General features: G+C 35.1%; 51 protein-coding genes (1 of these 51 cut by a window edge). 27 read left to right on the top strand and 24 right to left on the bottom strand.

Annotated features, from left to right (window positions below; translation table 11 throughout):
* Positions 1–5 precede the first annotated feature (5 nt).
* The 4 genes from LF845_RS03810 to LF845_RS03795 all read left to right on the top strand — a co-directional run bounded on the left by LF845_RS03810 (position 6) and on the right by LF845_RS03795 (position 4178).
* Entirely contained in the window at positions 6–815 is an 810-nt protein-coding gene (locus tag LF845_RS03810) for a transporter substrate-binding domain-containing protein (protein WP_242819675.1), read from the top strand.
* 88 nt (positions 816–903) lie between these two features.
* Complete coding sequence (locus tag LF845_RS03805) at positions 904–1845, top strand: amino acid ABC transporter permease (protein WP_242819673.1); 942 nt, start codon at positions 904–906, stop codon at positions 1843–1845.
* 1 nt (position 1846) lies between these two features.
* Complete coding sequence (locus LF845_RS03800) at positions 1847–2584, top strand: amino acid ABC transporter ATP-binding protein (protein ID WP_242819672.1); 738 nt, start codon at positions 1847–1849, stop codon at positions 2582–2584.
* A 1-nt stretch (position 2585) separates the two neighbouring features.
* Positions 2586–4178 (top strand): 2Fe-2S iron-sulfur cluster-binding protein, encoded by a 1593-nt coding sequence (locus tag LF845_RS03795; RefSeq protein ID WP_242819671.1) that lies wholly within the window; start codon positions 2586–2588, stop codon positions 4176–4178.
* Here LF845_RS03795 and LF845_RS03790 read toward each other — a convergent pair.
* From LF845_RS03790 to LF845_RS03775, 4 genes are all read right to left on the bottom strand, one after another.
* Positions 4173–4544: a response regulator gene (locus LF845_RS03790; protein WP_242819670.1), complete on the bottom strand. Its 372-nt coding sequence runs from the start codon at positions 4542–4544 to the stop codon at positions 4173–4175. The genes LF845_RS03795 and LF845_RS03790 overlap by 6 nt on opposite strands.
* Positions 4545–4546: 2 nt before the next feature.
* Positions 4547–5053 (bottom strand): RNA chaperone Hfq, encoded by a 507-nt coding sequence (hfq, locus tag LF845_RS03785; RefSeq protein ID WP_242819669.1) that lies wholly within the window; start codon positions 5051–5053, stop codon positions 4547–4549.
* Between the two features lie 69 nt (positions 5054–5122).
* A complete protein-coding gene (locus tag LF845_RS03780; RefSeq protein ID WP_242819668.1) occupies positions 5123–5770 on the bottom strand; it encodes an RluA family pseudouridine synthase in 648 nt (215 codons plus the stop codon).
* Positions 5748–6980 carry a molybdopterin molybdotransferase MoeA gene (locus tag LF845_RS03775; protein WP_242819667.1) on the bottom strand — a complete coding sequence of 411 codons (1233 nt, stop codon included), beginning with the start codon at positions 6978–6980 and terminating at the stop codon, positions 5748–5750. The genes LF845_RS03780 and LF845_RS03775 overlap by 23 nt, the downstream gene beginning before the upstream one ends.
* 63 nt (positions 6981–7043) lie before the next feature.
* On the opposite strand from LF845_RS03775, the gene hflX reads away from it, so the two are divergent.
* From hflX to LF845_RS03760, 3 genes are read left to right on the top strand one after another with little or no spacing between them, the layout of a single operon-like run.
* Positions 7044–8699, top strand: a complete 1656-nt coding sequence (gene hflX, locus LF845_RS03770) for a GTPase HflX (RefSeq protein WP_242819666.1) — start codon at positions 7044–7046, stop codon at positions 8697–8699.
* Positions 8680–9030: a hypothetical protein gene (locus LF845_RS03765; protein ID WP_242819665.1), complete on the top strand. Its 351-nt coding sequence runs from the start codon at positions 8680–8682 to the stop codon at positions 9028–9030. The genes hflX and LF845_RS03765 overlap by 20 nt, the downstream gene beginning before the upstream one ends.
* Before the next feature lie 6 nt (positions 9031–9036).
* Positions 9037–9210 (top strand): hypothetical protein, encoded by a 174-nt coding sequence (locus LF845_RS03760; protein ID WP_242819664.1) that lies wholly within the window; start codon positions 9037–9039, stop codon positions 9208–9210.
* On the opposite strand, the gene LF845_RS03755 is transcribed toward LF845_RS03760, so the two are convergent.
* The 12 genes from LF845_RS03755 to LF845_RS03700 form a co-directional block, all read right to left on the bottom strand.
* Positions 9207–9743: a hypothetical protein gene (locus LF845_RS03755; protein ID WP_242819663.1), complete on the bottom strand. Its 537-nt coding sequence runs from the start codon at positions 9741–9743 to the stop codon at positions 9207–9209. The two genes, LF845_RS03760 and LF845_RS03755, sit on opposite strands and share 4 nt — an antisense overlap.
* Positions 9712–10311: an HD domain-containing protein gene (locus LF845_RS03750; RefSeq protein ID WP_242819662.1), complete on the bottom strand. Its 600-nt coding sequence runs from the start codon at positions 10309–10311 to the stop codon at positions 9712–9714. The genes LF845_RS03755 and LF845_RS03750 overlap by 32 nt, the downstream gene beginning before the upstream one ends.
* Positions 10295–11599, bottom strand: a complete 1305-nt coding sequence (locus LF845_RS03745) for a phenylacetate--CoA ligase family protein (RefSeq protein ID WP_242819661.1) — start codon at positions 11597–11599, stop codon at positions 10295–10297. The genes LF845_RS03750 and LF845_RS03745 overlap by 17 nt, the downstream gene beginning before the upstream one ends.
* Positions 11600–12325 carry an ABC transporter ATP-binding protein gene (locus LF845_RS03740; RefSeq protein ID WP_242819660.1) on the bottom strand — a complete coding sequence of 242 codons (726 nt, stop codon included), beginning with the start codon at positions 12323–12325 and terminating at the stop codon, positions 11600–11602.
* Positions 12318–13070 carry an ABC transporter ATP-binding protein gene (locus LF845_RS03735; RefSeq protein WP_242819659.1) on the bottom strand — a complete coding sequence of 251 codons (753 nt, stop codon included), beginning with the start codon at positions 13068–13070 and terminating at the stop codon, positions 12318–12320. The genes LF845_RS03740 and LF845_RS03735 overlap by 8 nt, the downstream gene beginning before the upstream one ends.
* A complete protein-coding gene (locus LF845_RS03730; RefSeq protein WP_242819658.1) occupies positions 13054–13953 on the bottom strand; it encodes a branched-chain amino acid ABC transporter permease in 900 nt (299 codons plus the stop codon). Before LF845_RS03730 ends, LF845_RS03735 begins: the two co-directional genes overlap by 17 nt.
* A gap of 96 nt (positions 13954–14049) precedes the next feature.
* Complete coding sequence (locus tag LF845_RS03725) at positions 14050–14913, bottom strand: branched-chain amino acid ABC transporter permease (RefSeq protein WP_242819657.1); 864 nt, start codon at positions 14911–14913, stop codon at positions 14050–14052.
* Positions 14913–16034 carry an ABC transporter substrate-binding protein gene (locus LF845_RS03720; RefSeq protein WP_242819656.1) on the bottom strand — a complete coding sequence of 374 codons (1122 nt, stop codon included), beginning with the start codon at positions 16032–16034 and terminating at the stop codon, positions 14913–14915. Before LF845_RS03720 ends, LF845_RS03725 begins: the two co-directional genes overlap by 1 nt.
* 24 nt (positions 16035–16058) lie before the next feature.
* The gene (locus tag LF845_RS03715) at positions 16059–17171 is read right to left on the bottom strand and encodes an ABC transporter substrate-binding protein (protein WP_242819655.1); all 1113 of its coding nucleotides are present in this window, start codon (positions 17169–17171) and stop codon (positions 16059–16061) included.
* Between the two features lie 12 nt (positions 17172–17183).
* The gene (locus LF845_RS03710; protein ID WP_242819654.1) at positions 17184–17615 is read right to left on the bottom strand and encodes an ACT domain-containing protein; all 432 of its coding nucleotides are present in this window, start codon (positions 17613–17615) and stop codon (positions 17184–17186) included.
* Positions 17616–17631: 16 nt separating this feature from the next.
* Positions 17632–18936: a phenylacetate--CoA ligase family protein gene (locus tag LF845_RS03705; protein WP_242819653.1), complete on the bottom strand. Its 1305-nt coding sequence runs from the start codon at positions 18934–18936 to the stop codon at positions 17632–17634.
* 110 nt (positions 18937–19046) lie between these two features.
* On the bottom strand, positions 19047–19661 hold the full coding sequence (locus LF845_RS03700) for a hypothetical protein (RefSeq protein WP_242819652.1): 615 nt from the start codon (positions 19659–19661) through the stop codon (positions 19047–19049).
* A 138-nt stretch (positions 19662–19799) separates the two neighbouring features.
* Between LF845_RS03700 and LF845_RS03695 the strand changes: the two genes are divergently transcribed.
* The 17 genes from LF845_RS03695 (at position 19800) to LF845_RS03615 (ending at position 34572) form a co-directional block, all read left to right on the top strand.
* Entirely contained in the window at positions 19800–20144 is a 345-nt protein-coding gene (locus tag LF845_RS03695; protein ID WP_242819651.1) for a cupin domain-containing protein, read from the top strand.
* A gap of 41 nt (positions 20145–20185) precedes the next feature.
* The gene (gene ndk / locus LF845_RS03690) at positions 20186–20599 is read left to right on the top strand and encodes a nucleoside-diphosphate kinase (protein ID WP_242819650.1); all 414 of its coding nucleotides are present in this window, start codon (positions 20186–20188) and stop codon (positions 20597–20599) included.
* 51 nt (positions 20600–20650) lie between these two features.
* Positions 20651–22024, top strand: a complete 1374-nt coding sequence (thrC, locus tag LF845_RS03685; RefSeq protein ID WP_242819649.1) for a threonine synthase — start codon at positions 20651–20653, stop codon at positions 22022–22024.
* Complete coding sequence (gene queA, locus LF845_RS03680) at positions 22025–23044, top strand: tRNA preQ1(34) S-adenosylmethionine ribosyltransferase-isomerase QueA (RefSeq protein WP_242819648.1); 1020 nt, start codon at positions 22025–22027, stop codon at positions 23042–23044.
* A gap of 17 nt (positions 23045–23061) precedes the next feature.
* Positions 23062–24183: a tRNA guanosine(34) transglycosylase Tgt gene (gene tgt, locus LF845_RS03675; RefSeq protein ID WP_242819647.1), complete on the top strand. Its 1122-nt coding sequence runs from the start codon at positions 23062–23064 to the stop codon at positions 24181–24183.
* Positions 24176–24505: a preprotein translocase subunit YajC gene (gene yajC, locus LF845_RS03670; protein ID WP_242819646.1), complete on the top strand. Its 330-nt coding sequence runs from the start codon at positions 24176–24178 to the stop codon at positions 24503–24505. The genes tgt and yajC overlap by 8 nt, the downstream gene beginning before the upstream one ends.
* 4 nt (positions 24506–24509) lie before the next feature.
* Positions 24510–26060, top strand: a complete 1551-nt coding sequence (gene secD, locus LF845_RS03665; RefSeq protein ID WP_242819645.1) for a protein translocase subunit SecD — start codon at positions 24510–24512, stop codon at positions 26058–26060.
* A 12-nt stretch (positions 26061–26072) separates the two neighbouring features.
* A complete protein-coding gene (gene secF / locus LF845_RS03660) occupies positions 26073–26960 on the top strand; it encodes a protein translocase subunit SecF (protein WP_242819644.1) in 888 nt (295 codons plus the stop codon).
* Positions 26961–27344: 384 nt separating this feature from the next.
* Complete coding sequence (dnaX, locus tag LF845_RS03655) at positions 27345–28928, top strand: DNA polymerase III subunit gamma/tau (RefSeq protein ID WP_242819643.1); 1584 nt, start codon at positions 27345–27347, stop codon at positions 28926–28928.
* 49 nt (positions 28929–28977) lie between these two features.
* Positions 28978–29292, top strand: a complete 315-nt coding sequence (locus LF845_RS03650) for a YbaB/EbfC family nucleoid-associated protein (RefSeq protein WP_242819642.1) — start codon at positions 28978–28980, stop codon at positions 29290–29292.
* Positions 29293–29295: 3 nt separating this feature from the next.
* Positions 29296–29898: a recombination mediator RecR gene (recR, locus tag LF845_RS03645; protein ID WP_242819641.1), complete on the top strand. Its 603-nt coding sequence runs from the start codon at positions 29296–29298 to the stop codon at positions 29896–29898.
* 104 nt (positions 29899–30002) lie between these two features.
* Positions 30003–30494, top strand: a complete 492-nt coding sequence (locus LF845_RS03640; protein ID WP_242819640.1) for a roadblock/LC7 domain-containing protein — start codon at positions 30003–30005, stop codon at positions 30492–30494.
* Positions 30494–31075: a GTP-binding protein gene (locus LF845_RS03635; RefSeq protein ID WP_242819639.1), complete on the top strand. Its 582-nt coding sequence runs from the start codon at positions 30494–30496 to the stop codon at positions 31073–31075. The genes LF845_RS03640 and LF845_RS03635 overlap by 1 nt, the downstream gene beginning before the upstream one ends.
* Before the next feature lie 3 nt (positions 31076–31078).
* A complete protein-coding gene (locus tag LF845_RS03630; RefSeq protein ID WP_242819638.1) occupies positions 31079–32596 on the top strand; it encodes an Rne/Rng family ribonuclease in 1518 nt (505 codons plus the stop codon).
* A 15-nt stretch (positions 32597–32611) separates the two neighbouring features.
* Positions 32612–33208 carry an RlmE family RNA methyltransferase gene (locus LF845_RS03625; RefSeq protein WP_242819637.1) on the top strand — a complete coding sequence of 199 codons (597 nt, stop codon included), beginning with the start codon at positions 32612–32614 and terminating at the stop codon, positions 33206–33208.
* Positions 33198–33947, top strand: coding sequence for a nickel pincer cofactor biosynthesis protein LarB (gene larB, locus LF845_RS03620; RefSeq protein ID WP_242819636.1), 750 nt, complete (start codon positions 33198–33200; stop codon positions 33945–33947). The genes LF845_RS03625 and larB overlap by 11 nt, the downstream gene beginning before the upstream one ends.
* Complete coding sequence (locus LF845_RS03615) at positions 33940–34572, top strand: 3'-5' exonuclease (protein WP_242819635.1); 633 nt, start codon at positions 33940–33942, stop codon at positions 34570–34572. The genes larB and LF845_RS03615 overlap by 8 nt, the downstream gene beginning before the upstream one ends.
* Positions 34573–34601: 29 nt before the next feature.
* Here LF845_RS03615 and LF845_RS03610 read toward each other — a convergent pair whose 3' ends face one another.
* A complete protein-coding gene (locus tag LF845_RS03610) occupies positions 34602–34880 on the bottom strand; it encodes an FmdB family zinc ribbon protein (protein ID WP_242819634.1) in 279 nt (92 codons plus the stop codon).
* A 365-nt stretch (positions 34881–35245) separates the two neighbouring features.
* Between LF845_RS03610 and LF845_RS03605 the strand changes: the two genes are divergently transcribed.
* The 3 genes from LF845_RS03605 to LF845_RS03595 all read left to right on the top strand — a co-directional run bounded on the left by LF845_RS03605 (position 35246) and on the right by LF845_RS03595 (position 38462).
* Positions 35246–36658, top strand: a complete 1413-nt coding sequence (locus LF845_RS03605; RefSeq protein WP_242819633.1) for a sensor histidine kinase — start codon at positions 35246–35248, stop codon at positions 36656–36658.
* Positions 36648–37292, top strand: coding sequence for a response regulator (locus LF845_RS12005; protein WP_341352891.1), 645 nt, complete (start codon positions 36648–36650; stop codon positions 37290–37292). The genes LF845_RS03605 and LF845_RS12005 overlap by 11 nt, the downstream gene beginning before the upstream one ends.
* 126 nt (positions 37293–37418) lie before the next feature.
* Positions 37419–38462, top strand: coding sequence for a cytochrome c3 family protein (locus tag LF845_RS03595; RefSeq protein ID WP_242819632.1), 1044 nt, complete (start codon positions 37419–37421; stop codon positions 38460–38462).
* Between the two features lie 45 nt (positions 38463–38507).
* On the opposite strand, the gene LF845_RS03590 is transcribed toward LF845_RS03595, so the two are convergent.
* The 7 genes in view from LF845_RS03590 to LF845_RS03560 are tightly spaced (at most 41 nt apart) and all read right to left on the bottom strand, a layout consistent with a single transcriptional unit that may run on beyond the window.
* On the bottom strand, positions 38508–38786 hold the full coding sequence (locus LF845_RS03590; protein ID WP_242819631.1) for an RNA-binding S4 domain-containing protein: 279 nt from the start codon (positions 38784–38786) through the stop codon (positions 38508–38510).
* Positions 38786–39697, bottom strand: a complete 912-nt coding sequence (locus LF845_RS03585) for a SurA N-terminal domain-containing protein (protein ID WP_242819630.1) — start codon at positions 39695–39697, stop codon at positions 38786–38788. Before LF845_RS03585 ends, LF845_RS03590 begins: the two co-directional genes overlap by 1 nt.
* On the bottom strand, positions 39627–40601 hold the full coding sequence (locus tag LF845_RS03580) for a peptidylprolyl isomerase (RefSeq protein ID WP_242819629.1): 975 nt from the start codon (positions 40599–40601) through the stop codon (positions 39627–39629). The genes LF845_RS03585 and LF845_RS03580 overlap by 71 nt, the downstream gene beginning before the upstream one ends.
* A 41-nt stretch (positions 40602–40642) precedes the next feature.
* Positions 40643–43972 (bottom strand): transcription-repair coupling factor, encoded by a 3330-nt coding sequence (gene mfd, locus LF845_RS03575; RefSeq protein ID WP_242819628.1) that lies wholly within the window; start codon positions 43970–43972, stop codon positions 40643–40645.
* Positions 43969–44448 carry a D-glycero-beta-D-manno-heptose 1-phosphate adenylyltransferase gene (rfaE2, locus tag LF845_RS03570; protein WP_242819627.1) on the bottom strand — a complete coding sequence of 160 codons (480 nt, stop codon included), beginning with the start codon at positions 44446–44448 and terminating at the stop codon, positions 43969–43971. Before rfaE2 ends, mfd begins: the two co-directional genes overlap by 4 nt.
* A gap of 9 nt (positions 44449–44457) precedes the next feature.
* Positions 44458–45054, bottom strand: coding sequence for a D-sedoheptulose-7-phosphate isomerase (locus tag LF845_RS03565; RefSeq protein ID WP_242819626.1), 597 nt, complete (start codon positions 45052–45054; stop codon positions 44458–44460).
* A 20-nt stretch (positions 45055–45074) separates the two neighbouring features.
* Positions 45075–45956, bottom strand: partial view of a PhoH family protein gene (locus tag LF845_RS03560; RefSeq protein WP_242819625.1) — the 3' portion only. The gene runs 417 nt beyond the window's last position; 882 of the gene's 1299 nt are visible here — the last part of the coding sequence; its start codon lies off the right edge, out of view; its stop codon occupies positions 45075–45077.

Here is a 45956-nt window from a genome sequence, read left to right as displayed (position 1 = left end):
GATCTATGAAGAAGCTTTTTTTAAGCACAGTTTTAGTTTTTGTAATGGCACTAAGTGTTTTTGCAAGTGACAATTCATTATGGGAGAAGTCGACTCTTAATCAAATTATGAAAAGGGGCGAGTTAAGAGTAGGGCTTGAGTCAGGCTACAAACCTTTTGAAATGACAGCAAAAAATGGCGAAATTATCGGTTTTGATGTTGATATCGCTAAGCAAATGGCAAAAGCTATGGGCGTAAAACTTACACTTGTCAACACCGCTTGGGATGGAATAATTCCGGCACTTATTACTGAAAAATTTGATATTATTATGTCAGGGATGACAATAACACCTCAGAGAAATTTGCAGGTAAATTTTGCTGACCCTAATATCGTAGTCGGACAAACCATATTGATTAAAAAAGAGCTTGCTGGCAAAGTTAAATCTTATAAAGATTTAAATGATGAAAAATATGTAATCGCCACTAAATTGGGTGTTACTGCTGACTTTGCTACAAAAAAATATATGCCAAAAGCTAAGAAAAATCTTTTCGAAACAGAGTCAGATGCTTTTCAAGACTTTATTAATGGTAAAGCCGATGCATTTGTATATGACCTTCCACTTTGCGCTTTTTACTATGCTGACTACAAAGATAAGTTAGTTTTTCTTGACCAGCCTTTTACTTATGAGCCTCTTGCTTGGGCTGTAAGAAAAGGTGACCCTGACTTTTTAAACTGGCTTAACAATTTCTTAAGGCAGATTAAAAATGACGGCACTTATGACAAAATTTATGAAAAGTGGTTCAAAAGCGACGAATGGAAAAAACAAGTCAAATAAACTTTTATGGCCTGCACAAGCAGGCCTTTAACTTTTATGCTTAATTTCTTAAGTTATGTAATGATTAAAAGAATTACAAGGGGCATTAATGGAAAGTAAATTAAAACAATTTTTATGGAATGTAGCGTTTGTTTTGATTTTAATAGGTATAGGTTATGGGCTTTATGCCACAACAAAAAAAGTGGACTATATTTGGAGATGGAACAGGCTTACTCAGTTTATTGTGAACACCTCTGCTTCCGTAATCAGAGCACCATTTGACGGCACAGTTAATATTAAGGGGAAAGAAATAATTGTTACCTCTGACTCCGGTGAGACCAAAACTTTCAAAAAATTTAACGAAGTATCCGTCATGGATGGTGATTTGGTTTTTGAAGGAGATGTGATTGCAAAAGTTAAGCAGATAAAGCCTGGACCTCTATTGGTAGGACTATATGTAACATTAAAAATCTCAGTCATATCTATCTTCTTTGCTATTATTATCGGTATTATCGCGGGTATTTTCAGAATATCAAATAATCCGGTACTAAAAAAATTGACAATTACATATATAGAGCTCATCAGAGGGACCCCTCTTTTAGTTCAAATCTTCATTTTTTACTTTTTTATCGGGACTGTCTTAAATCTCGATAGGTTTACTGCAGGTGTTGCCGCTCTTTCGATTTTCGCAGGTGCATATATTGCAGAGATAGTAAGGGCTGGCATTCAATCAATCCCGAAAGGGCAGATGGAAGCAGCCAGAAGCTTAGGTATGAACTATTATCAGGCGATGAGATATATTGTCTTACCTCAGGCATTAAAAAGAACTTTGCCACCAATGGCCGGACAGTTTATATCCTTGATAAAAGACTCTTCTCTCGTTTCTGTTATATCAATTACTGATTTGACAAAAGCTGGTCGGGAAGTTGTTACTTCTACATTTAGCCCTTTTGAAGTATGGTTTACTGTTGCTCTACTTTATTTAGTGTTGACATCAGGGTTATCATTTGTAGTACAATTGTTAGAAAGAAGATTGGCAGAGAGTGATTAATATGAATGAACCTATTATTATTGCAGAAAACGTTGTAAAAATTTATCCAAATGGAGTAAAAGCACTAAAAGGGGTGTCTTTAAATGTTGCCAAAGGAGAGGTTGTAGTTGTTATAGGACCAAGTGGTTCAGGTAAGTCAACATTTTTAAGGACATTAAACCTTCTTGAAACTATTAACAAAGGGAAAATTATAATAGACGGCATCCCTCTTACAGATAAAAAGACAAATATCAATAAAGTTAGAGAAGAGGTTGGAATGGTGTTCCAGCAGTTCAACCTTTTTCCCCACATGACTGCTTTAGCTAATATTACTTTAGCACCTATGAAAGTAAGAAAAATGAACGAAAAGGAAGCTACCGAAATAGCAATGAATCTTTTGGAAAAGGTTGGACTTGCCGACAGAGCAAACAGCTACCCAAGTCAATTATCCGGTGGACAGCAACAGAGAATAGCAATAGCAAGGGCTCTTGCTATGAGGCCAAAGATAATGCTTTTTGATGAGCCTACAAGCGCACTTGACCCAGAAATGATTGGTGAAGTTCTTGACGTTATGAAAACCCTTGCAAAAGAAGGGATGACTATGGTAGTTGTCACTCATGAGATGGGATTTGCACGAGAAGTAGCGGACAGAGTTGTATTTATGGACCTTGGAGAAATTGTTGAAACGGGGACACCTATGGAACTCTTTTCAAATCCTAAAAATGACAGATTGAAGCAATTTTTGGGGCAAATATTATAGTATGTTTTTTTCTAAAAAATATAAGGTAATAGTTAAAAATAAAAATATTACCGTAGAAGCAAAATCTGGTTCAAAGCTTTTTCAGGTATTAAAAGACAATAATATACCTATACAATCTCTATGCTCCGGCGATGGTCAATGTGGTAAATGTAAAGTAAAAATTACATCTGTCGACGGTAAGGAAATAAACAAACCTACAAAAAAAGACCGCTTGATGATTGCTCTTGTTAACTTAGATGCAGGATACAGGCTCGCCTGCGAATACACAATTAAGCAAGATATCATTGTAGACACGGAAGAATGGATTATAAGGGAAAACTATAACCCTGAAATAGTGGGTGTCAAAAAATCTGAAAAACAGGTTACCAAAGATAAACAAATCGAGTCTGACAATGTAAATACCACTGACTCAGCTGATGAGGAGAGTACAAACAATACTCAATCATCTACAGGTGAAATAGAGAAAAAAAGTCCTCCTATAATTAAAGAAGAGCATTCAATTAGTGACGGTCTTATTCTAATTCAGTTTAATACGGGAATTAAATATTACTTTTTTTCAAGTGGAATAGACAATATTTCTCACTCGGGCACAGTTAAAACCTCTGAAACTTTAGTAAACTTAATTGATGACAATACCGTTTCTGACTTTATTTATGAAAACATAAAAGTTCCAGATTTTGAAAGGATTATTTTTGTTCTTGAAAAACCACATTTTGAGGGAAAAAATCTTCTTGATATCGTCAATTATTACTCATTTGAATTAGGTTCGGTATTTTGTGAAGTCATACAACCTATAAATTCCCCGCGGCAGCTTACATCATTTTTTAGGCTTACATCAAACTTAAAAAACAATAGCCTTATTTTATCCCTTGATTCACTATCGAGTGCACACTATGTAGATTCTAATGGAGTCATATACAATATCGATCTACGTTACATTACAGACGAATACGGATTTGAAGACCTCTTTTTCCTTGAAGGGAAAAATCCTATACTTGAAGTTTCCGAGGATTTTGGAAACTTAAAAATCAAAGAGCCTCTGGTTGATCCTGACTCTTTAACCATAACTGCAAAACTGCAGGCACTCAGAAATATGCTTTTATATGGAATAATTAATAATGACTTTTCTTTTAATGAAAGGCAGAGCTTAATGGACAAAATCCCTATTGAAATACTTGTAAAAATATCACAAATAGATGACAAAAAAATATTCTATATCTATAGAAAGAAAGGGGTCAGTCTTTATATTGATGAGGACTTTATTGAAAAGATAAAATATCTGAAAGTTATTTTAAATTCGTTGTTTGAATATATTGAAACCAATTACGGGAAAATACAAAATATCAGCATTAATAGCTTTATTAATTTTGAAAATCTCATAAATAATTTACTTGATATTAACATAATCCCTAAGAAATATTCCAAAAAAGTATCTTTTTTTACCGGTGACCCTACAGTATTAGCAGCCAAATTTTTCTCAATGCCGACTATTGAAAATTACACCCAAAACAAGATTAAAGAAACATTGCAAATCAAATTGCACAACGACAACAGTTTTTCCGAAATTTTTAATAGGAACTTGAAAACACTATAAACTAAGTACTTTTATTATTGCTTCTTTTAAATCTTTTGCTCTTACCGGTTTATTTATATATTCTACAGCACCAAGTGAAGTAAGGTGTTTGTATGATTTAAAGCTTCCAAAAGCTGTGATAACCACCACCTTTACATCTTTGTCAAATTTCCTTAAATTTTCAATGAATTGAGCACCATCCATCTCAGGCATTCTAAGGTCTGTCACGATCACATCATAACTTTTATTTTTGGCAAACTTCAACCCTTCTAAGCCATTCTCAGCGGCATCAACATTATAACCTTCAAGCTTCAACACTTCAGCATACCCCAATCTTGTATGCTCTTCGTCATCCACCACTAAAATTTTTATTTCGGATTTCTCCATCGCTACCCTCTCTCTCCATCGTATTTAATTATTTCACCAACCTGATACAGAGGATAAACTGTTGATACAGCAGTCTTATAAATTAGCTGTTGTCTATCTTCAAAAGATGTCAGCATTGTATAGTCATCAAATCCGATTAAAAGCCCTTTTACTTTTACACCATTTCTTAAATAAGCGACAATAGGAGACCTTGATTTACGCACTTCGTTAAGAAAAATATCCTGCATAGGGGGCCTAACATGCTTTGGATGTCTGCCCTTGTGAGCTTGATAATAAGTCTTACTTATATATTCCACATCAATAACGTCTTTAGCAGAAGCTATTGTAGCTATATCCCTTTTAGCAATATTAATCTTCACACCGGCATCATCAATTATAATAGTATATTGATCGAAATCTACGATTTTGCCTCTAAAACGCTCTTTATTAGACATAATAAAAAGCAAAGGGATATCGCCCACCCTTGCATTTTGCAGAAAAACAAACTCAAGTTGTGCATAAAGATACATAATTCCCCCGAATTAAATTAGCTAATATTAAATAAGTATTTGAATTTTGTCAACTAAATGTATTGAATATCAAGAAATAGCTTGACTTAAGAAGTCAGACAAATTCAGTTCAAAAGTCAAATTCTCTTCCGTTTTAGGGTGCATAAATGACATTTTAGAACACATAAGGGTCAATCTTTTATCTTCAGATTTCTCTCCATATAAGAAATCTTTTGCTAATGGGAATTTAATCGATTTCAAGTGGACTCTTATCTGATGAGTTCTTCCTGTTAAGGGTATTGCCTTAACAAGAGTAGTATTTTTAAATTCCTTTATTGGGAGAAATGTTGTTATGGCTTTCCTGCCCGATTTAAAGTTAATTTTGTATCTCCCTTTTGAGTTTCTTTTTGAGATTGGCAACATCACTGTTACAGGAAGAAAACCTGTCCCTTTAACCAGCGCCAAGTACTCTTTTTCAACTTCCCCTTTTTCAAACTGTTCATTTATTCTTTTATGAACAAATGTGTCCTTTGCAAATATCATTACACCGGAAGTGCCGAAATCAAGCCTATGTGTAACAAAAATCTCACCATATTTTTCTTTTAATATACTTTTTAGGGTAGGGAGGTTTTTATCATATCTATCCTCCACTACAAGTATCCCGTGAGGCTTGTTAATCACTACCAAAAAATCATCTTCGTAAACAACCGGAATATCAGAAAATTGAATCTTTATCATAAATATAACATTTAACTTCGCTTCCGGCTTTTATCTCCCCGGTAGTATCTTCATCTACTACAATATAGCTGTTACTGGATGCAATAGATGAGATAATGTGAGAATCCTGAGTGCCGTATGGCGTCACCATAAATTCCCTTCGCACATCGTCATATTTCAAAATTCCTCTATTGAAATGTACCCTTTTGTTTTTCTTAAACATTGGCACAGTTGTTGTTGCAGTTACCACATCATTTAAATATTTATCTAATCCGGTCATCTTTTTCAAAAACGGGAGTATATAAAAAAATGTACAAAACGCTGAACTTACAGGATTACCCGGCAGAGCAAAAATCGGTTTTTCCCCAAATAAACCAAATGAAAATGGTTTTCCAGGCTTTTGACTTACCCCTTTAAAAATCCAATTAATTGCCAAAGTCTTACCAGAATTGGTTACCACGTCAAAATCCCCTTCGGAAATACCTGCTGAAGTTATTATAAAATCATAATTGTTGGCAGACTTAATTTTGTCAACCAAGTCGTCGACACTATCTTTTGCAATGCCCAAATAAGTAACTTGTGCACCATTAGACTCTAAAAGGTTTGCTATATAAAAACTGTTTGCATCAATTGTTTTAAAACTATCTGCATTATCCCCCGGGTAAGCAAGCTCATTACCGGTGCCAATAACAAGCGCTTTAGGTTTAGTATAAACCTTTACAAAATTTACTCCAACGGAAATCAGTCTGGCATAAATTTCCGGGGTAACAACTTTCCCTTTTACCTCAATAACGCTTCCAACACCAACATCTTCCCCTTTTACTCTTATATTTGCGCCTTTCTTCTTTTCTTTTAAAATAGTCACTTGATCTTCAACTTGCTCTGTAACTTCATATTCTACAACCGTATCTGCACCTTCAGGAACAAATGCCCCTGTCATAATCTTAAATGCTTCTCCATTATTCAAAGAAAGCCCTTCAATACTGTCACCTGCCTGGATATTTCCAATAACCTTAAGCTTTACAGGTATATTTTTGATATCCTCAAACTTCACTGCATAACCGTCCATTGCAGAATTATCAAGTGGCGGCAAAAACCTTTTTGAAATAGGATTTTCAAAAAGTACTCTACCGGGAGCAGTAAATATATCTACAAATTCATAACTCATTACTTTAGCACATTTAAGTACTTCATTCAGTGCATCTAAAGGTCTTATAAGATTTCCAGCCATATCTACCTCAAATTTATCTTTATTTTTTTTAAAATATTACATACTTTATAAAATATAACTTTGATGGAGGCAACAATATTATCAGGTAATCTTGAAAATTTAAGAGCTTCTCAGCTAAATCAGCTTAAAAAGCTTGAAAAAAGAAAAAGTTTCAGCAAAGGGATTATTTCATTTGACCTTGCAAAATACATAACAGGACTATCTCTTGAGCTTAACAGACAGATAGGTTTGCTTATTGACAGGCAAAATATCGTCAGATTTGTAGTACTCGGGACAAATAAAGAAATTGTCATCCCTATTTTAAAAAGGTTTGGATTAATACCGGGAAAATTAAGAGGCTTACGACTTGTCCATACCCACCTGTACGGAGAGGATTTTACCGATGATGATATTACAGACCTTGCTTTACTAAGACTTGACAGCCTTTCCATTCTTCATTCTTCAGAAAATGGTGAGCCTGAAAAGCTTAAAACAGCTTATCTTCTGCCGCCAAATCCTGAAAATAAAATATATGATACACTCGCAGAAACAAGTATTCACAACCAAATTGATGACTACATATCTTTTGTTTCCTCGCTTGAAAAAGAAATGCAGGAAAAATCTCAGGTTTTAAAAAATAATAATCCTTTCCCTTCCGCTATTTTGGTAGGGATATATCCAAACAAAAAAGAGGCCTCAGACAAAATGGCAGAACTAAAAGAATTGACTGAAAGCGCTATGCTTATGGTATTAGATACATATACTCAAATAAAGCAGGAGATACATCCAAAATACGTAATTGGACCTGGCAGACTAAAAGAAATATTAATTAAGGCTATGCAGCTTTCTGCTGATTTTTTAATTTTTGATAATGTCCTTTCCCCGGCACAAGCAAAAAATATTTCAGATATGACTGAGCTTAAAATATTAGACAGGACGCAGCTTATTTTGGACATTTTTGCAAGAAGAGCAAAATCAAATGAAGGAAAACTAAGGGTAGAGCTCGCCCAATTAAAACATATTCTACCAAGACTTTCCGTCAGGGACGACTCACTCTCAAGATTAACCGGAGGTATTGGAGGAAGAGGCCCCGGCGAAACAAAGCTTGAAATTGACAGACGTAGAATTAATGACCGTATCGCTTTTCTCTCAAAAAAGCTTAAAGAGATTGAAAGGGTAAGAATAACTCAAAAGAGCAGACGTATTAAAAACAGACTGCCAATAGTTTCAATCATAGGTTATACAAATGCCGGAAAATCTACCTTGCTAAATTCGCTCACAAACAGTGAAATTTTTGCTGATAACCTTATGTTTGCTACGCTTGACACAAGCTCCAAAAGACTTCGTTTTCCAAAAGAGAGGGAAGTTATAATAACAGATACAGTTGGCTTTATAAGAGATTTACCGGAAAATCTCAAAGGGGCATTCAAATCTACTCTGGAAGAATTAAATGACTCTGACCTACTTTTGCATGTTATCGACATATCTAATGAAAATTTTGAAAAACATATTGCATCGGTAAACAATATTCTGGATGAGTTAGGCTTAGGAGATAAGCCAAGAATAATAGTTTTTAATAAAGTTGATAAAGTAGATAGTGAGCTTATTGACAATATTAAAAATTTCTACCCTGAAGCAATATTTATTTCTGCACTTAACCGCAGCTCATTTGATTTGCTGCTTGAAGAGATACAGCTTATACTTTTCAAAGAGGGGAAAAATGTTGATATCACCTACTGATATTCTTATCTTAAGGGCAAGTTGCTTTAAAGAAAATAAGCCTGAAATTATATACGATTTATATCATGATGACAGCGAATTTAAGAAATTTTTTAGTAATAAGCACGAATATGCCGAGCATTTCAAAACGATTTTATCCAACTTGACACACTCAGGCATTAAAATAATCACAGAACAAACCAAACATAAGCTCTCTGAAGTTAAATATGTAGAGCACTTCGTAGATAGACGAAATGAACTTTTAACTTACTACTGTAAAAGCTACTTTAAAATGCAAGATGAACAGTGGCTCATCTTCAAAGAGATTAAAGAATTAAAAGGTAGGTCTTAAAGCTTTATGATTAAAGCAATATTTGCTGACTTTGTATTTCATTTAAAAAAGGTCTTATCCGTATTTAGATATATTTCATTTGTGTTAATACCCAAACCTTTCAGAGCTATTATTTTTGTCTTTACTCTATTTAACAGAGCACTTGACCACGTAATAGATAAGCTCACTTGGAAAAACTAATAAAACATTGCCGGAATCATATTAACCACAAAAAATACGCAAAACACATACACAACACCAATGTGTCTTGGCATTCCGGTAAACTTATTTAGTACAACCACAACTATTAAAAAATACCAGCCTAATGTTGCAGCATAAAAATATACCAATAAGTTATCGGGCAAAAAGAATGTAACAGGATTTAACACATCTATTATCTCAGCAGCAAGCATAATCCTAAAAAAACCTAAAAAGCCAACTTTTTTCTGTGGCAGAAAAAGATATAATAAACATATAAAAAAGAAGGTCAGCAAAATACCTTCAATAACATTTTCAACGCTAAAGCTGTCCCCTTTTGCCATAGGCTTGTAAGGTATTACCATCATAAAAAGATAGACAGAAATGAGATTTAACATATGAGCAGGATTAAGATATAGAGATATAATGTTTATATCTTTTAGGAAAATTACACCGATGCAATGTTTAAATGTATCTAAAATACCTGGAAATTTTGCATTTGAGTTACCACTTTTTGTTCCCTTTGTCCCAATCATTCGTTAAATTATACCACCAATCATAATATTTAGTATTCTTAAGAGTAGGCAAAAGCTTCTTTGCAGTCTCAGTTATGAGTCTTTTTTGCGCATGCGTAATCCAGTTTTCCGCCTGCAAATTCCCCTTATCAAGCTCCTCCTTTAAATAAAACAGAAGCTCCAAGGTGTCTGCATCCTTTGCCAGCTTAGCTTCAAGACTTTTTAACCCTTCATACTCCTCTACAGTTTTGAGAATATCATCTTTTGATGGTAAATTGTCAACCGCATTTTTCAGTGCTCTTTTATCATCTGAGGTCACATATCTTTGCTGCAAATAATTTAAGTCACCGGTTCTAGTCTCCTCGATATCGTGAAATAGACACATCAACATTACCTTCTCGGCATTTGCCCCGTCGGTCATTTTTGCAAGAAGATATCCTATTAAAATCGTCCTGAATATATGAGCACCAACAGTCTGTTTCCCGCTACCTAAAAAGACATTGCCGCTTCTTTGCATATTCTGCAAAATTGAAGCTTCAAAGATAAAATTAACAACCCCCTTGATATCTTCATCAAAACTGTCTTTCATCAATAACCCTTTTTGCCTTACCTTCAAATCTTTCAATAGTCTTGGGCTCCACAAATTTTATTTTTGGTTTTATCCCTAAGACACTAAACATCCTTTCATGCATTTTCTCAAGCAGGGTTCTTTGCTTTTTCATTTCATCAAAGAAAAGATTTTCAGATATTTCAAGCTGTATCTCCATCATATCTAGGTGACCTTTCTTTTTTACAATAATAATGTAGTGTGGAGTAGCCTGGTCAAACTCTTTAAATACCTCTTCAACCTGGCTTGGAAATACATTTACGCCATTAATTATTAGCATATCATCAGTCCTGCCGGAAGGTTTCTCCATCTTTATAAAGGTTCTTCCGCAGGGGCATTTATCTCTAAACAGTCTTGTAATATCCCTTGTCCTATATCTAATAAGGGGCATTGCCTCTTTAGTGAGGGTGGTCAATACCAATTCACCTTTTTCACCTTCAGGCAAAACTTCACAAGTATCAGGGTTGATAACTTCCGCATAAAAGTGGTCTTCATTTATATGTAGCCCATTTTTGCACTGACACTCCCCTGATACACCCGGGCCTATAATCTCAGACAAGCCATAGTTATCAGTGGCAGATACACCCAGTTTGTTTTCAATTTCACTTCTGATTTTCTCACCCCACGGCTCGCTACCTAAAAGTGCATATTTCAAAAATATATCATTTCTTGAAAGTCCTTCGTTCTCAAGGGTCTCTGCAATGTGAAGAGCGTAAGAAGGTGTGCAGACAAGGACACTACTCCTGTAATCTTGCATAATCATGATCTGTCTTTTTGTGTTACCGCTTGAAACAGGAATAACACTTGCTCCAATATGCTCTGCTCCGTAATGTAATCCAAAACCACCGGTAAAAAGACCATAGGAAAATGCAATGTGTACAATGTCGTTTGCAGAAACACCACCGGCAACCATTATCCTTGCCACTAAGTTTTTCCACGTTTCAAGGTCTCTTTTTGTATAGCCGACTACTGTCGGTTTGCCGGTTGTACCGCTTGATGAGTGTATTCTGACAATATCTTTCAAAGGGACAGCAAACATCCCGTAGGGATAATTATCCCTTAAATCTTGCTTAGTCGTAAAAGGTAAGTGCTTTATGTCTTCCAATGACTTAATTTTTGCAACATCTATCCCTGCATCTTTAAATTTTCTCTTATAAAAATCCACATTTTCAGAAACACGATTTAAAGTTGACTGAAGTCTTTCAAGTTGAAATTGCTTCAGGTCATCAAGACTCATTGTCTCTTCTTCGTATTGCCAAATATTTTTCATCTAACGCTCCCACTTCTCTTTATATTCTTTACCAAGGTATGCTCTTTTTATTTCATTATCCTGCAAAAGTTCACTACTTTTCCCCTGCAAAACAACCTTCCCGTTTTCCAACACATACCCTCTGTCAGCATATTTTAATGCTGCAGCAGCATTTTGCTCTACCAGAAAAATTGTAAGTCCCGTCTCTTTCAATATCAAAAGTTTTTCATAGACATCTTTTATTATTAAAGGAGCAAGCCCCATTGATGGCTCATCCATTAACAACAATTTTGGCTCACTTATCAAAGCCCTTGCAATAGCAAGCATCTGCTGTTCCCCACCTGAAAGCATCCCTGCAGGCTGCCAACTTCTTTCTTTTAAAACAGGAAAAATATCGTAAATAAATTTTAGTTTTTTATCAAAATTTCTTTTGTCCCCCCGAAAAGCCCCTACTTCGATATTTTCCAAAACGGTCATATTGGCAAAAACCCTTCTGCCCTCAAGCACAAGTGAAATCTTTTCCTTTACTTTTTGCTCCACAGGCAAATGAGTGATATTTTTACCGTTAAATTCTATTTCCCCTTCTTTAGGCTTTACAATCCCCATAATAGAATTCAAAAGGGAGGTCTTTCCTGCACCATTGGAGCCGATAAGGGCAACAAACTCTTTTTCCCTTATATGAATAGATATATTTTTAAGTGCCTGAACAGCACCGTAGTTAACACACAATGACTTTACTTTAAGCATCTTCATCACCAAGATAAGCTTTTATTACATCTTTATTATTTCTTATTTCACCAAAAGTCCCCTTTGCTATGACCTGTCCAAAATTAAGACAAACCACATAATCTGATAGATGTGAGACAAATCCCATATCATGCTCCACCATCAATACGGTAAACCCTTTATCTTTAAGCTGAGCTATAATCTCCGCTATATTTTCACGCTCTTTATTATTTAGTCCTGCGGCAGGCTCATCAAGCAAAAGTAATTTTGGGCTTGATATAAGTGCCCTTGCCATCTCCAAATTTTTTAACACTCCATATGGGACAGAGTCGGGTTTGTGTTTCTCCCATTTCTTTATCCCTGTAAGATAAAGCACATCGTCAATCCTTTCCTCAACCCTTTTCCAATAACCTTTATTAAGTCTGAAAAAACTTGAAAATATGGCAGGTTTTTCCTTGCCTATAACTCCCAAAAACATATTCTCACGAAGGGTTAATTCATTTATCAAGTTTAAATTTTGAAAAGTCCTTGATATCCCCAACTGAAAGATTTCATGAGGTAATTTGCCGCTAAGCTTATTATTCTCAAATTGAATATCACCGGTAAAATGGGGTATAAACCCTGTTATTGAATTAAAAAGGGTGGTTTTCCCCGCACCGTTTGGGCCAATTAGTGCGGTAATTTTATTAGCCGGCACATTAAACGTTACATCGGTAAGTGCCTTAACGCCGCCAAAGTTGACGGAGACATTATTCAGACTTAACATATTTACCTGCCAGTCTTCTACATAATTTTGCTATTCCGCCGTCTAAAAACAAAATCGTGACAGCAAGAATAACGCCGTAAATCACAACTTCAAAATCTTCTATTTCCGCAAAAATTTCTGGGATTGATGTCAATATCGCTGCTCCTATTGTGCCTCCAGTAATGCTTCCCAGCCCACCGAATACTGCCATCACAAGCATTTCAACAGAGTAATGAAAACTAAACGATACAGGGCTGACAAAATTTGAGTAGAAAGCAAAGAGACTGCCGTTTATTGAAGTAATGCAAGCTACCACCACAAATGTGGTAAGCTTTGTTTTTGCTACATCTATGCCGTATGAACTTGATGCATTTTCAGATTCATGAATAAATCTCAATTTATACGAGAGAAATGACTTATCAAACATCTCCATCAAAAAGAGAAATAACATGTAAACTGCACCCATAAAAACAAAAAATTTATATTCATCATCAAGTAAGAATCCAAAAAATGACATATCCGGAATTCCTGTAAGTCCTGATGGTCCGCCTGTTAAAAAGTCCATCTCATTAAAGCATATATACACTATCATCCCAAATCCAAGAGTTGCCATCGCAAGATAATGCCCATGAAGCTTGAGTGCCGGATAACCGATTATTAGCGCAATTACTGCCGATAGTATGACACCTATAATTATTGTCAAATAAGGATTAATCCCGTAGGTAGCAGTCAAGATACCTGAGCTGTAAGCTCCTATCCCAAAGAAAGCAGCCTGCCCGAGAGAAATAATCCCTGCATAGCCTAAAAGCACGTTTAAACAAGATGCATTAATAGCATTAAACAAAATATATATTACAAGACTTAAATAATATTCATTTTTGACATACATTCCAACCCAAAACAAAAAAAATAAATTGATAATAACAAACGAAAAATTCAACTTTCTCATAAAAACAGCTCAATCACCCTTTAATTAAATAAATCTGGCATTGTATTTTTGTCATACCCTTGTAGCCTTTTTCCTTCCAAGAATCCCTTGTGGTCTAAAAAATAAAATCAATAATATTATTAAAAATGCCATCGCATCTTTATAGCCTGACGGAAATACAGATGCAAAAAAAGCTTCACTCACTCCAAGTATTATACCACCAAAAATGCCGCCCCAAAAACTGCCAAGTCCACCCATAACTGCCGCCGAAAACCCCTTTAGACCAGACATAACACCATCATTATAAGTAACATAGGTTATTGGTGAGACAGCCACACCTGCAACAGCGCCTAAAAAAGCAGCAATACCGAAAGAAAACATAACAACCATTCTAACATTTATACCACAAACAGATGCTGCAATTTTATCTTCGTAACAAGCCCTGAATGCCTTGCCATATTTGGTCTTCTTAAAAAATATTGTAAGGAAAAATGATATAAAAAGGGATACCCCTATCACTAATACACTGTCAGAGGTAATTGTACCCTCATAAAGCTGAATTGTTTTTGCGGGGATGAAGCTTTCTACCAATAAAGTGTCTCTTCCCCAAATCAGCATTGCAAGCCCTCTTAAAATTATCGAGCCTGCAATGGTTATTGTAATGAGATTGAGCTCGGTTTTTACTTTAACATACCTGATAAAAACCCTCTCAAATAATACCCCTAACACAAATGCACCAAACAACGCTACAGGAAAAGCAAAAATAAACGGGACATTCATCATATATAAAAGACTATAGATGAACATCCCGCCTAACATTACAAATTCCCCTTGAGCAAAGTTAATTATTCCGGTTGTATTGTAAATAATATTAAACCCAATTGCTATAAGGGCATAAATACTGCCACTTGTAATACCGGAATATAAAAACTGCATTATTCAGCAATCTCCCAATTACCATTTTTTATAATAAGCATTTCAAACGCCTCTTTTGTAAGACCGTTATGGTCACCTTCGGACAAGTTAAACTCTCCCGCAGTCCCAATCATATTTTTTATCTTTTCCACTGCAGCAACAATCTTTGCACCATCTTTTCCACCTTCCTCAACCCCTTTTTTAAACATAAGGAATGAGTCATAAGCATGTCCACCGAATGTGGATACAGGTGAGTTAAATTTTGATTCATACTTGCTCTTGTAGTCAACTAACAATTTTTTAAATTTATCTTTTTCAGGCAGTTTATCAGCAATTAAAAGACGGCCGGCAGGCAAAATAATACCTTCAGCAGCATCCCCTGCAAGCTCTATAAATTTCTTGGAAGCAACACCGTGACTCATTATAAGGTAACCTTTCATATTAAGCTGCCTGAAATTTTTGGCAACTATCGCCGGAGCAGGCCCCACACCCCATACGATTACTGCATCAGGGTTGTTTGATGCAATCTTGCTTAGCTGCGATGTCATATCTTTATCCGTATCTCTGAATTTCTCATCTGCGACTATTTCTATTTTATATCGCGGTGCAATCCCGATAAGGGCATCTCTGCCTGCAGCACCAAACCCGTTTTGTGCGGTCATTATAGCAACTTTTGATTTATTTTTTGTCGTCAGATATTCAAAAATCTTCTCAACTGCATGATCATCACTTTGTGGTGATTTGAAAACATACTTGGCTACCGGATCAACTATCTTTCTACTTGCAGCACAGGTAAAAAGTGGAATTTTGCTCTCTTCAGCCAAATCCTTTATCGCAAGAGCTGAGCCCGTTCTTGTAGGCCCAATCACTGCAAGCACTTTATCTTTCTGAACAAGCCTTAGAAACTTCTTTCTTGCTTCCTGATCACTCCCCTTTGTATCATAAATAAAAAGCTTTACCTTTTCCCCATTAATCCCACCGCTTGCATTTACTTCATCCACAAGCATTTCAAGTGTCTGTTTTTCAGGAAGACCAAGAAATGATGCAGGACCAGTTACAGCAAAAAGTGCTCCAAGCCTAATTTCCGCAAATGCCGAGGCACTTACTAAAAGAATTGCACAAACCAAAATTTTTACCTTCATAATACATCCTCCACAATTTTGTATTTATTTTATTAACTCCCAATCCCCGTTTTTAATCTCCACCATTACAAAAGCATCCTTGCTAAGCCCATCATGATTGCCACTATCAAAATTAAATTCCCCATATGTACCTAAATATCCTTTTATCCCCTCAATACCTGCAATTAAATTATTTTTACTCCCCACATAGGCAGTTTTAAAAATCATAAGTGCGTCATAAGCATGTCCGCCAAATGTGGAAACAGGGGAGTTAAATTTTGATTCATATTTAATTTTGTATTCTACCAAAAGCTTTTTAAATCTATCATTATCTGGCAACTTATCAGCCACTAAAAGTCTTCCTGCGGGTAAAATAACACCTTCAGAAGCATCCCCTGCAAGCTCTATAAATTTCTTAGAAGCAACACCGTGACTCATTATAAGATACCCTTTCATGTTAAGCTGTCTGAAATTTTTAGCAACTATCGCCGGAGCAGGCCCAACCCCCCATACGATTACTGCATCAGGATTATGTGATGCAATTTTGCTGAGTTGGGATGTCATATCTTTATCCGTGTCCCTAAACTTTTCATTTGCTACAATTTCAATTTTATATTGAGGGGCAAGCTGCTCAAGAGCTGCACGGCCAGAGTCACCAAAACCATTTTGAGCTGTCAATACTGCAATTTTACTCTTACCTTTTTCTAACAAAAACTCAAAAATCTTTTCAACTGCATGGCTGTCTGAAGGGGCAACTTTAAACATATACTTAGATAACGGCTCAACTATTCTTGAACTAGCGGCACAGCTTAAAACCGGTACCTTTTCATTATCAGCCAAATCTTTTATTGCAAGGGTAGAGCCGCTCCTTGTAGGACCTATTACTGCAACAACCCTATCCTTTTTAACTAATCTTAAAAATTTCTTTCTTGCCTCCTGGTCACTCCCTTTAGTATCATAAACAGTAAGCTCTATCTTTTCTCCGTTGATTCCTCCATTTGCATTAAGCTCATCCACAAGCATTTCAAGAGTCTGTTTTTCAGGCAAGCCAAGAAAAGACGCAGGACCTGTTACTGCAAAAAGAGCTCCAATTTTCACTTCCGCATAAGAGATACTACTAATGAGCAAAACAAGTGTAATTAAAATATTTTTTATCATAATTTTCCTCTTTTACATCCCGTATATTTTTTTCCCTTCTATGGTATTAATCCCATTATCTGAAAGGACTTTTAGCGCCTTATCTGTCTCATCAAACCTGAATATCATCACTGCACAATCCCCACTCATTTCCACAAAAGCATACATATATTCCACATTAATCTTATTTTCATCTAACACTTTAAGGACACTGGCAAGTCCCCCCGGCTTATCAGGGACCTCTACAGCTATTACCTCTGTTCTACCAACGGTAAAACCATTCTCCCTTAACAAAGAATGTGCCCTTTCAGGGTCATTAACAATAAGTCTCAAAATCCCAAAATCCGAAGTGTCTGCCAATGACAGCGCTCTAATATTTATACCATTTCTACCAAGTAAATCTGTTACCTCATAAAGCCTTCCTGACTGATTTTCAATAAACACCGAAATCTGCAAAATCTTCATAGTTCATCCTCCTAAACTATTTCATAACTCTCTTATCAATAACCCTTTTTGCCTTGCCCTCACTTCTTTGAATGGTCTTAGGCTCCACAAGCTTAACCTTTGCTGAAACACCGATAATATCTTTAATATCCTTCTCAATACCTTTTTCAATACTTTGTAAAACCTTTATTTCATCGGAAAACAGCTCTTCTCCAACTTCCACCTGTACTTCAAGGGTATCCAAGTTACCAACCCTGTCAACAACAAGTTGATAGTGCGGCTGAACACCTTTTCTTTCTACCAAAATAGATTCTATTTGAGATGGGAATACATTGACCCCTCTAATAATGAGCATATCATCGCTACGCCCGGTCACTTTTTCCATTCTGACAAAAGTTCTTCCACATTTACAAGGCTCTTTTATCAGTCTCGTGATATCCCTTGTCCTGTATCTTATTAGCGGTATAGCCTCTTTTGTTATGGTTGTAAAAACAAGCTCTCCTACCTGACCGTATTCAAGAGGTTCTTCAGTTTCGGGATCAATTATCTCAGCAATAAAATGATCTTCATTTATGTGCATACCATTTTTAGCCTCAACACATTCGAAAGATACTCCGGGGCCCATTACTTCGCTAAGTCCGTATATATCTATTGCATCTATGCCCCATTTTTCCTCAATCTCTTTCCTCATTGCATTTGTCCATGGCTCTGCTCCAAAAACACCCACTCTCACTGGCAAATCTTTTAAGTTTACCCCTTCTTCCAAAGCAACTTCGTAAAGATTTAAAGCGTATGAAGGGGTACAAGATATTGCTGTAGTACCAAAGTCTTTTAGAATCATCACCTGCTTAGCTGAGTTACCTCCTGAAATAGGAATAACAGAAGCACCAATTAGCTCTGCTCCATAGTGAGCCCCAAGCCCACCGGTGAAAAGTCCATACCCATAAGCATTTTGCAAAACATCCCCTTTTTTTACCCCTGCGGCGGTAAATGTCCTTGCCATAAGCTCAGCCCATGTACCAATATCCCGTCTTGTATAACCAACTACTGTGGGCTTCCCTGTAGTCCCGCTTGAAGCATGAATTCTGACTACCTGTTCTTTTGGCACGGCAAACAAGCCGTAAGGATAATTATCTCTCATATCTTGTTTGTAAGTAAAGGGTAATTTTCTCAAATCCTTTAGACTCTTTATATCTTCTGGCTTTACCCCTTTTTTATCAAAGGCTTCTTTGTAAAAAGGGACTGTAGCATAAACTCTCTCTACAAGATTTTGCAATCTCCTAAGCTGCAAAGCCTCTAATGCCTCTCTTGGCAGGGTTTCAAACTCTTCATTCCAAATCATACTCAACACCTCTACAGTTTTACTTTTTTTAGCAAAATTAAACTTTATAGTCAAATATAATTTAACCTTATAAATCTGCTATAATATTAAAAGGGATGTATCAGCTATGATTATTCCGATTTGGAATTAAGTTTTTTAATAAGATAACTTGTTAGCATAAATTCATTGTAAACCAAAATATTGGCAGCTAAAGACACCAAAAAAACAGTGGGCATAAATATCGTTATTACTATACTTTCTTTTGTAAATAAATTTATGTCAAAAACAAACATATATAAAACAAAGCTGACCACCATTGGTATAACCATATAAATAACAGGCCATATCATAATAATAGAAGTACCAAAAAATATTACACTGAATCCAAGAAAATATGAAAGTTTTTCACTTGTAGCTATCAGCATCGGAAGTACCGCAACAACAAGGAGAGCATAGTTTAGAAAACCTACAACTTTGTAATAATTATAAGGCATATTTTTAATAGAATAAATAATAAGGATTATAAAAACGACTACTGCATAGCTAACTCTTAATTTGATAAAATATCTAAAATTTTCATAGTCAATAAAATAATCAAATAGCCCCCACAAAAGCATTATAAAGATTGATAAAAAAAGATACGTTAGAGTCCTAACTATAAGATACTTTTCAATAGTCTCTTCATAATCTTTCGGATTCTCCACCTCTTTAAAAAAATCAATTAAAAACAAAAAGAGATTACCCACATTAACCTCACTGAAGATGTTTAATTGCCAAGATGTAACGATTATAATTCTAATATTTTTACAAGTTTCAGTCAATTCATTTATTGCTTTTTTATCTCAGAGTTATTAAATAAGCTTTATATAAATTAAGGAGGTCTTATGATCGTAAGAGGAAAAGATATCGATGCAAAAAAAGTTGAAAACCCGAGAGGCGGAAGAGGCAGTTTACTGAATATGGGATATGAAGCTATGAGCCAATTTTCAGGTGACATAAAAATGTTTTCTGTTGTTAATTTAAAACCTGACTCATCAATAGGTTACCATATCCATGAAGATGATATGGAAATTTATTTTATACTTGACGGCTCAGGGGTAGTAAGCGATAACGGTCAGGAAGACATACTTTATCCGGGAGATTTACTTATTACCAAAAAAGGTGAAGGGCATTCCATTGAAAATAAATCCGGAACAGACATAACTTTTCTTGCAATGATTATAAAATAATGCTAAGAGTTCAGGTTTAAACAAAAACGGAGGTAGTTTACATGGAAAAAACATTTGCAATAATTAAACCTGATGCCGTTGCCAAAGGGTACACAGGAAAAATAATTGACCGTATCGAAAGCAACGGATTTAAAATCGTAGCAATGAAAAAAATTCATATGACTAAGAAGGTTGCTGAAGGTTTTTATGCTGTCCACAAAGAAAAACCTTTCTTTAATGACCTTACTACATTTATGAGCAGCGGCCCTTGTGTAGTTATGATTCTTGAAAAAGAAAACGCTATCCTTGACTGGAGAAAGTTAATGGGCGCAACAAACCCTGCAAATGCAGAAGAGGGCACTTTGAGAAAAGAATTTGGAGCAAATATTGACAATAATGCAGTTCATGGCTCTGACGCCACTGAAACTGCTGCACAGGAAACAAGATATTTCTTTGCAGACATCGAAATGGTTTAATCTAATATGTGCTCCTTAACCGGAGCACTTTCGTTTCAAAAGGAGAGAAGGATGCTTTACAAAAGTACAAGGGGAAAAGTTAAAAATATACAATTTAAAGAAGCTGTTATGATGGGGCTTGCTGAAGATGGCGGGCTTTTAATACCGCAGGAAATACCTCACATTTCAAGTAGTGAACTGATTAAACTTTCATCCCTTAGCTACCAAGAGCTGGCTTTTGAATTAATCTCAAAATTTACCGATGATATCAAGAGAGATACCCTTAAAGACATAATTAATAAAAGTTATTCCACTTTTGAAATCAGTGATGTTATCCCTGTTGTGAAAAAAGGGGATATTTATATCGCTGAAATATTCCACGGCCCCACTTATGCTTTTAAGGATATCGCTCTTCAATTTTTAGGTAACCTATTTGAATATATTCTTGAAGAAACAGGACAAAAGCTAAACATTTTGGGCGCAACAAGCGGTGATACCGGTAGTGCAGCCATATATGGAGTAAGGGGAAAGAAAAATATCAATATTTTCATACTCCACCCAAAAGGGAAGGTTAGCCCTATTCAAGAGCTACAAATGACAACGGTAACCGACAGTAACGTTTTTAACTTGGCTGTTGATGGGACTTTTGATGACTGCCAATTTATAGTTAAGAAAATTTTTTCAGATGTTGATTTTAAAAAACAGTATAGTCTTGGAGCTGTAAATTCAATAAACTGGGCAAGAATACTTGCTCAAATAGTATATTATTTCCACTGCTATTTTAAGGCTGCAAAAGGGGAAAAGGTTAATATTGTAGTCCCCACAGGAAACTTTGGAAATATTTTTGCCGGCTATTTTGCCAAACTTATGGGGTTGCCTATAAATAAACTTATCCTTGCAACAAATGAAAATAATATCCTCTCACGCTTTGTTAATAATGGTGATTATAGCATTAAAAGTGTATGCGAAACATACAGCCCTTCTATGGATATTCAAATTGCAAGCAATTTTGAAAGATATCTGTTTTATCTCTATAATTCACCCGAAAAAGTGGTTGAAAAAATGAATGAGCTAAAAACAAATAAAAAAATATCTTTTACAGAAGAAGATATGAAAATTGTCAAAGATGACTTTGCTTCTTACTCCACAAGTAATGATGAAACACTTTCCACAATTAAATCTTTTTACGAAAGTTTTAATTATATATTAGACCCACACACAGCCTGCGGGGTTAATGCTGCCAATAAGTTAGGCAAAATAGAATTAAATATATGCCTTGCTACTGCACATCCGGCAAAATTTTATGATGCAATATATAAGGCAATAGGTAAATTCCCTGAAGAGCCTGAAAATATAAAAAAATTAAAAGAATTACCAAAAAAGTTGTATGAAATCGAAAACGATACCGAGAAGGTAAAAGATTTTCTTATTGAAAAGCTAAGTTAAATGCAAAAAACCCCTATTAATAAATTTGATTTCAATTTGCCTGATGAGCTTATAGCACAATCTCCTGCACAGAAAAGAGATGAATCAAGACTTCTCTACCTTAATAAAGAACACAACATTATTAATGAGTTACAATTTAAAGATATAGTTAATCTGCTTACACCAAATGATTTCCTTGTTGTAAATAATACAAAAGTCCTCAAAGCAAGACTCTATGGCAAAAAAGAGACCGGTGGAAAAGTTGAAGTTCTTTTAACAGATGAGATCGATAAAAACACCTTTCAAGGGATGGTCAGGGGTAAAGTCAAAGAAGGGGACAAGATTATAATTGAAGGAAATAAAGTAACTGTAAAAGAGCTTATAGATGAAATAAGGGTATTGGAATTTGACTGTGACCCTTATAAGCTAATGGAAAAATTTGGGCACATACCGTTACCACCATACATTAAACGCGACGATACAAAGGAAGACCACACACGATATCAGACTGTTTACTCAAAAAATGAAGGCTCCGTAGCTGCTCCCACAGCGGGACTTCATTTCACAACAGAATTGATGGAAAAACTCAAGAATAAAGGGGTCGAAGTTGTTGAAATTACTCTAAATGTTGGAATAGGCACATTTAAACCTGTAAAGGCAGATTATATAGAAGATCACAAGATGCACTCAGAAAAATATTTTATATCGGAAGAAGCAAGAAAAAAAATAAACGACCTCAAAAATAAAGGGAAAAAACTTGTAGCTGTGGGGACAACATCTGTGAGAGCCCTTGAGTCGATAGCAACAGATACAGGTTATATAGAAAATTTTGGTGCATTTTCTACTGATATATTTATAACACCCGGCTATAAATTTAAAATTGTGGACAAACTTATAACGAACTTTCACCTTCCAAAATCAACACTGCTTATGTTGGTCAGTGCGTTTGCCGGTTATGACTTTACAATGAACGCTTATAAACATGCAGTTAATAATCGCTATCGTTTTTTCAGTTACGGCGATGCAATGTTTATAGAATAAAATCTTAAAGAGGTACCATGTTTAGTTTTACACTTGAAAACAAAGACACAAAAACAAAAGCAAGAGCTGGCTTGATAAAAACATCTCACGGGGAAATACACACCCCTATTTTTATGCCCGTTGGGACAGTGGGCTCAGTAAAAGCTATTTCACCACATGATTTGTATGAAATAGGTGCAGAAATTATCCTTGGCAATACGTATCACCTGCATTTAAGACCGGGAGAAGAGGTAGTTGAAAAATTTGGCGGACTTCACAAGTTTATATCATGGAAGCGTAATATTCTTACAGATAGCGGAGGATTTCAGGTATTTAGTCTTTCTGAAATGAATAAGATAACCGAAGACGGCGTTCATTTTCGTTCACATCTTGATGGAAGAAAGCTTTTTATCAGCCCTGAGGATTCAATAAGAATACAAACAAAACTTGGCTCTGACATCATGATGGCATTTGACGAATGTGTCCCTTATCCAAGTGAAGAGTCTTATGTAAAAAAATCAATAGATTTAACATACAGATGGGCGAAGAGGTCAAAAGATGCCAGGACAAACCCTGAGCAAGCTTTATTTGGAATCATACAAGGCGGAGTTTACAAGCATCTCAGAAAGCAGAGTGCAGAACAAATCATAAGTCTTGATTTTGACGGTTATGCAATAGGAGGCTTGAGTGTAGGGGAAACAAACGATTTAATGTACGAAATAGCTGATTATACTACTGATTTCATGCCGGAAGACAAACCAAGATATCTTATGGGTGTAGGCACCCCCGAAGATTTACTAAATTGTATTTCTCACGGTGTAGACATGTTTGATTGTGTAATGCCAACACGAAATGCAAGAAATGGACTCCTTTTTACTAATAACGGCAGACTGCATATAAAAAGGACAGACTGGATATATTCAGATGAGCCTATAGATAAAGATTGCAATTGTTATACCTGCAAAAACTTTTCAAGAGGGTATCTCAGGCATCTCTACAAAGCTCAGGAGCTTCTAGCTCTGAGATTAAATTCTATTCACAATCTAACTTTTTATATTTCTCTTGTAAAAGACGCAAGAAATGCTATAAAGGGTGGATATTTTGCTGAATTTAAACAGGAAAAATTAAAAAAAATGAAAATAGGAGGAGACAATGTTTAACAGTATCGCTTATGCAGCAGGGCCAGCAGGTGGTCAAAATCCCATAGGAGCTTTTTTACCTTTAATTTTGATTTTTGTCATCTTTTACTTTTTGTTGATTAGACCTCAACAGAAGAGACAAAAGCAATTGCAACAAATGATAGAGTCGCTTAAAGCAGGGGACGAAGTCGTTCTTGCAAGTGGAATTTTTGGTAAGATTGACAGAGTAGTTGATCAAAGTACTTTCCTTGTGGAAATTGCAAACGGAGTAAAAGTTAAAGTAACTAAGAACGCTATTGCAACAAAACTTGCAGGGACATCAGAGGTAAAGGAGGAGAAATAGTACTATGAAATATAAATTTCGCTGGGCTACAATAGCTGCTATTGTTATTGCTGCCCTTGTAATGATGTTACCGCTAAAAGAAAAAATCAAATTAGGTCTTGACCTTCAAGGTGGGATGCATGTGGTATTAGGTGTAGAAACCGAGAAAGCTGTGGATGGTAAACTTGATACGATTGTAACTCAGCTAAAAAAAGAGCTTAAAAATGCCAACATTAAATACAGTTTTGCACAGAAAACCAAAGATGGCAAAATTAAATTAGGATTTCAGGAAGCTTCCCTTACTGATAAAGCAAGAGACCTGATTACCAAAAACTATCCTTATCTTGTGGATTCTTCACTCAGCAATGACCCTGAAATCTTGGTATTTTCTCTTGACCAAAAAGAGTACGACAAAATTAAAGACTATGCCGTTGAGCAAGCTGTACAAGTTATAAGAAACAGGATTGACCAATTTGGAGTAAGTGAGCCTGTAATTCAAAGACAAGGTAAAAATGAGATCCTTGTCCAGTTGCCAGGTATCACTGACCCTGACAGGGCAATTGACCTCATCGGTAAAACAGCACAACTGAGATTTCATATAGTGGATGAAAATGTAAGTACCCAAGATGCGATAAATGGTAATTTACCTTTTGACGATATCCTTCTTTACTCAAAAGAGTACGACAAAGTGACAGGAAAGCTAAAGCAGGAAATCCCTTATGTATTAAAAAGGGAAGCTGTTCTTACAGGAGAATATTTAACTGATGCCGAAGTGAGAATTTCATCTCAGTTTAATGAACCTTATGTACTTATTAAATTCGATTCGGCAGGTAGCAAACTTTTCGATCAAATCACCGCAGAAAACGTAAACAAAAGACTTGCTATTGTTCTTGACAATAATGTCTACTCTGCGCCTGTAATCAGAGAAAGAATTAGTGGCGGAGAAGCTCAAATTTCTGGTAACTTCACTATGGATGAAGCGAAAGACTTGGCCATAGTACTTAGGGCAGGTAGTCTTCCTGCACCGGTTGTAGTTCTTGAAAACAGGACAGTAGGACCATCTCTCGGTTTTGACTCAATCACTAAAGGGGTCAAAGCGGCTGTTATAGGGTTTTTAGCAGTTATGATTTTTATACTTTTCTACTACAGGGTATCAGGCGTTATTGCCAATATTGCGCTCCTACTAAACTTTATATTAATATTAGGAGTAATGAGTGCATTCGGTGCAACACTTACACTTCCGGGTATCGCAGGTATTATTCTAACAATCGGGATGTCTGTAGACGCAAATGTTCTCATATTTGAAAGAATAAGGGAAGAATTAAGGATTGGACGAACCCCTCTGAATGCAATTGAAGCTGGTTATGAAAAAGCAATGTCAACAATTCTTGACGCAAACATAACCACACTTATTGCTGCACTTGTACTCTTTCAATTTGGAACTGGTCCTATCAAAGGGTTTGCCGTAACACTTTCTATCGGTATCCTGTCTTCAATGTTTACCGCCATCTTTGTTACAAGGACTATCTTTATGACGTTCTTCGGCGGCAAAGACACAAAAAACTTAAGTATATAAAGGGGATGGGATATGGTAGAATTAATTAAATCTAATGTAAACATAGATTTTCTTGGCAAGTCAAAGTTATTCTTTGTCATATCTGGAGCTCTTGTCATATTAAGCCTCTTTTTAATTTTCACTAAGGGCTTCAATTATGGGATAGATTTTGCAGGGGGAACAGTAGTGCAGGTGAAATTTGAGAGCACTCCTGACCTTGACAAACTGAGAAATTCTTTCAAAGATTTGAATTTAGGTGAAATGGTAATTCAGACTTTTGGGGAACCAAATGACATACTAATACGTGTTGAAAAGACATCAGCCGGTCTTAAAGAGACTGCGGATGCAATTCAAACAAAAATAAAGGAAGTTTCAGGTAATCAGAAAATTGTCATCGAGAGGGTAGAGCAGGTTGGGCCGCAAGTAGGTGGACAGCTGAAAAAGAAGGCAATAATGGCAATCATTTATTCTCTTATTGGTATTTTGATATATGTTTCACTGAGATTTGAGTTTATTTTTTCTGTAGGTGCAGTACTTGCCCTTTTTCATGACGTAATTATCACGCTTGGTATATTCAGTCTGCTTGGAAAGGAAATCACTCTTCCTATCGTTGCAGCTCTTTTGACAATTGTTGGTTACTCACTGAATGACACAATTGTTGTTTTTGATAGAATAAGGGAAAAGATAAAAAATAGTGCAGGTAAATTAACTATCTATGAAGTCATAAATAAAAGTATCAATGAAACTTTAAGCAGAACAATTCTCACTTCAGGAACTACCCTTTTAGCTGTACTTGCCCTTTACCTTTTTGGAGGTGAGGTCATAAACGGATTCTCATTTGCACTTTTAATAGGAATAGTTGTAGGTACATACTCATCTATAGGTGTTGCAAGCGCCTTGGTGTACAAAATCAAAAAATAAATAGAGCCGGGCTTTTGCCCGGTTTTTTTATACCACTTGTCCATGTTATCTTACTATCATCACAAAGCTAATTCTTACAGTTATGAAAAAGTTGATTAATCACCACACACTCGTAAGTAAAGATGAAAGTATTTAAATAATATTATGTAGGTTGGTAGAGGTTGTAATGATTATAAAGGTCTTATAAGCTCAATACTTAGCACCAACTTTGAACATAATTTTTTACATTTATCGATAATCTATTGAGATGTAGAAAATAGGTTGATGCCAGAATCTTTGGCGGTTGATTTAAAAATCAATTTGTTATATCATTTGGAATGATCTCTTATTTCATAGTACAGGAGCAGTTATAGTTATGATAGAACATGTTTTGGAGCGCTTTTAATGTCTTATCTCCCTCTTTCCAGGAAATATAGACCACAAAATTTTGATGAGGTAGTCTATCAAGAATTTGTTGTTGATACCCTAAAAAATGCAATAGAGCTTGGCAAAATATCTCATTCATACCTATTTACAGGGCCAAGAGGGGTTGGCAAAACTAGCCTTGCAAGAATATTCGCAAAGGCCATAAATTGTTTAAAGCCTGAAAGTATTAACCCATGTAATATTTGTGACAACTGTAAAGAAATTACAAACGGGACATCAATGGATGTGGTTGAAATTGATGGAGCTTCTAACAGGGGAATTGATGAAATTAGGCAGCTTCGCGAAAACGTAAAATTTGTTTCTGTAAAGTGCAAATATAAAGTTTATATTATAGATGAAGTCCATATGTTAACTGACGCAGCATTTAACGCCCTTCTTAAAACTCTGGAGGAACCGCCCGAATACGTTATCTTTATAATGGCTACAACCGATGCACATAAAATACCAGCTACAATTCTGTCCAGATGCCAAAAATTTGACTTTCAAAAAATTCCTCATGATTTTATGTACAAGTACCTTCAAAAAATTATGGAAAAAGAGGAAATCGTTTATGAAAATGATGCTCTCAATATAATCATAAGAAATTCTGAAGGATGTATGCGGGATGCACTTTCTCTTATTGACCAGGTAATAGCATTCGGTGACAATAAAGTTACCTATAAAGATACTCTTTTCCTTCTTGGCATGTCAGATAAAAAGCTTATAGAAGAACTTTTTAAAAATATTATATATGAAAAGATAGAAGATATTTACGACTTAATTGAAGAAATAGATAGCAAGGGGCTTAATTTCCAGTATGTAGTAAAAACATTGATAGAATATACTCGCATTCTTCTTTTTGGGGTCGCCGGTTCAAAAAAATTTGATAGCCATCTAACTGAAGATGAAAAAGAATTATTTAAAATACTTTTACCAATGGCAACTGAACAAAAACTTTTTGCATTATTCCAAATTTTCCAAAAAACACTCAACGATATGAAAACCCTTACACTCCCAAGATATATTTTTGAATTTGGGATATATAAGGCTTGCAGAATTTCAGAAATAATACCCGTTGGCTCAACTCAGACAAAGCCTGTCACTCAGAAAACATCCGGTCATCAGGCAGAAATAAAAGAGCAATCTGCCCCAAAAGATGAGACAATAGAAGATAAGTGGAATTCCTTCTTGAAAAAGTTAGCTGATATCAAGCCCGCACTTTCAGCAAATCTGAGCCACGGATTTATATCTTCATTCTCAAACGGAAAGCTTACAATAGGTTTCAGCGATGAAAAAAAATTTCATTATGAGTTGACAGCTAAAAGAGAAAATTTCAACCTTGCAAAAGAGTTGCTGCTAAAATACAATGCTGATTTTAAAGATTTTGAAATTATTTTAGACAATAACAATAAAAAAAAAACGATAATTGAAAAAATATATGAAGCGGAAACATTCCAGCAGAGAAAAATGAAGCAAGAAGCAGAAAATGACGAAATAGTCAACCTTATAAAAAATGAGTTTGACTGTAAAATAGATAAAATAACGCTCCTTACAAAATCTTAACTTTATAATTTAGTAAAAAGTAATTAATAAATAAAATGAGGTGAACAGTATGAATATTCAACAGATTATGAAACAAGCACAAAAGATGCAAAAAAAGATGGAAGAAATGCAGGCAGAAGCAGCAAAAGAGGTTGTAGAAGCTAGTGCAGGTGGCGGTATGGTTACTGTTAAAGTAAACGGTAAACAGGAGGTAGTAAGTATTACTATTGAGAAAAGTGTCGTTGACCCGGAAGATGTGGATATGTTGCAGGACTTAATAGTTGCTGCGGTTAATGAGGGGATAAAGAAATCACAAGAAATGCTTCAGGAAAAAATGGCAAGCGTAACCGGTGGGATGGGGCTGAATTTTCCTGGAATGTTCTAATAGATGTTCAAAATAAAATCTTTTGATGATTGCGTTTTTGAGCTTAGCAAATTGCCGGGCATCGGGAAAAAAACGGCGATGCGTCTTGCACTTTATCTACTGAATAAAGATTTGCCTGACATTGAAAGACTATCCAATACCCTTGTAAATTTAAAAAAGAATACACGGATATGCAAAAAATGCTTTGGCATATCAGAGTCTGATATCTGTGCCATATGCGCTGACACCGGGAGAAATAACGACACTATCTGCGTTGTGGAAGAGCCTAAAGATGTTTTTATAATTGAAGCATCTGGCAGATATGATGGACTATATCATGTTTTAGGTGGGAAAATAGCCCCCCTTGATGATATCGGACCTGACAAACTCAGGATAAATGAACTAATCAAGCGCGTAGAATCAGAAAATATTAACGAAATCATTATTGCCACAAACCCGGATATAGAAGGTGAAACTACTGCTATTTATATAAAAAAAAGGCTATCCCATATAAATAAACTGCTTATTACAAGGATAGCAAGCGGCATCCCCATAGGTAGCCATCTTGAATACGCTGACGAGGTAACTATTCTTAAATCTATTGAAAATAGGAGAGAAATGCGTTAGTAGGTTAACGTTCGAAGTAACAAAAGGGATTGCAAATTTATTTTAAGTTTAAAGTTGCAAAATAATATGATATTATAAGTTATAATTTGTTAAATGGGGTATAAATGGACAACCTTTTTTGGTTTTCGGATGAAGGGATTCTTAGCAAGTTTGAGTCCGAACTTGATAGGTTAAAAATAGAATCCAATGCGAAAGCTACTTTTCTTATTGATAAAAATGGACAGCTGATAGGCTCAAGCAAAAATACTGAAAGCTATGACAAAACATCTATCGGTGCCCTTGTGGCAGGAAATGTAGCAGCCACTGGCGGACTCGCCAACCTTCTTGGAGAAAAGGAATTTTCTATACTTTTTCATGAAGGGGAAAATGAGCATGTCCATATAAGCCTTGTTTCAGGAAAATTGATACTTGTTGTTATATTTGACGAATCCACTTCCTTAGGACTTATAAGACTTAGGGTCAAAAAATCTCTCAAAGTGTTTGAAAGACTCCTTATAGAGCTTGAAAAAAATGCTACTCAGGGAGACAAAGAAAATATATTTTCCGATATAACAGAAGACGATATTGATAACTTATTTGACATAGGGGGAAAATAGTGTCCTTCATAAATTATTCTACCAGAGAAATAAATTGTAAAATAGTCTATTACGGCCCGGGACTTTGCGGTAAAACTGCCAATCTTCAATACATTTACGATAAAACCGATCCCAATCTAAAAGGGAAAATGATTTCTCTTGCCACGGAAACAGATAGGACGTTGTTTTTTGATTTTATGCCCCTTAAGCTTGGAGAAATTAAAGGTTTTAAGGTAAGGTTTCATCTTTACACTGTTCCAGGGCAGGTATTTTACGATGCAAGTAGAAAATTGATATTGAAAGGGGCTGATGGCGTAGTATTTGTAGCTGACTCTCAGGTAGACAGGATGGATGCAAACCTTGACAGCTTTGATAACCTTAGAGATAATCTTCAAGAGCATGGTTACGATTTGGATACTATCCCTCTCGTATTGCAATATAACAAAAGAGATCTCCCGGACATCGTCCCTGTAAAAGAGCTTGAAGAAGCTCTCAATTATAGAAATGTAAAGTCGTTTGAAGCAGTAGCGATAAAAGGTGTCGGAGTATTTGAAACCTTAAAGCAGATTGCAAAGGAAATAATCATTAAATTGAAAGGATAACAGGTGCCAAAAGATATAATTATAAATTCAACGGTAAACGAAGTAAGAGTGGCCATACTCGATGGCGGAAGTGTTTCGGAAATATACGTAGAAAGGGCAAGAAACAAAGGGATTGTTGGTAATATATATAAGGGAAAAGTTGTAAAAGTATTACCCGGTATGCAATCCGCCTTTGTTGATGTGGGGCTGCCCAAAGCTTGCTTTTTACATGTCGCAGATGTCTATGTTGAAGATGCTGAACTCTTTTCTCTTTTAGAAGACAGAGTGGTTGATGTTATTGATGAAACTGAAGTTAAATCAAATAAAAATGACAACATATATGTACCCATTGAAGATCTTATTCGTGAAGGGCAAGAGATAACAGTTCAGATTGCCAAAGAGCCAATCGGTCAAAAAGGAGCAAGGATTACTACTCACTTGACGATCCCAGGTAGGCATCTTGTACTAATGCCTACATACGATCACATAGGTGTGTCAAGGAAAATAGAAAATGAAGAGGAAAGGGAGCGATTAAAAAATATTCTAACTGAGATAAAGCCGGCGGGAATAGGGCTTATAGCAAGGACTGTATGTGAAGGCTCCAATATTGATGATTTAAAGGCAGACCTTGATTATCTTATGAGACTTTGGAATAAAACCAGTGACCTTGCCAAAAAAACGTCTGCACCATCATTGCTTTATGAAGACCTCGATCTCATTTATAGAACCTTAAGAGATTATACAAACGAAGATGTAAAAAAGATTATTGTTGATAATAAAAGTGAGCTTTTAAAGATAAAGGAATTTGTAAGAGAGTTTCTCCCCAACGCTCATTTGAAGATTGAGCTTTACGAAGGGGAATTGCCTATTTTTGACTATTACAATATTGAAATTGAGTTAAACAGACTTACAGACAGGAGAGTGTGGCTCAAGTCCGGCGGTTATATCGTTATTGACCAGGCTGAAGCATTAACCGTTATAGATGTAAATACCGGGAAATATGTAGGAAAGCGGAATTTTGAAGAAACCATTCTTAAAACAAACATAGAAGCAGCAAAAGAGATAGCTTGGCAGCTCAGATTAAGAAATATTGGTGGCATAATTATCGTAGATTTTATAGATATGGAGCGTGATGAGCATAAAGAAAAAGTCCTTAAAACATTGGAAGATGAACTTGCTAATGACAGAGCTAAGGCATCGGTTGTCAATATATCCCCACTTGGTCTATACGAAATTACACGAAAAAGGGTTCAAGAAAGCTTAACAAAAATTCTAACAGAGCCTTGCCCTTATTGTGAAGGTAGAGGCGTTGTAAAATCTAAGATAACTATCTGCTATGATATAATGAGGGAATTAAGAAGAATAGCACCATACTTTACAAAAAAAAGTATAATGGTTGAAGCTCATCCGGACATAGTAGACATGATTTTAAGTTACGAAAGGGAAAGTATTGATGATATAGAGTTAATGTATAATATCTCAGTAGAAATAAAATCAAACGAAACATACCATTTGGAACATTACGAAGTAGTTCCTTACTAAATATTAAGGATTGTTATGTACAAGAGAAAAGATGGCTATTATAAAATGGCCAAAGCAGAGGGCTACAGCTCTAGGGCTGCATATAAATTAAAAGAGATAAACGATAAATATAAGCTTATCAAAAAAGGTGACACCGTACTGGACGCAGGTTGTGCACCGGGGGGATGGCTCCAGGTACTTTCTGAAATTGTAGGAAACAGTGGTAAAATTGTCGGTGTGGATATCCTTGATATCAAAAATGTTAAAGGAGAAAATATTCACTTTATCAAAGGGGATTTGACTGAAGCTAAAACACTTGAAGAGGTTTTGACATATTCCAACCGGTACCATACCGTAGTTTCCGATGCTGCACCAAATACTTCAGGCCAAAAGATTGTTGACCATATGAACAGTCTTGAGTTGGTTAAAACAATATTCAATTTCACAAAAAAAGTGCTTGTAAAAAATGGTAATTTTTTATTCAAACTCTTTGACGGAGAGGATAGAGACGATTTTATAAAAGAGCTAAAGAATTATTTTAAAAATGTAAAGATATTAAGACCTGATGCTACACGTAAAAATTCTTTTGAAATATATGTAATTTGTCAAGGTTTTTCGGGTAATGAACAGTAAGATTTTATCTGAAATACTTAAAAAAGTGGAAAATGGCAACCTGTCAGCAGATGAAGCACTTAAAGAGCTTAAAATTGCCGAGATGAGGGGAAAAGATTTTTTTATAGACACACTTAGGAATCTTAGACAGGGGTTTGAAGAAATTATTTATGGTAAACACAAGAGTAAGTTTCAAATCGAAAAGATTGCAGAACAATACCTAAATAATAATGTAAATTTTCTCTGCACCGGACTTGATGATGATAAGATGAATTATCTAAAAGGAAAGTTTCCGGATTGTGAATTTCTACATCATGCTTCAATGATGAGAAAAGTTTATACACCTAAAAAAATCAAGGGTCATGTTTGTATAGTGACAGCCGGGACTTCAGATTTAAAGGTTGCCTATGAGGCACAAGAAACACTTAACACATTGGGTGCAAAAAGTGAAATTTACGCTGATATCGGCGTGGCAGGAATGCATAGAATATTTGAATTCAAAGATAGAATAGAAAAATCAGACGTGCTCATAGCTATTGCAGGGATGGAAGGTGCACTCCCTTCCGTATTAGGTGGAATGTTTGCCATGCCTATTATTGCCGTCCCTACTTCTGTAGGATATGGGACAGCACTTAATGGCTTTACCCCGCTTTTTGCAATGCTCACAAGCTGTGCTTCGGGTATCTTGGTCACTAATATAGACAACGGTTTCGGAGCAGCCATGGCAGCGTTTAGAATTTTAAAGGGGAAATATGATTAAACATTTCTCTGAAGAGTCAATACTATTGCTTGATAAACCATTAAACGAAGTTGAGTATGTAGTCTTTGACCTTGAAACAACGGGAATTTTTCCCGAAAGAGGGGATAGGATAATTGAAATTGGCGCTGTAAAAATTAAGAACAATTTCAAAATATCTAAAACAAAATTTCATAGACTTATAAAAACAACACAAACAGTAAGCGACAGCTCTTTTGAAATTCACAAAATTACTGAAGATGAGCTCAAAAATGGTGAAGAAGAGTGTGTAGCAATATACGACTTTATCGATTTTGCAAGAGGCTCTGTGCTGGTTGCTCATGATGCTTCCAAAGATATGGCATTTTTAAAACATTCCCTTAAAGATTATTTTGTAGAAAATCCATTCGATATCGTTATTGATACCCTTTCACTATCCAAAAAAATAGCACCCTTAGCCTCCGGCCACAGCCTTGATGCAATAATTGAAAGATACAGTTTAAGGGGTAAATCAGGGTTTAAAAGGCACAGAGCACTTTACGATGCGGAAGTTACTGCACTTTTTTTCAGATTTGGCGTCAAAAAGCTCTTTAAAAACCAATGTTTTTCACTTTTTGAGCTGATTGAGTTTTTGGATAGAAGAAAATAAAAGGGGGAGATTCCCCCTTTTTAAATTATTTATTTTGTTTCCGAAGCAGGACAGCTGGCACACTTTGGTGACTCGGAAGAAGCAGCACTACATGCTGATTCCTTGTTGGCACTGTTGCCATTCGATTTTCCTTTATAGTCGGTTACATACCAACCGCCACCCTTTAAATGGAAACTTGACAAAGATATAATCTTTTTAGAATCGCCGCCACACTTAGGGCATTTTCTGCTCTCATTTAAGGCCGATATTTTCTCCATTAACTGAAAGAGGTTATTGCACTTAGAACATCTGTACTCATAAAGTGGCATCTTCACACCTCCGCTTTTTTATATTTTCAGCGAGATAATATGTTTAAAAATACAAAAAAAATCAAGTAGTTTAATTAAAAAGCAATATTTGTCAAAAGGTTCAGAGAATATTTACACTCTTTATTAAATAAAATATACAGTCATTTCAACCTTGCCTCATTTTATATAAGAATTTAACATAACACCCACAGTGGTTAGAAAAGATAATTTACCACAGAGCATACGGAGGGGCAGGGGAAAAATATCCAAATTTTAAAAAGCTTAAACAAAGACTATTTGCCCTTCAAGGTAAAAAACCAGGCTAAACAAAAGTCAAATTTTCTCTTAAAGATGCAAAAAATGGAGTGACGACTAACATAACCCCTTTGACAAAAGTAAAAATAGTTATAAGATATTTTATGCTATTAGAATTTATAATTTATTTATTCTACGGGCTTTCTTTCTTTATAATGGGTTTTGCAATACTCCTTAAAGATAAAAGGTTTAGTCGCCTTGAAATTGCGAATACTCTTAGGCATTTAGCTTTTTTTGCCATACTGCACGGAATTCACGAATGGTTAGATCTTTATTTATTGACTAGCAAAATTTATATGAGCAATGAAATATTCTTAATATGGCACAAGTATAAGTTTGCCTTACTCTTAATTTCCTTTTTATTTTTGTTTTACTTTGGATTTAAGTCACTTTTGATTGTGTCTTCTATAAATATTAACAAATCAATTAAGACATTTTTGGTATCTGTTATGGCACTGATTGCGTTGCCAACTTATATTTACTCTTTTCAAATAAGTAATGACAGCCTTATAAGATATATCTTCGGATTCTCTTCAGCTACCTTGTCAGGCCTTGTTTTTATAATACTATCGCACAGATATGCCAAAAAAAATATTTCAAGTTACAAAAATCTTCTTAAATGTGGATATCTTTTTATTGGGTACGGTATTTTCAGCGGATTAATAACATCGGATTATTTAATTGATAAACTTGCCGTAATTTCTATAAGAGGATTATTGGCAATTTTTATTTTTATTTTCTTGTTCAGATTTTTGAAGGTATTCGACGATGAATTTATTCAAATATTAGAAGATAATCTAAATAAATCTGCCCTCAATGACAGGTTCTCTTCAATAGGTAAACTTGCTATGGGAATTGCTCACGAAATAAATACCCCACTAACTAATGCTACTATGGTGATAGAAATCCTTAAAAGTAAACTTGAATCTAATAATCCAAAAGTTATGGAAAAATTAAATTCTCTTGAAAAAAATATAGACAGGGCTGCCAAAATAGCTAAGGAATTGTTACTCTTCTCAAAAAATGATAAAATTGAGTTATTTGAAATAGTCAATATTTCTGAAATTATTGAAGGCATAAAGTTTTTTATTAAAAATCATCCGAAATTTAAATATGTCAGATTTGATATAAATTCCGACTTTGGATTTGAATGCATACCACACAAAATTGAAGAGCTTCTTGTCAATTTGATTCTAAATGCTTTTGATGCTACTCCGGAAAATCCCGAAATCGTAATATCTGCTGACAGTACTGATAGATACGTTCATTTGTATGTACAAGATAACGGAATAGGGATAGATGATTCTATTAAAAATAAAATTTTTGACCCTTTCTTTACAACTAAAAAACCTAACGAAGGGACTGGACTTGGACTATATTTATGTTATAATATTGTCAAAATTCACAAAGGGATAATATCCCTTGAGCAAAGGGAAGATGGCAAAACAACTTTTGCAATAAAATTACCGAGGTATCAAGATTAGAAAGTCAATTTTAATTTTTGATGACGATAGGGAAGTATTAGAAAACTTAAAGGAATTACTTGAGAATAATACTTTCGAAGTTTACACTGCATCAACTCAAACGCAAGCCTTTGAAGTAATTGAGCTTGAGAATCCAAACGTTTTGCTGCTTGACTATTTGATGCCAGAAATTGATGGTATATCTTTTCTTAAAAAGGTAAGGGAAACCAATAAATTTATACGCATCATATTAATAACGGCATTCTCGACTGTTGAGCTTGCAGTAGAGGCGATAAAAAAGGGTGCTAATGACTTTATTTCAAAACCTTTTAAAAAGGACGATTTGATAATAAAAATTAATAAATCATTGGAAGAGCTTAGATTTATGATTAAGTGTTGTGAAAAAAACCAAATAGACGATATTCTTTCCTGTCTCTCAAATAAAATTCGTAGAGATATTCTTGTTATGCTGATGAAAAGTGAAGAAATGCGTTTTATGGATATAGTCAGAGAGCTTAACTTGGAAGACCACACAAAGCTAAATTTTCATATCAAAAACCTTATTAAGAGTGGACTCGTAAAACATACGGAGCATAGTTACAAAATTACCGACTACGGTATTAACGCCCTTCAGTGCATTAACAAACTTATTTAACTATTATTGTGAAATATATTTCACATCACAGCACTAATTGTGATTTTCTTTTATCTGGAATTAATATCCATACAATACTAATGTAGGTTACGGGAAACTTTTTTAATTAATTAGACGGAGGTTTATATGAAAAAAGTTTTGATGCTTTGCGTAGTGTTTGCTTTTGTTATTTCTGCATCAGTATTTGCTGCGGAAAAAAGCAAAGAAAATGGTTACGTTGGTTCAGAAGCTTGTAAAAGCTGCCACGCGGATATTTACAACTTATTTGTAGAATCAGGACACCCTTACAAGCTTAGAAAAGCAGAACTTGCTAAAAAAGCAGGCTTGCCTGTGCCAAAAGGTTACACATGGGACGATATCTCTTATGTAATCGGTGGAAAAACTAAAAAGGCAAGATATATCGGACTTGACGGTTACATTATTACTACCGATAAAGAAGGGAATAAAATGCCTACTCAGTATAACTTGGCTGACGGTTCTTGGGTCAATTATCATGCAGGTCAAATTACCCCTTACAAATGTGGTCCTTGCCATATGACCAATTACTCTCCTGAAGGTCATCAAGATGGAAGACCCGGTATGATAGGTACATGGTCATTTGACGGTATTCAGTGTGAAGAATGTCACGGACCTTCTTCCGCGCATGCAGCCGATCCTAAAGCAGTTAAGCCAATTGTTGACACAAGCTCAAAAGCATGCGGTAAATGCCACATTAGAAGCTCTGCTGATAAAATCCCTGCTTCAGGTGGATTTATCAAGCACCATGAACAGTATAATGAACTGTTAGCAGGTGGTCACAAAGATTTAAATTGTGTAGAATGTCATGATCCTCATGCAAAAACTGCAGTAAGTATCAAAACTGATTGCTCAAGCTGCCACAGCGAAATAGCTGCTAAGTATGAAAAAACAATTCATGGTAAGAGCAAAATTGACTGTAAAAGCTGCCATATGCCAAAAGCTGCTAAATCAGCTTTGAAAACAGATGACTATGCTGGCGATGTAAGATCTCATATATTCAAAATCAATACATCTGCTGACTACTATATGTTCACTGAAGATGGCAAATTAGCTAAAAATGAACTTAGCCTTGAATATACTTGTAAATTATCCGGATGCCATGCAAGCATGAGTAAAAAGGATGCTTCAAAATACGCTAAGAAAATTCACTAAAATCTAAAATAGGAATTTAAAAAAGCCCGCTTTAGCGGGCTTTTTTTATAGAATATCATCTGTCTCTTTTGGTTTATACTCTAAAATCTCGATAAAATTTTCAATATCTTTTTTTGGGATATTCCCCTTTTCAGGGATATTTAAAACTTTTACCTTTTTATAAAAATTCCACATATCAAGTTCAATAATATCGCCTGGAGAAACTTTATAGGAAGGTTTAACCTTTTTTCCATTAACATAAATAAAACCTTCGTCAGCCGCCTCATTTGCAACTGTTCTTCTTTTCAACAAAAATGATACTTTAAGAAACTTATCTATTCTCATTAGTTCATGTATTTTACAAATATAGTTTTTTTATGCTCTTCAAGCCAATTGTCATAAACTTTTTGATATTGAGCTTTTTTAAGTTTGTCAACTATTTCACTTTTTAACTTCTCATCTATATCGTATTTAGACTTAAAGTTTTCCACAAAGAAATATTTAACAACATCGCCATCTTCTATCCTTACAATATCCCCCTTTTTAACATCTTTAAATTTTTCCTTTAAATTATCGGGTAAAAAACCCAACTTAATGTTTCCAATATAGCCGCCAGATTTAGCTGACTTGTCAGTGGAATATTTTATTGCCAAATCAGCAAATGAGGTCTTCCCTAACTCTTTTTTCAAATCATCTTCTTTATCTTTTTCTATAACTATCATTCGAAGCTCAAAACTATCATCTAAATCCAAAATTGAGTTATTTTCATCAATGTACTTTTTTATATCCTCTTCTGCCACAACTAACCTTGGTAAGATAACTCTTGAGTTAAGTCTCGCATTAATTATGTCCATTTTTATCTGCCACTTATATTTTTGAAAAGTCAAGTCTTCCTTCTCTAAAAGCTGCTCGAGCTGCTCTTTGGTAATATTATTTTTTTCAAGTATCTGATTTATTGCCATATCAACTTCATCTTCACCTATTTTTATCCCTTCCCTTTCAGCAGCAATTTCAATAGTGTATTGATTTACCAAAAACTCTAAAACACTTTGGTAATATTTTTTCAACAAATCATTTCTTTTTTGCTCATCTTCCACAGAATAAATCTCTTTAACCTTTTTAGGGTTAAACGACTCAACTTCATATTGGGTAATTATCTTATCTCCAACGATAACTAGTATTTTGTCAATTGTTTTTGCTTGAATTGTCAGACTCAAAAGTAAAATTAACACCACCAATAATTTTAATCTCAGCATTTTTTCTTAACTCCTTTATTAAATTTTCTATTAAATCATTCTGTTTTGACTCATAAACTTTAGAGTAAATCTCCCCTGATGCCTCTTCAAATGTACCACTTACAGTGCTTTTAGCGATATCCCTCAGTGAAAAAATATGATAACCGTAGTCAGATTTAAGAACAGGGCTGACTTGTCTTATCCTCATTTTCTTCACATATTGAAAGACTTCCGGCATAACATCCAAATCAATATAACCCATATCACCACCTTTTTCAGCATATGGGTCTTCAGAGTAACTTTCAGCTATTTTTTTAAAAGAATTTCTCTGTCTAAGAAGCTCCCTTGCTTTATCCGCCTTTTTCTCATCGGTTGTAAATATGTGCCACACATTATAAAGCGTCTTATTAACCTCCGTCTTACTCATATTGTCATAATACGCTTTCAAATCTTCTTCCGTTACTTTAACCTTTTCTTCTACAAGCTTATTTAAATAGGCTTGCACCACCATATTCTCATATATTATTTTTTCTATCTGAGCAATGTCAGGCTGTATCTTACCTGTAAAAATGGATAAGCTATCCTCTTCCGCCCCTTTATTAAACTTTTCAACCACCTTTTTAATCCTTTGTCTATCTATATTTATCCCCGCTTTTTTTGCTTCTCGTAAAAGTAAAATATGATTTATAAAGTCATTTAATATTTTGTCTTTGATTTCAGTATTTTCCACCTCTTTTTCGTCCATCTCTTGCAGGAGATAATATGCATAATTTATAATATCTTCATTGTAATATGGTTTATTATCAATAATTAGTACAGGTTTTTTAGTATTTAACTCTATATCTTTCTCGTTTTTTGCTTCATCACTTTTATCCGAACACCCGATAAATAATATCAAAAAGAGTAAAAGAAAAAGTTTTTTCATGTATATTTTACCACCCTTAAACCTAACTTCAGATAGATATTTTATTTAGCTAATAATTCACTATTTTTCAGTATTTCATTTAAATAATCAAGCATTTTAAATGTATTCTCAAATAATATTACAGATTCCGCTCCTCTCACCGTAAATTCAAAGCTACCCGTAAAAAGCCCCGTAATATTCAGTTTCTTCATAGCTTCCAAAAACATATTCGGGTCTAAGAATGCTGTTTTTTCATGAAATTGAAGTTTTACTTTTCCAGAAAGAATTATAATTTTAACAACATTAAGCATTGACGCAAGATTTCTTATTAACATAATCCACAGTAAATTTTCTACCGGCTCAGGAAGACTTCCGTAAATTGAGCGTATTTCATCATAAAGATAATTATAATCCTCTATATTTGTTATTTCTGCAATTCTATTGTAGTAATTGATTCTGACTTTCGGATCTCTGATATACTCAGCAGGTATGAAATAAGGGTATGAAGACTGAATCTCTGTCTTTACAATATTTCTTTTAACCCCTTTTAGTTCATTTACAGCTTCTTCAATAAGTTGCAAATAAAGCTCATACCCTATATTTACTACAAATCCCGACTGCTCTGCACCAAATAAATCTCCGGCTCCCCTAAGTTGCAAATCGTAAGACGATATCTTAAAACCACTCCCCAAATCACTTAATTGCTCCACAATCTGAATCCTTTTTTTGGCAAGCTGTGATAAGCCGTTAAAGTTTTTTATGTAAAGATAGCAGTAACCTCTTCTGGTAGACCTGCCCACACGCCCTTTTAACTGATAAAGCTGAGCAAGTCCAAAATTTTCAGCGTTTTTAATAATGATACTGTTGGCATTTGGAACATCTATCCCATTCTCAATAATCGTAGAACAAACGAGTATATCGGTATCACCATCGTAAAATTTTTCAAGAGATTTCTCCACCAAATTTGAGCTCATCTGTCCATGTGCCACATCTATCCTTGCAAAAGGGATAAGCGCTTTTATCCATGCTGCAGTTTCATTTATTCTGGCAACATTATTTTCAAGAAAATATACCTGCCCACCTCTTTTTAATTCATATTCAATTGCCCCCTTAACCTCTTCATCATGGCTGACAAGCTTTGTCACTATTGGGAGTCTGTCAACAGGCGGTGTTTCTATGACACTTATATCCCTTACGCCTGACAAAGACATTTGCAATGTCCTCGGGATAGGGGTAGCACTCATTGAAAGAACATCGATATTTGATTTCATATTTGTTATTTTTTCTTTATGCGATACTCCAAACCTCTGCTCTTCATCAACTATCAAAAGCCCTAAGTCCTTGAAGATTACGTCTTTTGACAACAGCCTGTGGGTACCTATGATAATATCTATCTTACCTTCAGCAAGCTCAGCTAAAATTTTTTTAATATCCTTATTTGTTCTAAATCGTGATACATAATCTATTGTAAACGGAAGATTTTTCATTCTTGAGGAAAATGTGTCATAGTGCTGCTTAGCCAAAATTGTCGTCGGACATATTACCGCCACTTGTTTGCCACTGGATGCAGCTTTGCATGCAGCTCTGATAGCCACCTCAGTCTTACCAAAACCGACATCACCACAAATTAGTCTGTCCATCGGTCTGTCCGATTGCATATCCGAATACACATCGTAAATTGCCGCCAATTGATCCTCTGTTTCTTCATATTCAAAGCTATCTTCCAACATATTTAGATAAGTATTGTCTTCTCCATAGAAGGCTTTCCCTCTTGTTGCTTTTCTCTCTGCATAAAGCTTAAGAAGGTCCATGGCAATTTTCTTGGCACTCTTTTTTGCCTGTTGCTTCAGATTTGCCCACTTTGCACTTTTAAGGCTATTTAACTTTGGCTCCGTATGACCTGAGGCGAAATACTTTTGAATTTGTGAAATACTGTCAATGGGGACATATAGTATCTCGCCACCGCTGTATTCAAGCTCTAAAAAGTCCCCCTCAACACCACCAATCTCCTTATGAGCAAGGCCTTTATAAAGTCCTATACCATAATCGATATGGACTACATAATCCCCCGCCTGCAAATCGGTAATATTGGTTTTGAATGCATCTTTTTTGGATATAGTTTTTTTTCTCTTTTTTGCAAAACCAAATATTTCAAAATCGCAGGCAAGAAAGATTTTATCTTCTTCGTCAATAAATCCGCCGGAAAGCCTCTTTTTTAAAAGGTACACACCACTTTTCAAGCTATCTTCATACGATTTTATCTCATTGACATAAATATGATGGTCATTTAAAAAAGTCTTTAAAACCTCTTCAAACTTTTTGTTATCAATTGCCACAATAATTTTGAATTCTTTATAACCTTTCAATATATCAATAAAACTTTCAATAGAGTGATAGATATTGTTCTTTTCATAACTAAGCTTTAATGCCATATTTTTGTAGTTTTCCACTACAGTCGGACTGCCAGAATAATCCACCATTACCGTAACATTATTTTCAATGAGCCTGCCAAAATCTTTTTTTCTCAAAAAATTATTAATCAGATAGTCGTCCACATCTTTAAGCCTTTCTTCAAGGTTATAATAAAAATTATCAAGTGATTCTTGAATATCATCAAAGGCAAAGATAATCTCTTTTTCACCGGCACAATAGTCAAATATGGTATCCATCTTTTGATACACATAAGGTGCATACCAAAAATAGCCCCCAAATTTTCCAAAGTTTTCAAACTTTTCCTTTATTTGAATATTGGGAATCTTTTTTGAAATCTCAGCAGATTCATATATCAAGTCTGTAGCAGGTAGAAGTGTAAATTTTTCAAGAGATTCCACAGGCTTGAAATTATCAATATCATACGTATATATAGACTCTATCTCTTCATCAAAAAACTCAACTCTCACAGGCAAATCTGACGTAACAGGGTAGACATCAAATATATCCCCTCTAAAGGCAAATTCACCTTTATCCGTAACCACTTCAACGTTAACATAACCAAGTATATCAAGATAGTATATTATTTCATCTCTGGACAACTCATCAGAAATTTTAAACTCAAGAATTGACTCCTTAAAAACATCTTTGGTTGGCAAAAGTTTTAATAAACTGTAGAGTGTGACCAGTATGATATTCCCTGATGTTTTTGAAAGCCTGTAAAGAGTCTTTACCCTTTCGCTGATAACGTCAGGCATTATCCTTACCATTTCAAAAGGTTGGATGGTATATTCCGGAAACCTTAAGTAGCTGTCCTCACCAAAGAAAAATGAAAAATCGCCTGACAATTTTTCAAGCTGCTGTGTATCTTTGACGACAACAAAAGTGTTTTTACCCTTATCTCTTATTTTTTTTAAATGATATGAAAGGGATGCCCCCCAAAGATTAGAAATTGTATTCATTTGCAATATTTTCGGATAACTTCCTCTATGATGTTGGTTGTGGCAAAATTTTCTTCAAAATTTAAAGAAAAAACTTCCCCACCGTTATCAAGCACTATATCGGAGCCAACAATTTCATCCACCTTCCAATCCCCCCCTTTTACAAGTATATCAGGGACAAGAAGTTTTATTAAATTGTATGGAGTGTCCTCTTCAAAATACGTTACATAGTCAACAGGCTTAAGCCCGGCAAGCATCTCCATACGCTCATTCAACTTATTAATGGGGCGTTTTTCCCCTTTCAATCTTTTGACTGAGTCATCACTGTTAACACCGACAACAAGTATATCTCCAAGCTTTTTAGCTTCTTCAAGATACCTTAAGTGGCCGATATGTAAAATATCAAAACAACCATTCGTAAATACTACCTTGCCATTAATATCATTTAATCTGTCTTTTAATCTATCGGGAGATAAAACCCTCTCTCTTGCAAGCACTTTTACCCCTTACAATCTTACTATTAAATCGGAAAACTGCCCAAACATCAATTCATCTACCAATTCACATATTATATGAGCAGCCTGGATGTGAACTTCCTGGATTCTTGCTGTAGTTTTACAGTCCACATTAAAAAGTATGTCGCACAGACCGTTCATTTTACCACCATCTTTTCCTGAAAAGCCTATCGTTTTTATGTTATTTTTTGCAAGATATTTTAATGCTCTCAATACATTTTCAGAATTACCGCTCGTTGAAATTCCCAATGCTATATCGTTATCATTTACAAGAGCTTGCACCTGCTTCAAAAATATATCATCAAAAGTATAGTCATTACCTATCGAAGTCAAAACTGAGGTATCTGTTGTAAGAGCTATCGCCGGCAAAGGTGGCCTTTCCATTTTAAATCTGTTTACAAACTCAGCAGCAATATGCTGTGCATCAGCAGCAGACCCCCCGTTGCCAAAAATAAACAATTTCCCACCACTTACAAAAGTTTTGGCTATCTCTACCGCAATAGATGACAGCACAGGGATACTTTCAGCAAAAAATTTATTCTGAGTCTCCTGAATCTCTTCAAATATATCAGTGATAAACTTTTCCATCACGCCTCCAAATGATAATATTAAAGTTTTTGAGCCGCTTTCGTCGCCAAAATTGATCTTTCCCCTTTAAGGAGTGTCACCGCGGCAGCTATCTCATCATCTTTAAATCTATCCATAACATAAGTAAGCCCGTTTGTGTAGTAGTCAATATAAGGGTTATCAATTTGATTAGGGTCACCTGTCAACACAATTTTTGTCCCTTCACCTGCTCTTGTAAGTATTGTTTTAATTTCATGTGGGGTCAGATTTTGAGCTTCATCCACTATAAAGTATTGATTGGGGATACTTCTACCTCTGATATATGTTAATGCCTCTATCTCTACAAGGTTCTGCTCAAAAAGCTCTTTATACGTAGACTGTTCATTTGTGTTTTCAAGGATAAAGCTTAAATTATCGTAAACAGGCTGCATCCAAGGGGCAAGCTTATCTTTTATTTCACCTGGGAGAAAACCCAAATCTTTCCCCATCGGGAAAATTGGTCTTGATACCAAAAGCTTACGATACTTCTTCTCATCTATAGTCTTTGCAAGCCCCGCTGCAATAGCCAAAAGGGTCTTACCTGTCCCTGCAATACCTGCAATACAGACAAGCTTTATAGAATCATTGGTCAAAGCATCGTAGAGAAATCTTTGCTCGGAATTTCTGGCAATTATCCCCCAAAGTCCATCCTTATACTCTTTAATCTTAACCAAACCATTACTTATTTTATCAAATCTTACCAACACACTCTTCTTGGGATTCAATTCAGACTCTACCCTCAAATATTCATTTGGTAAAAATTCTTTTTCTAACTTAACAACCTCATTGTTGTATAGTTTGTCGACAAGCTCATCTTTAATAGCAATTACTTTTGTACCCTCAAAAAATCTATCTGTCTCAACTCTATCTTTCTCATAATCGAT

The organism is Deferrivibrio essentukiensis (genome assembly GCF_020480685.1).
Classification (GTDB): Bacteria; Chrysiogenota; Deferribacteres; order Deferribacterales; family Deferrivibrionaceae; genus Deferrivibrio; species Deferrivibrio essentukiensis.
The sequence above is the reverse complement of the archived record's forward strand: the minus strand, read 5'-3'. Positions and strand labels throughout refer to the sequence as shown.

Excerpts from the sequence above, each read along its gene's own strand:
- LF845_RS03780 (WP_242819668.1), bottom strand. The coding sequence starts at position 5,770 with ATGATAAAGATTCAATTTTCTGATATTCCGGTTGTTTACGAAGATGAT.
- LF845_RS03790 (WP_242819670.1), bottom strand. The coding sequence starts at position 4,544 with ATGGAGAAATCCGAAATAAAAATTTTAGTGGTGGATGACGAAGAGCAT.
- yajC (WP_242819646.1), top strand. The coding sequence starts at position 24,176 with ATGTTTAACAGTATCGCTTATGCAGCAGGGCCAGCAGGTGGTCAAAAT.
- LF845_RS03775 (WP_242819667.1), bottom strand. The coding sequence starts at position 6,980 with ATGGCTGGAAATCTTATAAGACCTTTAGATGCACTGAATGAAGTACTT.
- ndk (WP_242819650.1), top strand. The coding sequence starts at position 20,186 with ATGGAAAAAACATTTGCAATAATTAAACCTGATGCCGTTGCCAAAGGG.
- LF845_RS03705 (WP_242819653.1), bottom strand. The coding sequence starts at position 18,936 with ATGATTTGGAATGAAGAGTTTGAAACCCTGCCAAGAGAGGCATTAGAG.
- larB (WP_242819636.1), top strand. The coding sequence starts at position 33,198 with ATGAACAGTAAGATTTTATCTGAAATACTTAAAAAAGTGGAAAATGGC.
- LF845_RS03695 (WP_242819651.1), top strand. The coding sequence starts at position 19,800 with ATGATCGTAAGAGGAAAAGATATCGATGCAAAAAAAGTTGAAAACCCG.
- secD (WP_242819645.1), top strand. The coding sequence starts at position 24,510 with ATGAAATATAAATTTCGCTGGGCTACAATAGCTGCTATTGTTATTGCT.
- dnaX (WP_242819643.1), top strand. The coding sequence starts at position 27,345 with ATGTCTTATCTCCCTCTTTCCAGGAAATATAGACCACAAAATTTTGAT.
- LF845_RS03805 (WP_242819673.1), top strand. The coding sequence starts at position 904 with ATGGAAAGTAAATTAAAACAATTTTTATGGAATGTAGCGTTTGTTTTG.
- queA (WP_242819648.1), top strand. The coding sequence starts at position 22,025 with ATGCAAAAAACCCCTATTAATAAATTTGATTTCAATTTGCCTGATGAG.
- tgt (WP_242819647.1), top strand. The coding sequence starts at position 23,062 with ATGTTTAGTTTTACACTTGAAAACAAAGACACAAAAACAAAAGCAAGA.
- LF845_RS03765 (WP_242819665.1), top strand. The coding sequence starts at position 8,680 with ATGTTGATATCACCTACTGATATTCTTATCTTAAGGGCAAGTTGCTTT.
- LF845_RS03625 (WP_242819637.1), top strand. The coding sequence starts at position 32,612 with ATGTACAAGAGAAAAGATGGCTATTATAAAATGGCCAAAGCAGAGGGC.
- LF845_RS03595 (WP_242819632.1), top strand. The coding sequence starts at position 37,419 with ATGAAAAAAGTTTTGATGCTTTGCGTAGTGTTTGCTTTTGTTATTTCT.
- LF845_RS03610 (WP_242819634.1), bottom strand. The coding sequence starts at position 34,880 with ATGCCACTTTATGAGTACAGATGTTCTAAGTGCAATAACCTCTTTCAG.
- recR (WP_242819641.1), top strand. The coding sequence starts at position 29,296 with ATGTTCAAAATAAAATCTTTTGATGATTGCGTTTTTGAGCTTAGCAAA.
- LF845_RS03565 (WP_242819626.1), bottom strand. The coding sequence starts at position 45,054 with ATGGAAAAGTTTATCACTGATATATTTGAAGAGATTCAGGAGACTCAG.
- LF845_RS03725 (WP_242819657.1), bottom strand. The coding sequence starts at position 14,913 with ATGCAGTTTTTATATTCCGGTATTACAAGTGGCAGTATTTATGCCCTT.
- LF845_RS03755 (WP_242819663.1), bottom strand. The coding sequence starts at position 9,743 with ATGATTGGGACAAAGGGAACAAAAAGTGGTAACTCAAATGCAAAATTT.
- mfd (WP_242819628.1), bottom strand. The coding sequence starts at position 43,972 with ATGAATACAATTTCTAATCTTTGGGGGGCATCCCTTTCATATCATTTA.
- LF845_RS03650 (WP_242819642.1), top strand. The coding sequence starts at position 28,978 with ATGAATATTCAACAGATTATGAAACAAGCACAAAAGATGCAAAAAAAG.
- LF845_RS03720 (WP_242819656.1), bottom strand. The coding sequence starts at position 16,034 with ATGAAGGTAAAAATTTTGGTTTGTGCAATTCTTTTAGTAAGTGCCTCG.
- LF845_RS03760 (WP_242819664.1), top strand. The coding sequence starts at position 9,037 with ATGATTAAAGCAATATTTGCTGACTTTGTATTTCATTTAAAAAAGGTC.
- LF845_RS03735 (WP_242819659.1), bottom strand. The coding sequence starts at position 13,070 with ATGTTAAGTCTGAATAATGTCTCCGTCAACTTTGGCGGCGTTAAGGCA.
- LF845_RS03580 (WP_242819629.1), bottom strand. The coding sequence starts at position 40,601 with ATGAAAAAACTTTTTCTTTTACTCTTTTTGATATTATTTATCGGGTGT.
- LF845_RS03745 (WP_242819661.1), bottom strand. The coding sequence starts at position 11,599 with ATGAAAAATATTTGGCAATACGAAGAAGAGACAATGAGTCTTGATGAC.
- LF845_RS03640 (WP_242819640.1), top strand. The coding sequence starts at position 30,003 with ATGGACAACCTTTTTTGGTTTTCGGATGAAGGGATTCTTAGCAAGTTT.
- LF845_RS03710 (WP_242819654.1), bottom strand. The coding sequence starts at position 17,615 with ATGAAGATTTTGCAGATTTCGGTGTTTATTGAAAATCAGTCAGGAAGG.
- LF845_RS03750 (WP_242819662.1), bottom strand. The coding sequence starts at position 10,311 with ATGAAAGACAGTTTTGATGAAGATATCAAGGGGGTTGTTAATTTTATC.
- LF845_RS03800 (WP_242819672.1), top strand. The coding sequence starts at position 1,847 with ATGAATGAACCTATTATTATTGCAGAAAACGTTGTAAAAATTTATCCA.
- LF845_RS03590 (WP_242819631.1), bottom strand. The coding sequence starts at position 38,786 with ATGAGAATAGATAAGTTTCTTAAAGTATCATTTTTGTTGAAAAGAAGA.
- secF (WP_242819644.1), top strand. The coding sequence starts at position 26,073 with ATGGTAGAATTAATTAAATCTAATGTAAACATAGATTTTCTTGGCAAG.
- hfq (WP_242819669.1), bottom strand. The coding sequence starts at position 5,053 with ATGTATCTTTATGCACAACTTGAGTTTGTTTTTCTGCAAAATGCAAGG.
- LF845_RS03810 (WP_242819675.1), top strand. The coding sequence starts at position 6 with ATGAAGAAGCTTTTTTTAAGCACAGTTTTAGTTTTTGTAATGGCACTA.
- LF845_RS03740 (WP_242819660.1), bottom strand. The coding sequence starts at position 12,325 with ATGCTTAAAGTAAAGTCATTGTGTGTTAACTACGGTGCTGTTCAGGCA.
- LF845_RS03615 (WP_242819635.1), top strand. The coding sequence starts at position 33,940 with ATGATTAAACATTTCTCTGAAGAGTCAATACTATTGCTTGATAAACCA.
- LF845_RS03585 (WP_242819630.1), bottom strand. The coding sequence starts at position 39,697 with ATGCTGAGATTAAAATTATTGGTGGTGTTAATTTTACTTTTGAGTCTG.
- LF845_RS03715 (WP_242819655.1), bottom strand. The coding sequence starts at position 17,171 with ATGATAAAAAATATTTTAATTACACTTGTTTTGCTCATTAGTAGTATC.
- thrC (WP_242819649.1), top strand. The coding sequence starts at position 20,651 with ATGCTTTACAAAAGTACAAGGGGAAAAGTTAAAAATATACAATTTAAA.
- LF845_RS03795 (WP_242819671.1), top strand. The coding sequence starts at position 2,586 with ATGTTTTTTTCTAAAAAATATAAGGTAATAGTTAAAAATAAAAATATT.
- hflX (WP_242819666.1), top strand. The coding sequence starts at position 7,044 with ATGGAGGCAACAATATTATCAGGTAATCTTGAAAATTTAAGAGCTTCT.